This is a genomic window from Cytobacillus citreus (genome assembly GCF_018343665.1).
GTDB lineage: Bacteria > Bacillota > Bacilli > Bacillales > Cytobacillaceae > Cytobacillus > Cytobacillus citreus.
In genome coordinates, this window is sequence record NZ_JAGYPM010000003.1 from 738868 (window position 1) to 796538 (window position 57671).

At 36.7% G+C, this 57671-nt stretch carries 54 protein-coding genes and 2 other annotated features (1 of these 56 running past the window's edge); of the genes, 12 read left to right on the top strand and 42 right to left on the bottom strand.

Going from position 1 to position 57671, the window contains the following annotated elements; genetic code table 11:
- The 5 genes from KHA94_RS15225 to tatA form a co-directional block, all read left to right on the top strand.
- Window positions 1-163: the 3' portion of a molybdopterin-dependent oxidoreductase gene (locus KHA94_RS15225; RefSeq protein WP_213102969.1), read on the top strand. The gene continues 2420 nt to the left of window position 1, outside the view; 163 of the gene's 2583 nt are visible here — the last part of the coding sequence; its start codon lies beyond the left edge, outside the window; the stop codon is at window positions 161-163.
- A gap of 16 nt (window positions 164-179) precedes the next feature.
- The gene (locus tag KHA94_RS15230) at window positions 180-713 is read left to right on the top strand and encodes a DMSO/selenate family reductase complex B subunit (protein WP_213102970.1); all 534 of its coding nucleotides are present in this window, start codon (window positions 180-182) and stop codon (window positions 711-713) included.
- A 71-nt stretch (window positions 714-784) separates the two neighbouring features.
- Entirely contained in the window at window positions 785-1633 is an 849-nt protein-coding gene (locus tag KHA94_RS15235; RefSeq protein ID WP_213102971.1) for a dimethyl sulfoxide reductase anchor subunit family protein, read from the top strand.
- A gap of 41 nt (window positions 1634-1674) precedes the next feature.
- Window positions 1675-2586, top strand: a complete 912-nt coding sequence (locus tag KHA94_RS15240; RefSeq protein ID WP_213102972.1) for a 4Fe-4S binding protein — start codon at window positions 1675-1677, stop codon at window positions 2584-2586.
- A gap of 19 nt (window positions 2587-2605) precedes the next feature.
- Window positions 2606-2803, top strand: a complete 198-nt coding sequence (tatA, locus tag KHA94_RS15245; RefSeq protein ID WP_213102973.1) for a twin-arginine translocase TatA/TatE family subunit — start codon at window positions 2606-2608, stop codon at window positions 2801-2803.
- Between the two features lie 174 nt (window positions 2804-2977).
- On the opposite strand, the gene pheT is transcribed toward tatA, so the two are convergent.
- The 3 genes from pheT to KHA94_RS15260 all read right to left on the bottom strand — a co-directional run bounded on the left by pheT (window position 2978) and on the right by KHA94_RS15260 (window position 7747).
- Entirely contained in the window at window positions 2978-5392 is a 2415-nt protein-coding gene (pheT, locus tag KHA94_RS15250; protein WP_213102974.1) for a phenylalanine--tRNA ligase subunit beta, read from the bottom strand.
- A 152-nt stretch (window positions 5393-5544) separates the two neighbouring features.
- Window positions 5545-6582, bottom strand: coding sequence for a phenylalanine--tRNA ligase subunit alpha (gene pheS, locus KHA94_RS15255; protein ID WP_213102975.1), 1038 nt, complete (start codon window positions 6580-6582; stop codon window positions 5545-5547).
- Between the two features lie 55 nt (window positions 6583-6637).
- Window positions 6638-6918 (bottom strand) — a binding site (T-box leader).
- A gap of 76 nt (window positions 6919-6994) precedes the next feature.
- Window positions 6995-7747: a TrmH family RNA methyltransferase gene (locus tag KHA94_RS15260; protein ID WP_213102976.1), complete on the bottom strand. Its 753-nt coding sequence runs from the start codon at window positions 7745-7747 to the stop codon at window positions 6995-6997.
- Window positions 7748-7949: 202 nt separating this feature from the next.
- Between KHA94_RS15260 and sspI the strand changes: the two genes are divergently transcribed.
- Window positions 7950-8156, top strand: a complete 207-nt coding sequence (gene sspI, locus KHA94_RS15265) for a small acid-soluble spore protein SspI (protein ID WP_213102977.1) — start codon at window positions 7950-7952, stop codon at window positions 8154-8156.
- Window positions 8157-8358: 202 nt separating this feature from the next.
- Here sspI and KHA94_RS15270 read toward each other — a convergent pair whose 3' ends face one another.
- The gene (locus KHA94_RS15270) at window positions 8359-9444 is read right to left on the bottom strand and encodes a M42 family metallopeptidase (RefSeq protein ID WP_213102978.1); all 1086 of its coding nucleotides are present in this window, start codon (window positions 9442-9444) and stop codon (window positions 8359-8361) included.
- A 452-nt stretch (window positions 9445-9896) separates the two neighbouring features.
- A complete protein-coding gene (locus KHA94_RS15275; protein ID WP_213102979.1) occupies window positions 9897-10133 on the bottom strand; it encodes a type 2 periplasmic-binding domain-containing protein in 237 nt (78 codons plus the stop codon).
- A 76-nt stretch (window positions 10134-10209) separates the two neighbouring features.
- Between KHA94_RS15275 and KHA94_RS15280 the strand changes: the two genes are divergently transcribed.
- Window positions 10210-10428, top strand: coding sequence for a hypothetical protein (locus KHA94_RS15280; protein ID WP_213102980.1), 219 nt, complete (start codon window positions 10210-10212; stop codon window positions 10426-10428).
- A gap of 120 nt (window positions 10429-10548) precedes the next feature.
- Here the strand turns inward: KHA94_RS15280 and KHA94_RS15285 are convergent, their stop codons facing one another.
- Window positions 10549-11040 (bottom strand): dUTP diphosphatase, encoded by a 492-nt coding sequence (locus KHA94_RS15285; protein ID WP_213102981.1) that lies wholly within the window; start codon window positions 11038-11040, stop codon window positions 10549-10551.
- A 160-nt stretch (window positions 11041-11200) separates the two neighbouring features.
- Between KHA94_RS15285 and KHA94_RS15290 the strand changes: the two genes are divergently transcribed.
- Complete coding sequence (locus KHA94_RS15290) at window positions 11201-11617, top strand: sigma-w pathway protein ysdB (RefSeq protein ID WP_213102982.1); 417 nt, start codon at window positions 11201-11203, stop codon at window positions 11615-11617.
- 94 nt (window positions 11618-11711) lie between these two features.
- Here KHA94_RS15290 and KHA94_RS15295 read toward each other — a convergent pair whose 3' ends face one another.
- From KHA94_RS15295 to KHA94_RS15415, 25 genes are all read right to left on the bottom strand, one after another.
- Window positions 11712-12281 carry a TVP38/TMEM64 family protein gene (locus tag KHA94_RS15295; protein WP_213102983.1) on the bottom strand — a complete coding sequence of 190 codons (570 nt, stop codon included), beginning with the start codon at window positions 12279-12281 and terminating at the stop codon, window positions 11712-11714.
- A 64-nt stretch (window positions 12282-12345) separates the two neighbouring features.
- Window positions 12346-12618, bottom strand: coding sequence for a DUF1294 domain-containing protein (locus KHA94_RS15300; RefSeq protein WP_213102984.1), 273 nt, complete (start codon window positions 12616-12618; stop codon window positions 12346-12348).
- 472 nt (window positions 12619-13090) lie between these two features.
- A complete protein-coding gene (rplT, locus tag KHA94_RS15305) occupies window positions 13091-13450 on the bottom strand; it encodes a 50S ribosomal protein L20 (protein WP_213102985.1) in 360 nt (119 codons plus the stop codon).
- A gap of 25 nt (window positions 13451-13475) precedes the next feature.
- Complete coding sequence (rpmI, locus tag KHA94_RS15310; RefSeq protein WP_009333215.1) at window positions 13476-13676, bottom strand: 50S ribosomal protein L35; 201 nt, start codon at window positions 13674-13676, stop codon at window positions 13476-13478.
- A 15-nt stretch (window positions 13677-13691) separates the two neighbouring features.
- Window positions 13692-14195: a translation initiation factor IF-3 gene (gene infC / locus KHA94_RS15315; protein WP_213102986.1), complete on the bottom strand. Its 504-nt coding sequence runs from the start codon at window positions 14193-14195 to the stop codon at window positions 13692-13694.
- A 152-nt stretch (window positions 14196-14347) separates the two neighbouring features.
- Window positions 14348-14477: a sequence feature (ribosomal protein L20 leader region), on the bottom strand.
- Window positions 14478-14776: 299 nt separating this feature from the next.
- The gene (gene thrS / locus KHA94_RS15320; protein WP_213103267.1) at window positions 14777-16708 is read right to left on the bottom strand and encodes a threonine--tRNA ligase; all 1932 of its coding nucleotides are present in this window, start codon (window positions 16706-16708) and stop codon (window positions 14777-14779) included.
- A gap of 502 nt (window positions 16709-17210) precedes the next feature.
- Window positions 17211-18086: a sporulation protein YtxC gene (gene ytxC, locus KHA94_RS15325; protein ID WP_213102987.1), complete on the bottom strand. Its 876-nt coding sequence runs from the start codon at window positions 18084-18086 to the stop codon at window positions 17211-17213.
- Between the two features lie 649 nt (window positions 18087-18735).
- Window positions 18736-19665 carry a primosomal protein DnaI gene (gene dnaI, locus KHA94_RS15330; RefSeq protein ID WP_213102988.1) on the bottom strand — a complete coding sequence of 310 codons (930 nt, stop codon included), beginning with the start codon at window positions 19663-19665 and terminating at the stop codon, window positions 18736-18738.
- Window positions 19665-21083 (bottom strand): replication initiation and membrane attachment family protein, encoded by a 1419-nt coding sequence (locus tag KHA94_RS15335; protein ID WP_213102989.1) that lies wholly within the window; start codon window positions 21081-21083, stop codon window positions 19665-19667. Before KHA94_RS15335 ends, dnaI begins: the two co-directional genes overlap by 1 nt.
- Window positions 21084-21374: 291 nt before the next feature.
- Window positions 21375-21836, bottom strand: coding sequence for a transcriptional regulator NrdR (gene nrdR / locus KHA94_RS15340; RefSeq protein WP_213102990.1), 462 nt, complete (start codon window positions 21834-21836; stop codon window positions 21375-21377).
- Between the two features lie 434 nt (window positions 21837-22270).
- On the bottom strand, window positions 22271-22645 hold the full coding sequence (speD, locus tag KHA94_RS15345; protein WP_213102991.1) for an adenosylmethionine decarboxylase: 375 nt from the start codon (window positions 22643-22645) through the stop codon (window positions 22271-22273).
- A 479-nt stretch (window positions 22646-23124) separates the two neighbouring features.
- Window positions 23125-24156, bottom strand: coding sequence for a glyceraldehyde-3-phosphate dehydrogenase (locus KHA94_RS15350; RefSeq protein ID WP_213102992.1), 1032 nt, complete (start codon window positions 24154-24156; stop codon window positions 23125-23127).
- 188 nt (window positions 24157-24344) lie between these two features.
- The gene (gene coaE / locus KHA94_RS15355; protein ID WP_213102993.1) at window positions 24345-24944 is read right to left on the bottom strand and encodes a dephospho-CoA kinase; all 600 of its coding nucleotides are present in this window, start codon (window positions 24942-24944) and stop codon (window positions 24345-24347) included.
- A gap of 19 nt (window positions 24945-24963) precedes the next feature.
- Window positions 24964-25599: a sporulation membrane protein YtaF gene (ytaF, locus tag KHA94_RS15360; RefSeq protein WP_249365510.1), complete on the bottom strand. Its 636-nt coding sequence runs from the start codon at window positions 25597-25599 to the stop codon at window positions 24964-24966.
- A 361-nt stretch (window positions 25600-25960) separates the two neighbouring features.
- Window positions 25961-26788, bottom strand: a complete 828-nt coding sequence (gene mutM / locus KHA94_RS15365; protein WP_213102994.1) for a DNA-formamidopyrimidine glycosylase — start codon at window positions 26786-26788, stop codon at window positions 25961-25963.
- A 99-nt stretch (window positions 26789-26887) separates the two neighbouring features.
- Window positions 26888-29521, bottom strand: coding sequence for a DNA polymerase I (polA, locus tag KHA94_RS15370; protein WP_213102995.1), 2634 nt, complete (start codon window positions 29519-29521; stop codon window positions 26888-26890).
- A 219-nt stretch (window positions 29522-29740) separates the two neighbouring features.
- The gene (gene hflC, locus KHA94_RS15375; protein WP_213102996.1) at window positions 29741-30676 is read right to left on the bottom strand and encodes a protease modulator HflC; all 936 of its coding nucleotides are present in this window, start codon (window positions 30674-30676) and stop codon (window positions 29741-29743) included.
- Complete coding sequence (gene hflK / locus KHA94_RS15380) at window positions 30676-31656, bottom strand: FtsH protease activity modulator HflK (protein WP_213102997.1); 981 nt, start codon at window positions 31654-31656, stop codon at window positions 30676-30678. The genes hflC and hflK overlap by 1 nt, the downstream gene beginning before the upstream one ends.
- A gap of 226 nt (window positions 31657-31882) precedes the next feature.
- The gene (gene pnpS, locus KHA94_RS15385; RefSeq protein ID WP_213102998.1) at window positions 31883-33652 is read right to left on the bottom strand and encodes a two-component system histidine kinase PnpS; all 1770 of its coding nucleotides are present in this window, start codon (window positions 33650-33652) and stop codon (window positions 31883-31885) included.
- A 2-nt stretch (window positions 33653-33654) separates the two neighbouring features.
- A complete protein-coding gene (locus KHA94_RS15390; protein WP_213102999.1) occupies window positions 33655-34365 on the bottom strand; it encodes a response regulator transcription factor in 711 nt (236 codons plus the stop codon).
- A gap of 732 nt (window positions 34366-35097) precedes the next feature.
- On the bottom strand, window positions 35098-35574 hold the full coding sequence (locus tag KHA94_RS15395) for a MaoC/PaaZ C-terminal domain-containing protein (protein WP_213103000.1): 477 nt from the start codon (window positions 35572-35574) through the stop codon (window positions 35098-35100).
- Window positions 35575-35761: 187 nt separating this feature from the next.
- Window positions 35762-36700, bottom strand: coding sequence for a malate dehydrogenase (gene mdh / locus KHA94_RS15400; RefSeq protein ID WP_213103001.1), 939 nt, complete (start codon window positions 36698-36700; stop codon window positions 35762-35764).
- A 199-nt stretch (window positions 36701-36899) separates the two neighbouring features.
- A complete protein-coding gene (gene icd, locus KHA94_RS15405; protein ID WP_213103002.1) occupies window positions 36900-38168 on the bottom strand; it encodes an NADP-dependent isocitrate dehydrogenase in 1269 nt (422 codons plus the stop codon).
- Window positions 38169-38346: 178 nt separating this feature from the next.
- Window positions 38347-39465: a citrate synthase gene (gene citZ, locus KHA94_RS15410; RefSeq protein ID WP_213103003.1), complete on the bottom strand. Its 1119-nt coding sequence runs from the start codon at window positions 39463-39465 to the stop codon at window positions 38347-38349.
- A gap of 764 nt (window positions 39466-40229) precedes the next feature.
- On the bottom strand, window positions 40230-40691 hold the full coding sequence (locus KHA94_RS15415) for a DUF441 domain-containing protein (RefSeq protein ID WP_213103004.1): 462 nt from the start codon (window positions 40689-40691) through the stop codon (window positions 40230-40232).
- Between the two features lie 290 nt (window positions 40692-40981).
- Here KHA94_RS15415 and ytvI point away from each other — a divergent pair, with 290 nt between their 5' ends.
- On the top strand, window positions 40982-42097 hold the full coding sequence (gene ytvI / locus KHA94_RS15420; RefSeq protein ID WP_213103005.1) for a sporulation integral membrane protein YtvI: 1116 nt from the start codon (window positions 40982-40984) through the stop codon (window positions 42095-42097).
- A 115-nt stretch (window positions 42098-42212) separates the two neighbouring features.
- Here ytvI and KHA94_RS15425 read toward each other — a convergent pair whose 3' ends face one another.
- The 8 genes from KHA94_RS15425 to dnaE all read right to left on the bottom strand — a co-directional run bounded on the left by KHA94_RS15425 (window position 42213) and on the right by dnaE (window position 53424).
- Complete coding sequence (locus tag KHA94_RS15425) at window positions 42213-42599, bottom strand: FxsA family protein (RefSeq protein ID WP_213103006.1); 387 nt, start codon at window positions 42597-42599, stop codon at window positions 42213-42215.
- Between the two features lie 11 nt (window positions 42600-42610).
- The gene (gene pyk / locus KHA94_RS15430) at window positions 42611-44371 is read right to left on the bottom strand and encodes a pyruvate kinase (RefSeq protein ID WP_213103007.1); all 1761 of its coding nucleotides are present in this window, start codon (window positions 44369-44371) and stop codon (window positions 42611-42613) included.
- A gap of 90 nt (window positions 44372-44461) precedes the next feature.
- Window positions 44462-45421 carry a 6-phosphofructokinase gene (gene pfkA, locus KHA94_RS15435; RefSeq protein WP_213103008.1) on the bottom strand — a complete coding sequence of 320 codons (960 nt, stop codon included), beginning with the start codon at window positions 45419-45421 and terminating at the stop codon, window positions 44462-44464.
- A 529-nt stretch (window positions 45422-45950) separates the two neighbouring features.
- Window positions 45951-46928 carry an acetyl-CoA carboxylase carboxyl transferase subunit alpha gene (accA, locus tag KHA94_RS15440; RefSeq protein WP_213103009.1) on the bottom strand — a complete coding sequence of 326 codons (978 nt, stop codon included), beginning with the start codon at window positions 46926-46928 and terminating at the stop codon, window positions 45951-45953.
- Window positions 46922-47791 (bottom strand): acetyl-CoA carboxylase, carboxyltransferase subunit beta, encoded by an 870-nt coding sequence (gene accD / locus KHA94_RS15445; protein ID WP_213103010.1) that lies wholly within the window; start codon window positions 47789-47791, stop codon window positions 46922-46924. Before accD ends, accA begins: the two co-directional genes overlap by 7 nt.
- A gap of 201 nt (window positions 47792-47992) precedes the next feature.
- Window positions 47993-48556: a FadR/GntR family transcriptional regulator gene (locus KHA94_RS15450; protein WP_249365552.1), complete on the bottom strand. Its 564-nt coding sequence runs from the start codon at window positions 48554-48556 to the stop codon at window positions 47993-47995.
- 69 nt (window positions 48557-48625) lie between these two features.
- Window positions 48626-49864: an NADP-dependent malic enzyme gene (gene ystJ / locus KHA94_RS15455; protein ID WP_213103012.1), complete on the bottom strand. Its 1239-nt coding sequence runs from the start codon at window positions 49862-49864 to the stop codon at window positions 48626-48628.
- Window positions 49865-50061: 197 nt separating this feature from the next.
- Complete coding sequence (dnaE, locus tag KHA94_RS15460; protein ID WP_213103013.1) at window positions 50062-53424, bottom strand: DNA polymerase III subunit alpha; 3363 nt, start codon at window positions 53422-53424, stop codon at window positions 50062-50064.
- Between the two features lie 205 nt (window positions 53425-53629).
- Here dnaE and ytrH point away from each other — a divergent pair, with 205 nt between their 5' ends.
- Together ytrH and ytrI are read left to right on the top strand one after the other, a co-directional pair.
- Window positions 53630-53968: a sporulation membrane protein YtrH gene (gene ytrH / locus KHA94_RS15465; RefSeq protein WP_213103014.1), complete on the top strand. Its 339-nt coding sequence runs from the start codon at window positions 53630-53632 to the stop codon at window positions 53966-53968.
- The gene (gene ytrI, locus KHA94_RS15470) at window positions 53965-54465 is read left to right on the top strand and encodes a sporulation membrane protein YtrI (RefSeq protein WP_213103015.1); all 501 of its coding nucleotides are present in this window, start codon (window positions 53965-53967) and stop codon (window positions 54463-54465) included. The genes ytrH and ytrI overlap by 4 nt, the downstream gene beginning before the upstream one ends.
- Before the next feature lie 38 nt (window positions 54466-54503).
- Here the strand turns inward: ytrI and KHA94_RS15475 are convergent, their stop codons facing one another.
- Window positions 54504-55439: a DHH family phosphoesterase gene (locus KHA94_RS15475; protein WP_213103016.1), complete on the bottom strand. Its 936-nt coding sequence runs from the start codon at window positions 55437-55439 to the stop codon at window positions 54504-54506.
- A gap of 137 nt (window positions 55440-55576) precedes the next feature.
- On the opposite strand from KHA94_RS15475, the gene KHA94_RS15480 reads away from it, so the two are divergent.
- Window positions 55577-55873 carry a YtpI family protein gene (locus KHA94_RS15480; RefSeq protein ID WP_213103017.1) on the top strand — a complete coding sequence of 99 codons (297 nt, stop codon included), beginning with the start codon at window positions 55577-55579 and terminating at the stop codon, window positions 55871-55873.
- A 31-nt stretch (window positions 55874-55904) separates the two neighbouring features.
- On the opposite strand, the gene KHA94_RS15485 is transcribed toward KHA94_RS15480, so the two are convergent.
- Both KHA94_RS15485 and KHA94_RS15490 read right to left on the bottom strand, forming a co-directional pair.
- Window positions 55905-57221 (bottom strand): CBS domain-containing protein, encoded by a 1317-nt coding sequence (locus KHA94_RS15485; RefSeq protein ID WP_213103018.1) that lies wholly within the window; start codon window positions 57219-57221, stop codon window positions 55905-55907.
- A gap of 98 nt (window positions 57222-57319) precedes the next feature.
- Entirely contained in the window at window positions 57320-57565 is a 246-nt protein-coding gene (locus KHA94_RS15490; RefSeq protein ID WP_213103019.1) for a hypothetical protein, read from the bottom strand.
- Window positions 57566-57671 lie beyond the last annotated feature (106 nt).

The window sequence follows — 57671 nt, forward strand, 5'->3', positions numbered from 1 at the left end:
TGGAGTCGATAAAGCCGGTGCTGATAATATGCTTGTTGGTTATATCCCAACTGGTCTTGGCACTTCAGGCTACAATACTGCACGTTGTAATGTAGAAAAATGGAACGGTGAACCACTCGAAGAAGATGTGAATTGGGAACAACGCATTATTAAATTTAAATAAAAGGAGGGCGTAGATTATGGTTCAAATGGGGTTTTATATAGACGTTGCCAAATGTATTGGCTGTAAAACATGTACCATTGCTTGCAAAGATAAAAATGATTTAGAAGTAGGTAGAAATTTTCGTAGGGTCTATGATTTTGAAGAAGGAAGTTTTCCAAAACCATCTATTTATCATCTATCAATCTCTTGTAACCATTGTGAAGATCCTAAATGTGTAAAAAACTGTCCAACTACTGCCATTCATAAACGTGCAGAAGATGGTGTTGTTGTCATTGATCATGATAAATGTGTCGGTTGTAAATATTGTGAATGGAATTGCCCATATGGCGCACCACAGTTTTCTGAAGAACTTGGAAAAATGACAAAATGTGATACTTGTCTTGATTTACGTGAAAAAGGTGAGGATCCTGTTTGTGTAAGCTCTTGTATTATGAGAGCAATTGAATTTGGTCCAATTGACGAACTTCGAGCTAAATATGGAACGATTAACGAGGTTAAAGGAATGCCAAGTGCTTCCATAACACAGCCGAACATTGTCATTCATATGTAATCAATATTATGTGGGGAGACTCTTCCCCCACATGCAGAAAAATTAATCAATTTAATAAGGAGGGAAATCCCATGCATGAGTGGGCATTATTAATCTTTTCAATTTGTGTACAGACTGCAATTGGCGGAATGTTCATGCTATGGTTGTATCAGCGAAATATTAGCAAAAGTGGTGATGAGACTACATTTACGATTTTGAAAACTCCTCTCATCATTATTGCAGTCCTTTCATTAATTGGTCTAGGTGCTTCATTTGGACACCTTGGTGCACCAAGCAATGCATTCAACACAATTAGAAATATCGGCTCTTCATGGATGAGCCGTGAAATTGTTGTAACAGGTTTATTTATTGCAGCTGCTTGTATAACCGCTGGCTTGGCCATCCTACAAAAAAAAATAAACCCGATATTATTGATTGTAACGGCCATTATTGGATTTGTTGATATTTACTGCATGGCTTCAATTTATTCAAATTCTCTAATAAGTGGCTGGAACTCAATCAACACGTTCACTTCCTTTTATGGAACAGCCTTTGTTTTAGGAGCAGTACTTATTGCTAGCTTTACAATACCTGCTCTTCGGGCAAAAAATATGGATGACAATGCAAAGGCTCTTTTAAAACTATCTTTTTTTACTGCTTTATTTGGAATTGCCATCCAGCTTTTAGGTGTTGCATTATTCCCTGCTGCTATGACAGATGTAAATATAATGGCTGCTACAGCAGCTACATCTTCCCTTGAACCTTATCAAGGAACAATCGCAATCAGATGGGTGATTGAAGTCATTGGAATCGTTTTATTAGGTTATATGGCTCTATCACCAGTTAAGAAAACTACAATTACAGTTGCGTTTGTCGCATTAATCGTAATTGGATTCGCAGAAGGTTTAAGCAGATATGTATTTTATGTACTAGGTTCATAGAAAGAACTATAGACAAATATTTTAAAAAAGGAGTGGCTTTGATGGGATTATTAAACAAATGGATGGAAAGTCTAGATTATGAATTTAAAGTTTTACAATCATGTACACGCCATCAAAGTCCTTACTCCTCCTGTTCTAGATGTAAGGATGTCTGTTTCGATGAGGCAATTACTTTCATTGATGAAAAACCGTATATTGATAATGAAAAATGTACGGAATGTGGATATTGTATAGCCGAGTGCCCTGTTCAAGCAATTGAAGGATTTTTTCCAAAAAGAACGGTTGTTCAAGATCAATTAGTTGTGACAGACGAACATCCTCCTGCTTTAAGAGAACTGCTTGGATATAATAAAAAAGGCATTACAGCGATTATTAGTGAACAAGAGAAACTCAATGAAAATTGGCAATATACGATATCAAAAACAAATGAGATGCTAGAAAAGCTTAACGAAGCTCCCTTCTCTATTTACTTGAAAAAAATAGAACTAAAAGAAGAGTCCTTAACACGTAGAGAAATATTTTCATTTTGGAAAAATGAAGCTCAATCAACATTGAAGCAAATGACACCTGCTAAATGGCGTTTTAATCATGAAGAGCTAGATATAGCAAAATTATACCCAAAACATCAATTTAAAGAAGTGGCAGTAAATTTGAGTAAATGCACTCTTTGTAAAGCATGCCAAAAGCTCTGCAAAAAAAATTGTTTTCAAATAAACGATACTAGTTTTACAATTTCAGCTCAAAAGTGTTCAGGCTGTATGCTTTGCCAAGATATATGTCCTGAAAAAGCTATAACGATTCAAGAAAGAATTATGTCTGCAACAGAAGTGGATCATTCTCTTCTTATAAAAACATGCAAGATATGTAATAATAATTATCAATCACTAGTAGATCAAAGTGAAAAATGTGTTAAGTGTAAAAAGCAGGAAGAATTCACTGCAATTTTATCTTAAGAAATAGGATGTGATATTCATGTTTTCAAACATTGGAATACCAGGTTTAATCATCATACTCGTTCTTGCGCTTATTATTTTTGGTCCGAAAAAGCTTCCTGAAATTGGGCGTGCAATGGGGCAATCATTGAAAGAGTTCAAAAACTCTACTAAGGGCATGATGGATGACATTGACGATTCTGAAGGAAAAAAGGAGCTTGAAGAGAAAAAGATTTAATATATACAGCATTAAATGATACTTTTTTTTACAAGTGGAAACCTCAGATATAGTAAATGATTCCTGTTTACCGCTAAAACAGGATGGTACTCGAGTCATTCGAGTTGAGGTATTTGAGGTATATAAAAAATAAACTGTCTCTCAGTCAAAGATTAACTGAGAGACAGTTTATTTTTATCCTCTTAATACCGCTCCTGCTTTTTCCTTTACTGCATGTAAAACTTTATCATGAGCTTTCACAACTTCTTCATCCGTTAAAGTTCGTTCTGGATCGAAATATTTAAGAGAGAAGGCGATTGACTTCTTGCCAGCTTCCATACGTTCACCTTCGTAGAGATCAAATACATGAACTTCTTTTAACAAAGCTCCACCTGCATCAATAATGATGCTTTCTAACTCCCCTGCTGCTTTATCCTTATCAATAACAAGTGCAATGTCACGAGTAATTGAAGGGTAGCGTGGTATAGATTGATAATGAAGTGGTTCAACTTCAGCTTCTAAAATAGCTTTCAATGAAAGTTCAAACACATATGTTTCTTTTAAATCATATTCCTTTTCAACTGTTGGATGTGTTTGACCAACAAAACCTATAGATGAACCTGATAAATAAATTTCAGCTGTTCTTCCAGGATGCATGCCCTCTTTTCCGGTTTGACGGAATTCAATTGCTTTTTCTAGACCTAACTTAGCAAATAAACCTTCAAGAATTCCTTTAACCACAAAGAAATCAACAATTTTCTTCTCCCCTTGCCAAGGTTGGCTTTGCCATAAGCCTGTTAGAGCTCCAGCAAGATGCTCTCGTTCTTCAGGCAAGTTATCTGATCCTTGTGAAAAGAATACATCCCCAATCTCATAAACAGCGAGACTGTCATTTTGGCGTGCAGCATTGTATTTCAATACATTTAATAGCTGGGGAACAATACTTAACCTAAGTGTGCTATGGTCCTCACTCATTGGCATAGCTAAGCGAATTGGTTCACGATTTTCTAATGCAAATTGAGTTGCTTTTAATCCGCTTGTAAGGGAATAAGTAATCGCTTGATTTAATCCTGCTCCTTCAAGGAATCTGCGGACAATGCGGCGCTTATTTTGATAAGCAGTCAGATGTCCTGGAGTTGCTGAACCAATTGGCAGAGTTGATTTTAAATTATCATAGCCAAAGAGCCTTGCTACTTCTTCTATTAAATCCTCTTCAATTGTAATATCACCACGGCGGGTAGGCACAGTAACAATAATTGTATTGTTATCAATATTTGTTTCAAATTGAAGGCGTGCAAAAATGTCTTCAACTTCCTTCATTTCTAATTCTAATCCGAGCACACGGTTAATTTTCTCTAATGTTACAGAGACAACAGCAGGTTCTACTTTAAGCGTATTTGCTTCAACAGAGCCTGCTAATACTTCTCCCTCAGCATATTTTGCTAAAAGATGTGCAGCCCTTTCAGCCGCTGCTCTTACTCTATTTGGATCTACTCCTTTTTCAAAACGTGCACTTGCTTCGCTGCGAAGATTATGATCTTTAGACGCTTTTCTAACTGTTGCACCTTTAAAATAAGCTGATTCCAGAAGAACTGTTTTGGTATCAGATTGTACCTCAGAATCCAAACCTCCCATAACACCTGCAAGTGCAACTGGTTCTTGGCCATTTGTTATGAGAAGATGCTCTGAAGTTAATTCCCTTTTCGCTTCATCTAATGTTTGGATGATTTCTCCATCTTTTGCACGGCGAACAAGAATTTGCTTTGAACCTAGACGGCCATAGTCAAATGCATGAAGCGGCTGACCGTATTCAAGCAAAATATAGTTCGTAATATCAACCACATTATTATGCGGACGGATACCCGATGCCATCAAACGGCCTTGCATCCATAATGGTGATGGCTTAATTTTTACATTTTTAATTATTTTTGCAATGTACAAAGGGCTATCTTCTGTTGCTTCTACATCAACACGAATGTAATCAGAAGCGTTTTCATTCGACTTAGCATAATCTGTCTCTGGCAGCTTCACCTCTCTGCCTAAAATCGCTGCCACTTCATAGGCAACTCCAAGCAGGCTTAAGCAATCAGATCGATTGGGTGTTAAGCCTAGCTCAAGTACTTGGTCATCGCGATGTAAGAGCTCGATCGCATCTGTTCCAACTTCAGCATCTTGATGAAAAACATAAATTCCTTCAGAAAATTCCTTTGCAACGAGCTTGCTTTCTATGCCAAGCTCTTGAAGAGAACAAATCATTCCATTCGACTCTTCTCCTCGTAGCTTTGCTTTTTTAATTTTGAAATTGCCTGGAAGAACGGCACCTACAGTCGCAACTGCAACCTTTTGATCTTTATCGACATTTGAAGCACCGCAAATGATTTGTACCGGTTCTCCTTCACCGATATCTACTAAACATTTATTTAATTTATCTGCATTCGGGTGCTGCTCTCTTTCCAGAACATGACCGACAACTACACCGCGAATTCCTTCATTCAGCACTTCTACGCCTTCAACTTCAATCCCGCTCTTCGTAATTTTTTCTGCAAGCTCAGCAGGGGTAATGCCTGATAAATCTACATAATCCTGCAGCCATTTATATGATACAAACATGTAAAGTCCTCCTTATTGTCTAGCTTCGGCTCCTAACACCTCGAGGTCATAAGTCATTCTGCCAGGAAGGTTAAAGTGCAACCTTCCCGGCAGCTTGCCTTATGCTTGTCGGGGTTGGACAGTCGCCTCCGCTTTTCTTTTTGTCTAGCTTCTTATTCTTGAATGGAAAATTGTTTTAAGAAACGCATATCATTTGTATAGAAATGACGGATATCATCAATGCCATATTTCAGCATCGCAATCCGTTCAACTCCCATTCCGAAAGCGAAGCCTGTATATTTCTTAGAGTCAAAGCCTGACATCTCTAATACATTAGGATGAACCATTCCTGCTCCTAGAATCTCGATCCAGCCTGTTTTTTTACAAATATTGCAGCCTTTGCCGCTACATTTAAAGCAGGAAACATCAACCTCTACAGAAGGCTCCGTAAAGGGGAAAAAGCTTGGGCGCAAACGGATTTCACGATCTTCGCCAAATAATTTCTTTGCAAACACTTCTAATGTCCCTTTAAGATCACTCATACGAATGTTTTCATCTACTACAAGTCCTTCAATTTGCATAAACTGATGGGAATGGGTTGCATCATCATTATCACGACGGAATACTTTTCCTGGACAAATAATTTTTACTGGTCCTTTTCCTTTATGCTTTTCCATAGTTCTCGCTTGTACAGGAGAAGTTTGGGTACGAAGAAGAATTTCGTCAGTAATATAGAATGAATCCTGCATATCACGAGCAGGGTGATCCTTCGGTAAATTTAATGCTTCAAAGTTGTAATAGTCCTTTTCTACTTCCGGACCTTCAGCAACTGTATAGCCCATACCAATGAATAGATCTTCAATTTCCTCGACGATACGTGTTAGCGGGTGAAGATTTCCTGTTTTGACTGGACGCCCTGGTAATGTAATATCGATTTTCTCAAGCGCGAGTTTTTCTTGAACAGCGGCTTCTTCTAAGTGTTTTTGTTTCTCTTCAATTCCTGCCGCAATTGCATCCCTTACTTCATTCGCAAGTGCTCCCATTTTCGGGCGATCTTCAGCCGATAATTTTCCCATCCCTTTTAAAACTTCTGTAATCGGGCCTTTTTTCCCTAAGTACGATACACGGATGTCGTTCAATTCTTTTAAATCAGATGCTTGGCTGATTTTTTCCAACGCTTCAGTTTGCAATTCTTTTAAACGCTCTTGCATCTTAAAATCCTCCTTTAATTCCTGTTTTTTTGCAAAATAAAAAACCTAATCCCTATAAAGGGACGAGGTTTTGGATTCGCGGTACCACCCTTTTTAACACAAAAAGCATATATAGGCAGCTTTATGTATTCGCTTCATTAAGATAACGGCTTAATCCGGTACATCTTTACATTGATAAGCCTAGATAATATCTAACTAAAATAAGCAAATCAATGGTCCCGACGTCAACTCTGGAGGTGAATGTTCATTTGCAATCACTTGACAATGCTCTCAGTCTAAGGCATTCTCTCCCTGAAAAGTTCCATGCAAGCTACTTTTCTCCGTCATTGTTTTATAACATATAATTTTGCTGTTTATTATAGTATATTCTGCACATTGTTTCAAACGGTTTTACAAAAATTATCGCCCAATTTTACTTTCTTAAGAAATAAAGTAAAATTCCAGTCGCAATCGCGACATTCAATGATTCGCTTTTCCCGTAAATGGGAATGTACAGATTTTCTGTTGTTTCCGCTAATACAGACTTCCTTACACCGCTACCTTCATTGCCAACAATTAAAGCAAATTTTTCTGAACTTTGTATCTCCGTATATACTTTTGCATTTTCTAAAGCTGTGCCATACACAGGGATATTCATTTCTTTAAACCTTTGAATCCATTCTGCCAATTCCCCTCTAATAATTGGAAGGTGAAAATGACTGCCTTGAGCAGAACGGAGCACCTTTGGATTGAAAATATCAACGCTTCCTTCCCCGACTATGACTGCATCAACTCCAGCAGCCTCAGCAGTTCGAATCATTGTACCTAAGTTGCCAGGGTCCTGAACTGCATCAATCAGCAAGAAACGATGTCCTTCTACATTAGCAGCATCAAATGTCTGCTGGCGGCATACACCAATAACCCCTTGTGGCGCTTCTGTATCCGATAAGCTTTGAATAATTTCGTTCGTTACCATTGTAACAGGTATATCCCCATAATCCCAAGAAGGGGGAAGGCCAGTATTTTCTCCAACAATGATTTCTTTCATTTGCTCACTTGATAATGCTTCTTCGACAAGATGAAAGCCTTCAACTAAATATGTACCTGTTTTGTCACGTTCCTTTTTTGTTACAAGTTTCCTCCATTGCTTCACTTGTGGGTTACTTGCAGAGTGAATATATCTCACACTCTCACTCCTTCTATTTTTAATAAAATGTAAATGCAAATTTTATGGTAGAGAATTGTCTGCACGCTGGACCCTGCCCCACGACTGACAAAGCCCTTCAGCTTTTATATCAATTTTCTTATTATAGCCCATTTCAAATACATAATAAATCCAAAAATAGAAATCATAATAACGAATTGAAACATTTTAAGGAGGGCAAGAAATGAACTTAAACTTACGAAATGCAATTATACACAATGTTTCCGGCAATTCAATGGATGAACTGAAGGATACAATTGTTGATGCTATTCAAAACGGGGAAGAAAAAATGCTGCCTGGTTTAGGGGTACTGTTTGAAGTAATCTGGAAAAACTCCTCTGAACAGGATCAGCAGGAAATGCTGCAAACGTTGGAGAGCGGATTGAAATAGTGAACGGCTTCTAAACACTTTTTTAGAAAAGGCACATCGAAACTTCACAGCTATTTAATTCGTTAATAAACTTAAACATACTCATTAAAGAAAAAATACCGCTTGTTATTCATAAACAAGCGGTATTTTTAATTTAGTTTTCACATTTACAGGGGCATAATTTATATTAAAATTCAAAAATGATCTTTCTTAAATAATATGATCAATGAAACGTAAGCTTATCAACTGTTTCTCTATCCAATCGCTTGATAACTTCCGCAATAAGCTTTACTGCATTCTCATAGTCATCTCGATGAAGCATTGCAGCATGAGAATGAATATAACGAGTTGCGATTGTAATAGAAAGCGCAGGTACACCGTTATGTGTTATATGAATCGCACCTGAATCTGTACCTCCGCCAGGAACTGCATCAAATTGATATGGAATATTTAATTCATCTGCTGTATCTGTTACAAAGTCACGCAACCCTTTATGAGAAACCATTGATGCATCATAGAGAATAATTTGTGGACCTTTTCCCATTTTACTTAGTGCTTCTTTTTCCGTAACTCCTGGTGTATCTCCAGCAATTCCTACATCAACACCAAAAGCAATATCTGGCTCTATTTTTTGAGCAGATGTACGAGCACCACGCAGTCCGACTTCCTCTTGCACTGTTCCAACTCCATAAACAACATTCGGATGGTCAGTGTCTTTTAAAGTCTTTAATACATCAATTGCGATTGCACAGCCTATACGGTTATCCCATGCTTTCGCAAGCAGCATCTTTTCATTATTCATCACTGTAAATTCGAAGTATGGAACAACCATATCACCAGGTTTTACTCCCCAGCCCTGTGCTTCTTCACGGCTAGAAGCACCGATATCAATGAACATTTCCTTAATTTCAACAGGCTTTTTACGCGCTTCTGGTGAAAGAATATGAGGAGGCTTTGATCCAATAACTCCTGTGACATCCCCTTTACTTGTCACAATCGTTACACGTTGGGCAAGCATTACTTGAGACCACCAGCCACCAACCGTTTGAAAACGAAGAAAACCTTTTTCATCAATATTTGTAACCATGAAGCCAACTTCGTCTAAGTGACCAGCAACCATAATTTTCGGGCCGCCTTCTTTCCCAACCTTTTTCGCAATTAAACTGCCAAGACCATCTGTTGTCACTTCATCAGCATATTCACTTATGTATTTTTTCATCACTTCACGCGGTTCACGCTCATTGCCAGGAATCCCTTTTGCATCTGTTAATTCCTTAAGCATTGTTAATGTTGCATCTAGTTTTGTCATTATTTCGACTCCCTTAATATATATTCAAATTTATTATACAAAAGACAATCATGAATATAAAGAATTATTAGAAAAACTTAACTTTTCATATGTTTATACATAAGTAATAAACTTAAAATTTCCTATTAATTCAAAGGCAATGTTAAACTTCTCTGTTGATTTCCGCTGCAGGCACTAAAGCGTAGCGGGCGGTCCGGAAGCCTTCTCGTCGCTATCGCTCCTGTGGGGTCTCCCTTTGACTCGCTTCTCCCGCAGGACGTTGAATAATCCTCCCCGAATAAACATCGCACGAAGGAAATGCGAATGCATTTTCGAGGATCTCGCGCCTGCAGTGTGAATCAACAACAAAATAGTATTATCAACACTGAGCTTTAACACAGCCAATCAAAAAGAATTTCAAGTTGAAAAGTGCTTTTTTATTTTGTACTTATTAAAGTGTATTTATTAGCTAATTAAAACCGACTTCCTTCTAAAAGATAAATACTTTTCACAAACTCAGTAAATTTCTTAACATTATTTGAAATACTATCATCACTTTTTCTGCTGCAAAGAAATACAGGCCGGCTTATTTCAACTCCTTTTACCTTAACTCTGCCCACTTCCCTACGTTTTACATATTCTTCAACCCCTAATGAAGGAGCAAGCATTGCTCCATATCCAGCCATAACGGAACGCAGCGATTCATTCAAACCATGAAATTGTAATCCGATATTTGGAATACTTTATTATATAAAAAACCACCACACTTATATAAAAGCTGTTCAATTGACAAGAGTTTTAATTTTTGGAAGTTGTACTGGAGGTTTTATCGTCTATTACCAAACAGGCTTTATACAATGGCCTTATTCCATGGCTTTCGGCTCTATTATTGGTTCTCAAATTGGTCTATTTATTTTGCCAAAAGTTTCTATGAAAATAGCAAAAACCTTATTAATTACAATTCTTTGTTTATTAATGGGGCAGATGATTCTAAAAATAATTTAATGGCCAATACAAACTACCACAGCAAAAAAACTGTGGTAGAGAATAATTTTATAGAGAAGCGATTATACTTCTTTTTCAATAAAAGCCTGAAGGAAGTTCAATCTATCTTAAAGTACAGCTTCAATATCCTTGCTTCTGCCTCTCATAATTAACCTCATTTTTATCAATATATGCCTTTTCCATTGCTTCTGCATTAATTCCTAGCAGCTCACCCAAATGAATATATGCCTGAAAAAGTTTTTTATAATCTTCCAATGATTTGCTATGTTTGAATTTACTAATAAGATCATATACAAATAAAAACTGATCATTTAAGCTACTTTTTCCTGCTACTTCACCTTTAAAATCATCCTCTTGGTCAAAGCCGCACTCTAGCCCAAGGGAAAGAATAAAATGAATACCATCAACAAATTCTTCTAATATTATTTCCTGTGGAGATGAAGACTTTAAGCTCCAAAATTTAAAACACCTTGTTTCATTCGCCAATTCCCCTAATTCTACTAATAAAGCAAGCACTTTTCGTTCAAATAGATCTTCATTATGTAATTGATGCTTCGTTTCTATATGCTCGTCTAAGCCTTTTTGCATAGCCAATAATTTTTGATAATTCATAAGAACACCATCCTAATTGTTATTAACTTTACACCACTTTAGTCCAGTAATTAACTTAAACTTTTCTACTAGCCACAAAAATTATATCAAAAAGAAAAAAAGTTGAAACTTTTTGTTGAGTTATTCGTAATGAATAGAAAATACTTTGGAGGGTCTTGTTATGATGTGGCTGATACGTCTCCTGCTATTTGCACTCATTATTTTTCTCATATACAGCATCATTAAATACCTTTTGAACCCGAAACGCAAGCTAGAACTTGCACATGAGCAAAAACGGTACTTTTTTTTAGATGATCAAGACAATGTACGTAAAAATTTTCTAATTACCTATAAAGGCGTCCTATTTGAAGGGGAAAAATATTTAGGAACAACCGAAAACGCTTTCGAAGTGATTTCTATATTTATTTGGCCTCATAGTGTTGCTGCTTTAAAAGGGATGGTGCGTGAAGATTTACAATTTATTGAAAGAAAAATAGTTGAAAATTACCCAAATGCTAAAATTGACTGGAAAAGCCCGATTAAAGAGTTCATGGAAAAGAGCAAAAAGCCTGAAACACCTTTTAGTGAACATAACTGAGATTCATTAATCTAAAAGGATAAACTGATAAAACGAAAGAAGGGGTGTCTCAAAGCCGAAAAGTCGACTTAAGAGATGCCCCTTTACTTTTAACTTATGCTGTTTTAAAAAATTCTTTCCACTTTATGATGGTGACTTTTTCTCTTAATATAAATACAAGAATTCCTAAAGAAAATAAAATAAGGAGAATCATAGATGGAGTAAAGCGACTAATAAATTCACCAAACACTGTATAGAAAATGGCTAATGGAAAATTTGTTATCCATGAGTTTTTCAGATAAACATGGAAGCTTCTATTTCGCTCAATTAAACAGAAGTTTAATAAGTGGTAATGAATAAATGGAATAAGCCTTAAGACCACAACCTGGCCTACGCTCAAATTACGATACTCACCGAACCACCGTTTTTTCAATTTCGATAGTTTCGAATGAGTTTTTGGCATACGGCTAATGAGAAAATAAAAGAGGATGCTGCTCATCATTAAACCAATAATGGAAAATATACTTCCAAAAATGCTCCCAAACAATATTCCCCCAGTAATACAAACAAGTGGCACTGGAATAAATAAAAACTGTCTAAGGACATGAAATAATATAAAGGCAATCGGAGCTAATATGCCAGCTGTTTCAACCATCACAAACAATAATGATAACTGATCATTCATTTTCTCACCCTCTTTTTGCTGATTTCCATGTTGTCTCTTACAGCTTATTGAAGGGACGAGATCGTTATGACAAAAGATTAATGAGATATAGGAAGAGGCCTATTTCTACAATTGATAAGAATGGAAGTCCATATTTAAACTGGAAATGCTTTGTTTTATGCCTAAATAATTTCATTCCCAGCGTCATTCCGACCGCTCCAAATAAGAAAGCAACAAGCCACAGAGTCCCTTCACTTATACGATATTGTTTCAATTTAGCCTTCTTCTTATCTACTTTCATTATATAAATTCCAACGAGATTCATTATGATAAAACTGGAAATAATTAATTTAAGCATCGTATCACCTCTGTGAAAATATTCTATCACTCTATAAAATTCTACTATTAAAATGGTTATTATAGCCTTCTTTTTAACTTACAAAATAACGCACTATTTTATTCTAATATGTAGGACACAAATCTCGTAGTAATGGACCGTTTTTCTTCGGAATTGTGCCATCTGTGGTCCATTTGGAACTTTATTGGACCACTTTTCTTCGGAATTTCAACTTATGTGGTCCATTTAGAACTTTAATAGACCACTTCTCTTCGAAATTCTACCTTAAGTGGTCCATTAGGGGCTTCTGCTCTTTTCATATCCGCTTTAGGCCGTTATTAGGACATTTACTATTAAATTGTTCCTAAATGAAAAGCCATCCTCAAAACTTTTGAGAATGGCTTTTCATTTATATTTAGCTCCAGGTACCAGCGACTTGTGACAGCATTTTTATCTGCCTTCCTCATTAGCTAAGCACCTTCTGCTTTTCTTATTACTTGCTTAAGTTTTGTTTTGCAACAGATGCTAATTCAGCAAATGCCTTTTCGTCAGCGATTGCTAATTCAGCAAGCATTTTGCGGTTTACTTCGATGCCAGCAAGCTTTAAACCATGCATTAAACGGCTGTAAGAAAGACCATTCATGCGTGCTGCTGCATTAATACGAGTAACCCAAAGTTTGCGGAAGTCGCGCTTTTTCTGACGACGATCGCGGTAAGCATACATTAATGATTTCATTACTTGTTGGTTAGCAACTTTGTATAATGTATGTTTTGAACCGAAATAACCTTTAGCTAATTTAAGAACTTTTTTACGACGTTTGCGAGTAACTGTACCGCCTTTTACACGTGGCATATGATTTCCCTCCTAATTTCGGATATTACTTAAGATTTACTAGTAAGTTACGGATGCGTTTGTAATCGCCTGAAGAAACAAGAGTTCCTTTGCGAAGTTTACGCTTTTGTTTTTGAGATTTATTAGCGAACATATGGCTTCTGTATGCATGTGAACGTTTAAGTTTTCCAGAACCTGTTCTTTTAAAACGCTTAGCAGCGCCGCGGTGAGTTTTCATTTTTGGCATTAGGGATTCCTCCTCTTACTTTTCAATTTTAGGTGCTAAGACCATGAACATGCTTCGACCATCCATTTTTGGATGTGATTCAACTGTAGCCACTTCATTACATGCTTGGGCAAATTTAATTAAAACGCGCTGGCCAATTTCCTTATGAGTAATGGCACGTCCTTTGAAACGAATAGACGCTTTTACCTTATCACCCTTTTCAAGGAATTTAACAGCGTTTCGAAGTTTTGTATTAAAATCATGTTCCTCAATTGTCGGACTTAGACGAACCTCTTTAACACTGATAATTTTTTGATTTTTTCGAGCTTCCTTCTCTTTCTTCTGCTGCTCGAATTTGAACTTACCATAGTCCATGATACGGGCTACAGGAGGCTTCGCATTCGGTGCAACAAGAACTAGATCAAGATTTACTCGTGAAGCAATTTCAAGTGCTTCGATTTTTGATTTAATGCCTAATTGCTCGCCGTTTTGGTCAATGAGACGAACTTCACGGGCGCGAATGCCCTCGTTTAACAACATATCTTTGCTAATAGTTAGACACCTCCAAGGATTAATGCGAACACAATGTTTGGGTCAAGAATGACTTTTCAAAGGAAGTCAACTGCACCAGACAAAAGCTAAATCGCAAGTATACATAACATTTCTGCTAATAAAAGCAGATTTGTTTTAAACCAATAAAAAAAGTGCGGATGCTAACACCCACACTTTACGGACAAAAATTAAACAGACAATGTTCACGTAAAACCTGCCAACTGCTCTTTGCGTCAATCAGGTGAGAAGCGGGTGCTTCTTCTTTTCCTCAAACTGTATTCAATTACCTTAGCTACTATATCACAAAGGATGATATCATGTCAAACGATCATTTTTATTACAACGAAGAAAATTGTAACAAAAGATTAGAAATCATGCAATACATTTTTGAGATTTAAATATATCACTTAATAAATTTACTATTAAAGTGAAAATCTCAATATTATAGAGAAATACCTTGTTTCATTTTAGTGAAGTTCCAACTTATTGTCCAATTTTTGATTTACTTGTCCGAGGCCGTAATTTTCCACTCTATATAGAAATAGAGAGGCAAAAGCCTCTCCAATTCATTAATTCTTTACTTCTTCTTTCAATGCTGCAATAAAGTCCGCAAAGGAAATCGTTTCGGATTTTTGCTCTCCATATTTACGGACATTGACAGCTTTTTCAGCCACTTCATTATCACCAACTACGAGCATATATGGTATTTTTTGCATTTGAGCTTCACGGATTTTATAGCCGATTTTTTCGTTACGATCATCTAGTTCAACACGGAAACCCTCCGCTTGTAGCTGCTCCTGAACTTGCTTCGCATAGTCATAGTGTACATCTGGTGAAACAGGAATCACTTGAACTTGAACCGGAGCAAGCCAAGTTGGGAACGCCCCCTTATACTCTTCAATTAAGAAGGCTACAAAGCGTTCCATTGTTGAAACAACACCACGGTGGATAACAACTGGTCGATGCGGCTTTCCATCTTCTCCAACATACGATAAATCAAAGCGTTCAGGGAGAAGGAAGTCTAATTGAACGGTTGAAAGTGTCTCTTCTTTACCTAAAGCCGTTTTTACTTGGACATCTAATTTCGGACCATAGAAGGCAGCTTCTCCTTCAGCCTCAAAATAGTCTAGTCCAATCTCATCCATCGCTTCTTTTAACATTGCTTGTGCTTTTTCCCACATTTCATCATCGTTGAAATATTTCTCTGTATCCTGTGGATCACGATAAGACAGACGGAAAGAATAGTCATTAATATTAAAGTCCTTATAAACCTCAAGAACTAATTGAACAACACGTTTAAATTCTTCTTTGATTTGATCTGGGCGAACGAAAATATGTGCATCGTTCAAAGTCATTCCACGTACACGCTGAAGACCGGATAAGGCACCTGACATTTCGTAGCGATGCATTGTTCCTAATTCTGCAATTCGAATTGGAAGTTCACGGTAGCTATGAATGCCATGCTTGTAAATCATCATGTGGTGAGGACAGTTCATTGGACGAAGAACAAGCTGCTCATTATCCATGTCCATGACAGGGAACATATCATCCTGGTAGTGATCCCAGTGGCCAGAAGTTTTATAAAGCTCAACACTTCCCATCACTGGTGTGTATACATGGTTATAGCCTAACCGTTCTTCTTTATCAACAATATAGCGCTCAACAATGCGGCGAATCGTTGCTCCTTTTGGAAGCCACATTGGCAAGCCTTGACCTACCTTTTGAGAGTTCATGAACAAGTTTAATTCTTTCCCAATCTTTCGATGGTCACGCTCTTTTGCTTCCTCAAGCAAGCGTAAATGCTCGGCCAAATCTTCTTTTTTGAAGAAGGCAGTTCCATAAATGCGTTGAAGCATTTTATTATCACTGTTTCCGCGCCAGTATGCACCCGCAATGCTTAATAATTTAAATTCTTTCAGTTTGCCTGTTGATGGGACGTGAACACCACGGCAAAGGTCAAAAAATTCCCCTTGCTCATAAATTGTTACTGTTTCATCAGCAGGAATGGCTTCGATGAGCTCAAGTTTGTACTCATCGCCAATTTCCTTGTAAAGTTGAATCGCCTCATCACGGCTAACTTCTTTACGAACAATATCAATATTCTCGTTAATGATTTTCTTCATTTCCTTTTCAATGACCGAAAGATCTTCAGGTGTTAAAGATTCCTCAAGATCAATATCATAATAAAATCCGCCTTCAATAACAGGACCGACACCAAGCTTAACATTATTATATAGACGTTTAATTGCTTGGGCCATTAAGTGAGCAGAGCTATGACGCAGAACCTCTATAGCTTCTGCACTATCCTGTGTAATAATTTCGACCGCTCCATCTTCTTCAATTGGACGACGAAGATCATACATTTGACCGCTTACTTTTCCTGCAATTGCCTTCTTCTTTAATCCAGGGCTAATTGAAGCGGCAATATCTTCTGTTGTCGTTCCTTTAGGAAACTCCTTTACGGCACCATCTGGAAACGACACTTTAATAACTTCTGACATCATTTTTTCCTCCTCTAAAAAAATAAAAAACCCGCCCCTAAAAAGGGACGAGTTGTTATTAACACGTGGTTCCACCCTACTTCACATTTTCCAATAAGAAAAATGACTTGTAGTTCAATAACGGCTTATTGAGCCGCCAGCCCATACTACTTGACGAATGATAAGCGGCGAATCTCTTCGTCAGCTGCACTCGGTCGGATCCTCACGTATTCGATACGCTCCGGTCCTCTCTCCCTTGCTTCCTTGACCTTCTTGCTTCTCTTTCGTCAAGAGGAAGGTTTTACTGAGAAGGATACAGTTATCTTCAATCAAGATTCAAAACTGGAGTTCAAAGGTGGTAAGCATTCTAATCGTGTTAGGAAGTTTTCAGCCGAGCCTTCCCTCTCTATAAACCGTAAAAAGAATACCCTTGTCCTCATCATAACTTATGAATATTACGAAAAACTGCTTTTCCTATTATGTACGTATTATAGATTGTTATTTCAGGAAAATCAAGGGGACTTTATATTTTTTCATCAGCAATAAATGAAAGCTCTCTTTTATTTTTATAAAATTCATCTATTGATCCAAGAATCAGTCTTTCTTCGAAAATATTATGGATTGTTCTAATTAGCGGTTGTTCAATATCCTCTGAATATAAATAAATAACCGCTGGGGCAATCGAAAGCAACGGGGCAATCGTAACAGAATCAACGTATACTGGATGATTAAACAGAAGTTTTCGATCGATCATTCGTTTGAGATCTGCGCGTTTAATCTCAAAAAAATTCTCATCAAAAAATTGTATTCCATCATCAATTAGTAAATGAATCGACCAGATCTTCTCCTTTCGTCCCGCTAAAAAATCTCTTAACGTTTGAATAAATATTTGGTATTCCTGTTCCATCTTATATTCATCAATCGATATTTCTACATATTTAGCCATCTGGATCATTAATGGGCGCATTCTGAATTTCACAAAGGAATCAAAAGAAAAAGAAATATTTTCATCAAAAAGATCGTTTATCGCTGTTTTTAAATCTCCTTCCATATCAATATCATTTAAAAATGCCGTTAACTCTTCCCTGTTTCCTTCTAACAAAGAGTGAATAATTTCAAGTATTTGCTGCTGTTCTTCTTCATCTTTATAATAATAATGCTCTGACAGAATTCTGCGAAACCAAACATCTTGTTTGCTTTTTTTTATAAACTTATAAAAAACATCTTTTATTATGTTCAAATGATTTTTCATTTTCGGATTAATATTTATTCGTACTATATGTTGATCTTCAATTTGAAGAATATCTTTATTAGCTAGTGTAGAAGATGCAAGATAAAACTGTAAATATCCAAACATATTCATAGCATCTTCTTTCTTCTGGAAAGTGATTTCGATCAACCAAATCCCCCCTGTTAAAAAGTTTCCTGTTATAAATGTATATGGGGAAGTTGGACAAAATAGACTTAGGCTTCTGAAAGTCCTTGTCACGTTTTGCAGGATAATCAGAACAAATGCGCAAGCGCCTTCGGAACAATTAAAGGACAAATTGTTCCTGCGATGAATATTCAAAGAAACTTTCCTTAGTGCTCACCTCCGACAAGCACAAGACGAGCCTCACGGAAAGGTGTTCTTTACCTTTCTGGGAGGATTGATCGAAATGTGAAGGCGACTGTTTAGGGACGACTGCATAAGACGAGCCCTGTAAGAAGACGTTCTTTGTCTTCTGGAAGGGATCGGCTTATGACGCGAGTCCCTAGGAGCCGTAACTAGACAAGCTTGTGACCTCGAGGTCGACAAAAACGCGACGTCCTCCCAAAAGCTTCTCTTTTGGTCGTGCGATGTGGCGCTGACGTAGCTTTCCTTGTCCTGTCGCATTGTCGACACTAGTACGTCCTGTACGTCGGAGGTAGGCGCTGGAGCTGAACGTAGATAAACTATATCTCAAGTTATCAACAGATAGCGAAAATTTAATTTCCTATACAATAAAAAAATAAAGCAAAGGTTCAACTAAGACCTTTGCTTTACTTCATGTTTGTATTAACTATTTTTATACCCTTCTATTTTGACCTTCAACTAAAACGGGTTCAGCTAAATACTTAATTCTTTCCATTACCCGTTTCGCCTTCATTTTTTCTTCCTCGCCGCGCTGGCTATATGTTAAATGATGCTCAAGCTCCTGAAAATCAAAATTAGACGTAAAGAATGTAGGGAGACTTTCTTGCATACGGAATTGAAGAATAGGACCTAGCACCTCATCCCTTGTCCAGCTTGACATGGTCTCGGCACCGATATCATCAAACATTAAGACTGGAGCTTTTTTGATTCTTTCAATCTTTTCATTCAGTGTAGAATCTGCTATCGAGTTTTTCAGTTCTCTAAATAATTCAGGAACATAAACGATCATTGAAGATATTTTCTTTTTTGCGAGTTCATTAGCGATTGCTCCTAATAAATACGACTTGCCTACTCCAAATTTCCCGTGAAAAAACAACCCCTTTTGCCTAGAACCTGGTGTATAGTTCATACTAAACGATGCTGCTTTTTTAACTGCATCAATTCGTTCGGCATCCTTGTAAATTGAAGCAAAAGAAGCCTCAATAATATCTTTAGGAACATACAAGCTTTGAATTAGTTTTTCATTTTTACGTTTTTCATCTTCTACGATCTTCCGAGGGCATGTATCATAATGAATATCAATACTTCCTCTTTGAATGACAAGTTTAGGATGATATCCCTTCATAAAATTCACACAGCCGTCGAGACTAGGACATTTATTACACTCTTTGCTCAGATTGCAATACTCATACAGTTTGACCAAACTTCTCTCAATCATGCTGTCTGTTAATTGGTCCTCATGGCTCTTTAAGAAGGCCTTTACATCTGGATGGTTTAATGTTTGTCTTCGCTGCAGTTCATACCTCTTCTGGAAGTCCTCGTTGCCAGCCAATCTTTTTAATGTATCATTAATTCTTTCCATTACTTACCCTCCTTTCCCGTTTGTAATCTTTTTAATATTTCATTTAATTCTTTCTCTTTCAATTCAAGTTCTTCTTCATTATATTTATTTTTACGTTCTGGGGCAGGATTATCGATTTCTTCAAACCAATCAGGAAGCATTTCTGTTCGGATCACCTTCTTGTTTCCTGCCGATTTCGTTCTTTTCTTCTTCCCTTCAGCCCATTCCATGTATTGTTTATGCTCATTTTTTGCTAAATCGATTGCCTCTTTCGCTGTTTTAATTTTCTTCCTTGCCCAATGGCTAGCGATTTTTTCAACATATCCCTTTGTTAATTTCATATCTGATTTAAGCATAACATACTGAATAAGAACATTAACGACTCCTGGTAAAAGCTTTTGGTGAAACATAACATCTTCAATAATTTGAAGATCTGCTTTAGATGGCTCTGCCCCTCCTGAAATATCCTTAAGAACCTGTCTAGGGGAAGTAATCTCTAGAGCATTCAATAATTCTTCCTCTCTCGATAACGCCTCCTTCTTTTGGATTCTATGTGCAACTGGCTGTATGCGGTCAACAAGAGATGGGAGCTGGTCATTATGTTGAAATTGATACCAATCACGAGCTGATTTTCTCAATTCTTCAATATTAATTTCGTCATCCTCCGTAATGGCACTAATGACGATATTTTTCATTTGAATAGCATCTAATCCATATAAAAATGCAAGATTGCTAATTGCATTCCTCACTTTATTCGTCAGAGCCTTCTTCGGAATGAGAGATTCATTCAATCCTGCTTCAAGAAGTTCAAAATTAAATATGTCATGACTTATTTGAATGGGATCGTTTTCCTCCCTGCCAATAAAACTGTTTCCGTTTGCAGCCTTCATCGCTTGTTCTGTTTCTACATCATAAGAAATTGAATCTATATAAGTGGTCATATATACATCTTGGAATGATTTAGTCACCTCAGAATAATCGTCTTTAGATTGCAAACTATCTTCAGAAAAAAAGCGTTTCAGCCTCGCATACTGATTTTTGCCTATTTTTCTATACAAATATATATTTAACATGCCATCTAAAAAAAATTGCTCCGGTGTTAATGGAGGAATAAGTTCATAAATAAATGACCTTGAACTATTATCCTTTTTTTCATAAACCTTAAGTAGGCCGATCCCCTCAAGCTTTATGCGCGCTTTGTAAATTTCACTTAAGCCTAAGTCCATAAAGTTCATTAGGCTATGATGGGTGTTGGAATTAGACCATAATCTATTTTCTTCCAGCTCAGACCATAGTGTCATATACAAGCTAAAGCAAGTAGAACCGATTAAAGGCTGGTACAAAAAGGTCAGCACTTTCCGGTCATATTCATGCAGAAGTCCTCTAGCGGAAACTGCATATCTGTCAATCGGAAGCATTTCCTGCCAATGCTGGGCCATTGTCATCAACCTTTCATGTGAAAAATACTTAAGCCACCAAAAAAGAGCTAAAGAAATTCTTCAGCTCATAAGAAAAGCGTAAGCGCCTTGCTCACCCCCGACAAGAATAAGACTGGTCGACAGGAAGGTTGCTCTTTAACCTTCTTGGCGGACTGGCTTATGACCTCGAGGTCGACAAAAACGCGACGTCCTGTCGCATTGTCGACACTCGTACGTCCTATACGTCGGGGGTAGGCGCTGGAGCTAGACAGTTCTCTAACTTCAAACATTTACATTTTGAATTAATCAGGATTATTCCTTTTCTTTCTTCATTAATTCCTTTAATTCTTCAATAAAAACATTTATATCTTTAAACTGTCTATATACAGATGCAAATCGAACATAGGCAACATCGTCGATTTTCGCAAGTCTATCCATAACCATTTCACCAACAGATTCACTTTGAATTTCAGAAACACCATTGCTGCGCAGTTCTTTCTCGACACTAAAAGTAATTTCTTCTAGCTCTTTTAGCGCAACAGGACGTTTTTCACATGCTTTAATTAGACCGCGCAAAATCTTTTCACGGCTGAATTCCTCTCTTGTTCCCTCTTTCTTTACAACAATAAGTGGAATCTCCTCGACTTTTTCAAAAGTTGTGAAACGATATCCACACGCCTCACATTCCCTTCTTCGACGAATAGACCTATAATCATCAACCGGGCGGGAATCTAGAACACGTGTATTATTATTTTGACATGAAGGACATTTCATTCAATCAGCTCCGGATTCTATTCGATTTAGAAAAACTTGGCGTTCGCCAAGTCCTTTCGGCGAATGCCTTAGTTTTACTTATGCGATCTTTTTAGCAGAAACCTTATCGAAAATTCATACCCACTTCAGTATCCAAAAAATTAAGTCATTCATATTAGCCAAGAATTGAGATACCTTTATTGTACTATTTTATTGAAAAAAGCCCAATACTTAAAGGGAAAACAATTCACAGCTTTTTTGAAGAATTGACTATGAAGAATTGACTAGTGGTCTTAAATTAAAGGATAAAGTCAGACAATTTATTTATTTATTTAAGATTAAGTATAATTTTTCTCGCGTTTGAGAATATGTCTAACACCTTGTGCTATTTTTAATTGATAACAAAATAAAAAGAGGTGTATCAATACACCTCTGAATTTTTACTCTTTGTCAAATTATAGAGCATTTACTTGTTTAACTTGAACTGGACCCATACCTCGTGGAATTTCAATATTCTCACACGTTTCTGCACCTAACGCTTCTGCAATAAAATTCGCAGCAATGCTAGGGTCAAGATCACCACACGTATATACATCAATGCTGGCATAACCATGTTCAGGAAAGCTGTGAATAGTTAAATGGGACTCAGAGATAATGACAACTCCACTTACACCTTGAGGTGCAAATTTATGGAAAGCAACCTCTCGAACCTCAGCTCCAGACTTTAAAGCTGCATCCACAAAAGTACGCTCAATAAAATCCATATCATTTAACTTTTCAAAATCGCATCCCCATAGTTCTGAGATTACGTGACGACCCATCGTTTCCATATTCAAATTTCCCCCTTTAACAATAATAATGAAATTCTTAATTTCCAGATAACTACCACGGGGGAAAGTTAGTCCAAAGAGGTCCTAACCCTTTAAGTAGCTACTATAAACAAAATAAAGAAGTTCACGAGGACTAGTATACTTTGTTTAATTTCTTTTTGCAATATGATTTCTGAAAAATTGTGAAAGGACTAAAGTGAGTCCCTTTGTATAAGGCTAAAATTAAATTCAAAACGATATGGAAATGTAGAACAACACAAATGAGGCCTGCCATTTGTTGACTGGCAGGCCATCATAAGCTTGTCTAGTTTCGGCTCCTAGGGACTCGTGCCAAAACCAATATCTTCTACAAGACAAATAATGTCTTCTTCAGACAAGTCTTGTGATTGTCAGGTTAGCACCAAGGAAAACTACTTTGAATAACCTTCACAAGAATAATCTGAACTTTGATTGTTCCGAAGGTGGTAACGCATTTCTAATTAACCTACATTTACAGCAGTAGATTTATGAAGCTCTTGTGCTACATATTTCGTAAGGTCAACAACACGGCAAGAATAGCCCCACTCATTATCATACCAAGCTAAAACCTTTACTTTATTTGATCCTATTACCATTGTTGATAATCCATCGATAATAGCTGAATGCTCATTTGTATTGAAGTCAATTGAAACTAAAGGCTCATCAGTAATATCTAATATGCCATGTAATGCACCTTTAGAGGCTTGTTCAAATGCCTCGTTAATTTGTTCAATCGTTACATCAGATTTTAGATCCACAACTAAATCAACAAGAGACACATTCGGCGTAGGTACACGTAAAGCCATCCCATGTAACTTTCCTTTTAAATGAGGAAGTACTAATGATAATGCTTTAGCTGCTCCTGTTGAAGTTGGAATAATGGATTGAGCACATGCACGAGCACGACGCAAGTCCTTATGAGGGTTATCAATATTTTTCTGATCATTTGTATATGCATGAACTGTCGTCATTAATCCATTCTCAATCCCGAACTGCTCATCTAGAACTTTAGCTACAGGCGCTAAGCAGTTAGTCGTACAAGATGCATTTGAAATGATATCATGTTCCTGGATATTTAATGCGTTTTCATTCACTCCCATAACAATCGTTACATCTTCATTCTTTCCAGGTGCAGTTAGGATAACCTTTTTCGCACCAGCTTCTAAATGAAGAGCTGCTTTATCACGAGAGTTAAATTTACCTGTTGCTTCTATCACAATATCAATATTTAATTCTTTCCAAGGAAGCTCCTGAGGATTACGGTTGCTCAATAATTGAACACGCTTTCCATTCACAATAAGCGCTCCATCTTCGGGAATAACCTCTGCTTCAAATCGTCCATGATTTGTATCATATTTTATTAAGTGTGCCAAAGTTTCAGCAGGGTAGCTTGCATTAATGGCAACCACATCAAGTTTATCATCAAGAATGGCCTTTCTAAATACCATTCGTCCAATTCTTCCAAAACCGTTAATTGCAATTTTCGCCTTCATTTTACGGCTCCTTCCGCATAAGTGTTATACTTTTTATTGTTATCTGATGCAATTAGTATAACATATTAATGGACATTTGTAATGATTAAAATATGGATTTTTAATGTTTTATAATTCAGACATATTAATAAACTTATTAATGTACATAATTTAAAATCACATAAAAAAAGAGCCCTTTTTAGGCTCTTTTACAATGCATTCCATTTATTTAATATCTCAATTAATTGCTGTTCGGTTTCTTTAATTGTTCCGCTATTATCAATAACTGCATCTGCTAGCTGGATTTTATCCTTTAACGGCATTTGCGAGTTAATTCTCGCGAGCGCTTCCTCTTTCGAAAGCTGATTACGCTTCATTAAACGCTCCAATTGATTGTATTCGTCAACAAAAACTAATATCGTTTTATCCACCATGTAGGTTAGCTTACTTTCAAACAAGAGCGGAATATCTAATATGACCAATTTTTCACCATTAGCAATAGCCTGATCTTTCTTGGCTAACATTCTTTTTCTCACTGCTGGATGAACAATATTATTTAGCCTTAAACGCTGACTTTCATTATGGAAAATAATCGAGCCTAGTTTACCTCGATCAATAGATCCGTCTTCAAGCAAAATATGATTGCCAAAGTGTGCAATGATTTCATCATATGCTTCTTCACCTTTTTCAACAGCTAAACGAGCCTCTAAATCTGCATCAATAACAGTAATACCTTTATCAATTAGTAAGGAAGAAACGGTACTTTTCCCGCTTGCAATTCCACCTGTTAAGCCAATAATAATGGACATAGACAAGACCTTCCTATAGTTAAATTTTCCAAATCCCAATTACTATTAATAGAAGTCCAGGAACAAACGAGAACCTTTGAATCCAACCGCTATTAGAGAAAACTGATCCCACTTTTAAGCCAAAGTAAACAAACATTGAACTCATAATCGCAACAGATAGTGCTAATAAATACGGAGAATAGCCAAGCAGAGCCGCTCCAATTCCAGCACCGAATGCATCAATCGAAAGTGCAAGCCCAAGCATTAAAGCTTCAATTCCTGTTATCGTTCCCGATTTATCAAAATCTGCCGACATTGGTTTTTTTAAGATATTAATGACTAATCCTAATGATTTTATTTCAAAATTAACGATCGTTTTTTCATGCGGAAGAATATCCCTTGTTTTTTCAGGACGAAAAAATTGAAAAAGTACCCAGGCACCAAGACATATAAGAATAATTCCCCCTATACTTTCTTCAAATGCAGGCGATAAAAATTGAATGGTAATATGGCCGATCGTCATTGCAATCATTAATGCAATTGCTGAGCAACACGCGATTATTCCAATTGATTTAAATGGGATACGCATTTTTCTTAAGCCATAAGTTAATCCAACACTAAAGCTGTCAATACTGACAGCAAACGCTAGTATTAGAAGTGAAATTGTATGCATCATTTGGATAGAACTCCTCCCTGTCAATCGCTAAGATAGTATATGGGTGAAGCCTATCCAATGTTATACGAAATGCTGAGGTACCTTGAAGAGGAAGGTCAACTAAAAACTGCCACGTCCTGTGGCAAACGTCGACGTCGGCACATCCTGTGCAAGTCCGGCAAGCATAAGAAAAGCCGGCATAAAGGTTGTTCTTTAACCTTTGTAACGAATTGGCTTATGACCTCGAGGTCGACAAAAATGCGACGTCCTCCCAAAAGCTGTCTTTTGGTCGTGCGATGTGTATGCTTTCGAAGCTTTCCTTGTGAAGCTAGACAACGAAATGCGGAACCTCCTCAATCAGTGTCTAAACTTTAGAAAAAATTCACTTTTTTTGGCATGTAGGACAGAATACTGTGCCACGGCCACCAACAATAATTCTTTCAAGCTCACTGTCGCATACTTTACAGTTTTCACCTTTTCTTCCATAGACTAAATGCTCTAGTTGGAACATCCCGATTTGACCTTGAGTGTTAACATACGACCGAACCGTACTCCCCCCTTTTTGAACAGCCTCTGCTAATGTTGAAATAATTTCCTTATGCAAGCTTGTCAATTCAGATTTAGTCAAGCTATCTGCCTGTCTTTCAGGATGAATTCGTGCTCGAAAAAGTGCCTCATCAACATAAATATTTCCTAAACCAACAACGACCTTTTGATCAAGGAGAGCAGTTTTTAAATGTCTTTTCGACTTCGCAAGCTTTGCAGCTAAAACCTCTTCCGTAAATGCTTCGGAAAGAGGCTCCGGGCCTAATTGAGATAATGGCAGGAAGTCAAATTCCTGTCCTTTTAAAAAGAGATGCATTGTCCCAAATTTCCTAACATCTTTATAGCGAAGTTCTGTGTCATCCATAAAGTGAAAAATAACATGGTTATGCTTATTAGGCTCATCTATTTTCTTAAAAAGTCCGTAATTCCCCTCCATTCTTAGATGGGAAACAAGGGCAAAATCATCTGTATAAAGAATAAGATATTTACCTCTACGCCCTGTATTGATAAAGTTTTGTCCAACTAAGGCATCTTTAAATTGACCAACCTCTGCAGGATGCTTTACAATTTTGGGCCAAAAAACTGAAACACTCTCAATTTTTTTATTGAGGATTAATTCATGTAATGTTCGGCGGATCGTTTCCACCTCTGGCATCTCTGGCATCGAATCCTCTCCGTTCTTTTAGTAATGTTTAATAAATTTACCTTATTTCAGTAAGAGAATTATTCGAACTTCGATTGTACCTAAGGCGTTTCTCATTTTCTATTTTGCATCGAACCACGTTGGTCCGTATGAAAAATCAACTTTTAGCGGGACTTTTAATTCAACCGCATTTTCCATTACCTCGGGTACTATTTTCTTCAATACTTCAATTTCTTCTTTTGGTGCTTCAAATATTAATTCATCGTGAACTTGAAGCAATAGCTTTGTTTTCAAGTTTTCATTTTTTAGGCGAGCAGCCATATCAATCATTGCTTTTTTAATAATATCTGCCGCACTACCTTGTATAGGTGTATTCATTGCAGTACGTTCTGCAAAACTGCGAAGGTTGAAATTTCTGCTAGTTATCTCTGGGAGATACCTTCTACGGTGAAGCAAAGTCGATACAAATCCTTTTTGTTTCGCATCTCTTACGATCTCTTCCATATATTGTTTTACGCCTGGATAACTTTCTAAATAACGGTCAATAAATTTGCCTGCTTCTTTGCGCGTAATCCCCAGGCTTTGAGACAGACCGTAATCACTAATTCCATACACAATTCCAAAATTTACAGCCTTGGCATGGCGACGCATATTAGAAGTGACTTCCTCTTCACTAACATGGAAAACTTCCATAGCTGTTTTTGTATGAATATCCATATCCTTTTTAAATGCATCAGTTAACTTTTCATCATCGGCAATGTGGGCTAGCACCCTTAACTCAATCTGAGAATAATCCGCAGCTAAGATAACCCAATCCTTTTTAGATGGAATAAAGGCTTGTCTAATTTTTCTTCCTTCCTCAAGCCTTATTGGGATGTTTTGAAGGTTCGGATCCGTCGAGCTTAGTCTTCCTGTTTGGGTCAAAGTCTGGTTAAACCTCGTATGAACTTTCTCATTTTCTTTATTCACGATTTTAAGTAAGCCTTCTATATAGGTAGATTGAAGCTTTCCTAATTGTCTGTAATGAAGAATTTCCTTGATAATTTCATGATCCTGTTCAAGCCTTTCAAGAACATCGGCTGACGTAGAATAACCAGTTTTTGTCTTTTTAAACACAGTGAGTCCTAACTTTTCAAATAAAATAACACCTAATTGTTTTGGTGAATTGATATTAAATTTTTCCCCTGCTAATTCATGAATCCTTGCTTCAATTTCTACAAGCATTACTTGAATTTCCTCTCCCATTTTCCTTAAACGGTCGAGATCCATCTTAATCCCTGTAGATTCCATGTCAGCCAAAATTAGTGATAGAGGCAATTCCAAATCATAGAATAACTCTGCCTGCTGATTTTCCTGAAGTTCATTGTCCAACTTATCCTTTAAAGACATAAGGGCATCAGCATTTCTTGAAAGATGCTCTGCAAGTAAGTCTTCTGCTGGCACCTTTCTTTTTGCTCCTTTTCCATAAAAAGCTTCATTTGATTGAACTGAAGTATAGCCATGGCTTTTTACAACAGATGCGACATCTTCAATCGTTTCGGATGGATTGATCAAGTAGGAAGCAATAAGCAGATCGAAGCTTATTCCAGCTAAATGAATTCCATGATGTCGCAGCGAGACCTCTGATCTCTTCGCGTCATAAACAATTTTCTCCTTGTTTTCATCCTCTGCCCATTGTTTAAAAATTGGCGAAGCAAGTGCTGTCTCTGTTGAAACATAGAAGTTGCCTTTATCATTCGCTATGGCAAAACCAATAATATCTGCATAGTGGTAATTATCTTCCAAAATTTCTACATAAAAAGCATTTTGATCAGAAAAGATTTCCTCTGTTATTTCTTTTACTATGGTAAAATCAATTTCTTCTAGATTTAATTCATCATTACCGACTGTTTCGTCACCAAGCTTGTCTAATAATGAATTAAATCCAAGCTCTTTATAAATGCTAACGACCTTGTCTTTGTCGAATTCTTCATATTCTATCTCGCTAATTTGTATTTCCACTGGAGCTTCTCTCGTAATTGTTGCAAGTTCTTTACTCATTAAAGCCTGGTCCTTAAATTCTTCTAACTTTTCCTTCAGCTTTTTCCCGCTAACAAGATCGACAGAATTAAGAAGAGACTCAAGAGTCCCAAATTCCTTGAGTAATTTTAAAGCTGTCTTTTCACCTACACCCGGAACACCAGGTATATTATCAGAGCTATCCCCCATTAGTCCCTTCATATCAATAATTCGGTCTGGCGTAATTCCATATTTTTCTTCAATATAGGAAGGTGTATATTCTTCAATATCCGTGATCCCTTTTCGGGTAATAGCAACCGTTGTCAAACTTGAGCTTAATTGAGTTAAGTCCTTGTCTCCAGAAATAATCTTCACTTCATAACCGTCTTTTTCAGCTTGAAGTGACAGAGTTCCTATAATATCATCTGCTTCATAATTCTCAAGTTCATACCGTGAAATCCTATAAGCGTCCAAAAGTTCTCGAATAAACGGAAATTGTTCGGATAATTCAGGAGGTGTTTTTTGTCTTCCACCCTTATATTCACTAAACGTCTTATGGCGGAATGTAGTTTTTCCTGCATCAAACGCCACAAGGATATGAGTAGGTTTTTCATCCTCAAGAATTCTTGATAGCATCATTGTAAATCCATAGACAGCGTTTGTATGTATTCCTTTATCATTATTCAGCAATGGCAAAGCAAAAAATGCACGATAAGCAATGCTGTTTCCATCAATTAAAACTAGTTTTTTATTCAAATGAAACCCTCCTATTCGAAAAACTCGGCTTTTGCCATGTTCTTTTAGACGAATGCCTTAATTTTCTTATACGATCTCCTTAGCAGATACAATATCGAAACCTTTACTTCCACTATCAAATGAAAATAAACATAGAATTTACGATTAGCTCAAAAAACCGTTATTTTCTTTCTTTATTTTACCATGAGCAAACAAAGAAAGAAAAATAACGGTTTCGAATTAATTAATATTTCCCATTAGTAAGCGGGCATACGGTGAATCAGACGGCAGTACGATGACCGTTTCGCCGTTAATTGTCTTTTTATACGATTCAAGAGTTCTGTATAAAGAATAGAAGCTTGGATCCTTTGAAAAAGCTTCATTATAAATCTTCGCAGCTCCTGCCTCGCCTTCTGCACGAATCGTTTCTGCATCAGCTTGAGCTTTTGCTAATATTTCTCTAACCTGCTTATCCGTGTTAGCGATTATTTTATTTTTCTCTGCATCCCCTTTTGATAAATATTCTTGAGCTGTTGATTGGCGCTCAGAAATCATTCTAGTGTACACAGATTGCTCATTCTCAGATGGCAAATCTGTTCGTTTAATCCGAACATCGGTCACGACTATTCCATAATTATCTTTTTCTAATAAATCATTTACCTTTTCAGTAATTTGGTCATTTAATGAACCGCGAGATGATTTCTCATCATTAATAATTTCATCATAATTTAAACGACCAAGCTCTGCACGAGTGACAGAATAGATGAATTCTTCCATTCTTGATTCCGCACCTTCTAACGTCCTAGCGTTTGCAATCATTTTCTTTGGGTCTTCAATTCGCCAGACAGCGTAATTATCAATAATCATCCGCTTTTTATCTTTTGTATTAATCTCTGCTTCTGATACATCATATGTTAATTGATGTTTTGGAAGTGTTGTTACACTTTGCACAAACGGAATTTTATAATTAAGACCTGGTTCATCTATAATTCTAACAACTTCACCAAACTGGCGAACTACTTTAAATTCTCCCTCTTTAACAATAAATAGGTTACTTAATATCAACCCAAGCACTATGAGAAGGATAACTAGAAATATCCCGCCTTTAATATATTTTCTCCATTCAAAATTATTTCGGCCATGTTCATTTATATTCACTACATTTTGATCAGACATTATTTCTTTTCACTTCCTTCCTTTTTTTCTTCTGGAAGTTCATTTTCTTTTGGAAGTTCTTTTTCAAGTGGCTGAATTGGGAAGTACTTCATGGTGTTCCCATCATCATTCATGATATATATTTGTGCACTAGGCAGAACTTGCTCAAGTGTTTCTAGAACAAGGCGCTCTTTTGTAATATCTGGATTTTTGCGATATTCTTCATACAACTTATTAAAAACCGCAACATCACCACGTGCTTTTTCCAAGCGTGCTGCTTTCTCTCCTTCTGCCTTTAATTTAATGGCAGCCTCTTCTCCCTTCACTTCATTCATACGTTGATTGACGTATTTATTTGCTTCATTCTTTTTCGTATCCGCTGTTTCACGTGCATCAGTTACATCTGTAAAGGCTTTACGGACTTCTTCATTCGGAAGTTCAACATCTTGAAGCTTTACTGCTAGGATAGAAATTCCAATATCATATTTCTCAATCAGAGATGATAATAAATCTCTAACATCTGCTTCAATATCTGCTTTTCCAGATGTTAAGGCGTTATCAATTGATGAGTTGCCAATAATGCTTCTTAATGAAGCAGATGTTGCATCATAAAGAATTTCTTTTGGATTTTGCGCATTATATAAATATTTTTCAGGATCTGTGATTTTCCATTGCACAACTAGATCTGCTAGAACTATGTATTCATCGCCTGTAATCATTTTTGTTTCTTCAGGAAAGTCTTTCGATTTTCCTTCTTTACCTCCATTACCAAATTGGAGGCTGAAGGTTTCTTTAGAAACCTTTTCAACACTTTGTATCGGCCATGGTAATTTAAAGTGAAGACCAGGCTCCGTTATTCCTTCCTCAACCTTTCCAAAAGTTAAAATTACGGCTTGGTCAGATTCATCAACTGTATACCATGTAGTAAATGCTGTTATACCTAAAATAATAATTAATAGTACAAGTCCAGTTATTGTATAAATTTTCTTTAAGCTGACCATTTTCTCTCCCCTTCCTTTTACTTTTTATAACATTTAATACGATTTATTCTAAAAAAGGTTTCATTTATATAACGAAAAAAGACGAAAGCGGGGTATGCTTTCGTCTTTTTTCATTTTTAGGATGAAAGGGTATTTCACTTATAATTGTAGCAACCATATATTAAGAAGAAGTTTACAATTTGTTAAGATCATGTAAAAAGCACCCTTTTTCCACTTCATCCATTCATTAGCTAATCGGAAATTTTTTATTCAATTCTATTAAAAATCTCGTCCCTTTACCAACTTCACTTACAACATGAATTTTTCCTTTATGCGCTTCTACTAAATGTTTTACTATAGCAAGCCCTAGCCCTGTTCCTCCAGAATTACGGCTCCTAGCTTTATCCACTCTATAGAATCGCTCAAATATTCTATTGATTTCTTCTTTTTCTATTCCGATCCCAGTGTCTTTTACTTCTACAAATATATTTTTTTCTGTTTCCGATATTGAAAGTGAGACATTTCCTCCATTTGGAGTATAAGAAATAGCATTCGAAACTAAATTTATAAAAATCTGTTTCAGCCGATCTGCATCTCCCTCAATGAGCATTGGTTTATGCCCTTTATCAAATGTAATCTGTATTTCCTTTTCTATTGCTTTTTGATTTACAATGGCAATCACTTCATGAAGTGTGTCTGTAATATTAAATGTCTGAATAGTGAGACTGAAACTTTGTTGTTCGATTTTCGATAAATCCAGCAAATCATGAACGAGCGACTGCAATCTGTCACTCTCTTGCAGAATGATTTTTACAAAAGCTTCTAATGCTTGTTTGTCCTCCATGGCACCATCTAAAAGCGTTTCTGAAAAGCCTTTAATTGAAGTAATCGGAGTTTTTAATTCATGAGAAACATTCGCGACAAAATCCTTCCTCATTTGTTCAAGCTTCTTCAAATCCGAGATATCATGGAAGACTAGAAGGACACCCTTCCATACATCATTCGTTCCTATAATCGGCGCACCATATACCTCAAAATAGCGTTTCCTACTTCTTAAAGGAATGATCATTTGCTTTTTTATTTTTTCCTCTGTCATAAAAATCTCTTCTATTAATGAGCTGATTTCTCGATGTTGAATCACTTCATAATAGAGCTTATTTATGAATTCATCAGAATTTGAAACAAAAATTTCTTTATAAGTACGGTTCACTATGTTGATGTAACCTTTGCTATCAATTAATATCAATCCACTGCCCATGTTTTCGATAAGGGCTGCCAGCCGGTCTTGGTGCATTTCCTGGGATTTTCTCATATCCTGCAGGTTCCTTGCTAAGACATTAATTGAAGCACTTAGCATTCCAGTCTCATCAATATGATCCTCATATGTTCGGGCTCGATAATTTCCCTTTGCAAGTTCAATTGCAGCATTTGTTGCTGATTCAATCGGCTTAGTGTAACGTGCTGTAATCCTTGAACCTAATAAAAGGATGACAACAAATGAAAAACCTAGGCTAATCGTTAGCAACCACCATATTTGTTTATAAGCATTATTAATTTCAGTCATTTTTGAACTAAGAAAAATGTAGCCCTCGATTTTACCAGCTTGATACACTGGCTTCCAATAATACTGCAAATCATCGCCGGTAATATCTCCAATTAAATAATGATTTTTACCTTTTTTCATGATCATATCATTAATATTGTTTTGGTGTTCCTCATAGCTAGGTTCTTTTAACTTTCCACTATCATAAATAATGGCTCCTGAAATATCTACAACTGTTACACGAGCATCAAGCATCCCACTAAAATTATCTATCGTTTCATTTTTAAAAGATCGTATACCGCCCTCTTCTTCAACAAAACTTGATACGATTTCGATTTCTTTATTTAATCGCTGATCAAAGGCATTTATATAATAACTTTTGAAAAGTTGCCCTAATAGTAGACCTAATCCGATTAAGACTGCAGATATTAGTGTGATTAGTGCAAAAAGGAGCCGTGAACGAAATTTCGTCATACTTATTTAGGCTCCTCTAGCTTATAACCTAATCCACGAATAGTCTTAATATATATTGGCTTTTTAGTATCTTGCTCAATTTTTTCTCTTAGATGGCTAATATGCACATCGACAATTCTTGTATCACCAGCAAAGTCATAGTTCCATACCGCACTTAATAATTGATCTCTCGTCAGTACACGACCCTTATTTTTTGCTAAATAAAGCAGAAGTTCAAACTCCTTTGGTGTTAATTCAATTAATTTCTCTTCAAAATATGCCTCATATTGATCAGGGAAAATTTTAAGACCTGAAATTTGAATATAATCTAATTCCTCTTCGATTTTCTCCATCGTCTCAGTTAGTGCTTGGGTTCTTCTCAAAATCGCTTTAACCCTTGCTATCACTTCTCTTGGACTAAATGGCTTCGTCATATAATCATCTGCACCTAGTTCTAAACCAAGCACTTTATCAAATTCATCATCTTTTGCAGTTAACATTAGTATTGGGGTCATTACCCTATTTTGGCGGAGTTCTTTACAAACCTCAATTCCATCCATCCTTGGCAGCATAAGATCAAGCACAATTAACTCAGGATTTTCTTGGATAGCAAGGTTCTTTCCTTCTTCCCCGTCCATAGCAGTTATCACTTCATAACCAGCCTGCTTTAGATTGTACTCCAATAATGTTAAAATTGATTGTTCATCATCTACAACTAGAATTTTCTTCCCCATTTTTGCCTCCGTTTTTCGGTATTACCCCTAAATTAGCCCAAACCATATTAACTAACCTTAGTTCTATAATTCTGAGCTAACCAAACCCCTTTTATACCATCCTAATAATAATATATACTGGCAACCTAATTGTAACAAGAGCAACATTAGAAGAAGTGCCTTTAGAACTGCCTATTCGCCGCAGCTTTCCTTATCTTGTTGCATTGTTGACACTAGACGTCCTGTACGTCAGGGGGAATGCTTGCTCTAGACAGTAATCTAACTTCAAAGAAGTTATTCTAATAAAACAAATAAAGAGATATGCAATTTTGCATATCTCTTAGTAAGATAATAAGAAAAGCGCAAGCGCCTTGCTCACCCCCGACAAGCATAAGACAGGCCGACGGGAAAGTTGTTCTTTAACTTTCTTGGCGGACTGACTTATGACCTCGAGGGGGTAGGCGCTGGAGCTAGACAATTCTCAAACTCTAGAATAGTTATACTTTCTTAGTTTTTTGTATGCGATCTTAATAGCAGATATTTAATTGAAAACACTCTTTACTTTAATACGTTTATAAAGTGAAACTTCAATCAGTGGGGGTTTTCCTTCATCCCCCACTGATTGTTAGTTGAACCAATCGGGCTTTTACGGGCTGTTGATCCCCCACTTAGAAATTTATTCTTAACTCAACTTCTTGAAGTGGGGGTCTTACAGCCCGTTAATCTGCGATAAACTTAAACTTTCAGATTAGCTTAAAAATTTTCAAGGGCTTCGCCATCCATACCTTGAATGCGATGTGGGGGACATACTAGTAATGATCCACGTATAACCGTTTCTTCTTCTTCATTTGTACCTTGTACTTTAATTTGAACGGTATGACTACTATTGCTAACCTCTGTAACCTCAAACAAAAACTGAACAGTTCCATAATGATATACCGGCTTTAGATATTCGATATCCTGCTTTAGGATATGGCTTCCTGGACCTGGTAAATATTTAGAAACGGCAGAGTTTATTATACCATTTAGCATAATACTAGGAACAATTGGCTTTTTATAAGGAGTTTGTGATGCATAATCATGCTGGATATAAAGTGGGCTCGCATCATTTGTAAGTCCAAGATACAATAATAAATCTTTATCCTCTATTTTCTCAGTTAATGTAAGTTTTTCCCCAACAGAAATTTCTTCGATTCCTCTTCCTAACTTCCTCTTTTTTCCAAGTAACATTTTTGCTGCACCTCCAAAGTTATGTAAACGGTTCCAATGATACTTTTAAAAAATAAACTAAATAAAATCTATTAGAATTATTCAGTTTATTTCATTTATTATATCATTTATATAGTATCCAAAAAAGATAAATAATAAAAAAATTCGGGAGTGCTCATTCCCGAATTTTTTTATTTTGGTATAAATATTACGCTAATACAGCCATAACACTGCGTACAGCTTCAGCAGACTTATCAAGAGCTGCTTTTTCATCTGCAGTAAGTTCAAGTTCGATCACTTTTTCAATACCGTTAGCACCTAGGATGGTTGGTACACCTAAGTAAATTCCTTCGTAACCATACTCGCCTTCTAGATAAGCAATGGAAGGAAGGACACGGCGCTGGTCTTTAAGAATTGCTTCACACATTTCTACTAGAGAAGCTGCTGGTGCATAGTATGCACTACCATTTCCTAGCAGGTTCACAATTTCTCCGCCGCCTTTACGAGTACGTTCAACGATTGCATCAAGACGATCTTTCGGAATTAAAGTTTCAAGCGGAATACCGCCAGCATAAGAATAACGTACTAAAGGAACCATATCATCCCCATGACCACCAAGAACAAATCCAGTAATATCTTTTACTGAAAGATTTAATTCTTGAGCAACAAATGTACGGAAGCGAGCAGTATCAAGAACTCCAGATTGTCCAATTACACGGTTTTTAGGAAAACCAGACTCTTTAAAAATAGTGTAAGTCATTGCATCCACAGGATTTGTTAATACAACAATAAAGCAATTAGGGGAGTGTTTTGCAATCTCTTGTGAAACACTTTTCATGATTTTTTGGTTTGTTTGAACTAAATCATCACGACTCATACCCGGCTTACGTGCAATACCTGCTGTTACAACAACGATATCAGAGTCAGCCGTATCTTCATAACTTGAAGTTCCTGTAATATTTGCATCAAAGCCTTGAACAGGACTTGCTTCAAGCATATCTAAAGCCTTACCTTTTGTAGGATTTTCCATTTGTGGAATATCAACGAGTACGACATCACCAAGCTCTTTTTGTGCTAGTAGGAAAGCAGTTGTTGCTCCTGTAAAACCGCTGCCAATAACAGAAATCTTTTTACGCTTTAATGACATTTCGAGTTCCCCCTTAGAAATATCGTGTAAGGTAAAGATGTAAGGAGAGCTGTGGCGCACAGGATGTGCCAGTGCAGATGTTGCCACATGACATAGAAAGCTCAGTCCGCAATATATCGCACGACCAAAAGCAGAGCTTTTGTGAGGACGCGGCGATCTTAAGCCTGCGCAGCTTTAAGAACAGTCTCCATTAAATATATTACTCCATATTCTTAATTAATTCATCACCAAATTCAGAGCATTTCACTTCAGTTGCACCTTCCAATAAGCGGGCAAAGTCATAAGTAACAACTTTAGAAGCAATCGATTTTTCCATTGATTTCACAATCATGTTAGCAGCTTCGTTCCATCCTAGATGTTCGAGCATTAACACACCTGATAAAATTACAGATGAAGGATTCACTTTATCTAAGCCAGCGTATTTTGGAGCAGTTCCGTGTGTTGCTTCAAAGATTGCATGTCCAGTAACATAGTTGATGTTTGCTCCAGGAGCAATACCAATTCCTCCAACTTGTGCAGCAAGTGCGTCAGAAATATAGTCGCCATTTAGGTTCATTGTTGCTACAACATCGAACTCATTTGGACGAGTAAGAATTTGTTGTAAGAAGATATCAGCGATCGCATCTTTTACGATAATCTTACCAGCAGCTTCTGCATCAGCTTGTGCTTTATTCGCTGCTTCAACGCCTTGCTCATCTTTAATACGGTCATATTGTGCCCAAGTGAATACTTTATCCCCATATTCTCTTTCAGCTAACTCATAACCCCAGTTTTTAAATGCGCCTTCAGTAAATTTCATAATATTGCCCTTGTGTACAAGCGTAAGTGATTTGCGTCCTTCTTTAATAGCATACTCAATTGCTGCACGAACTAAACGGCTTGTACCTTCTTCTGATACAGGCTTAATGCCGATTCCAGAAGTTTCAGGGAAACGAATTTTATTAACACCAAATTCATTTTGAAGGAAAGAGATTAATTTCTTCACTTCATCAGTGCCTTTTGCGTATTCAATTCCTGCATAGATATCTTCAGTGTTTTCACGGAAAATAACCATATCTGTATCTTGTGGACGCTTTACAGGTGATGGTACTCCTTCAAACCAGCGTACTGGACGCAGACACACAAATAGATCTAATTCTTGGCGAAGTGCAACATTCAATGAACGAATACCACCTCCGATTGGAGTTGTTAGTGGACCTTTAATGGCGATTAAATAGTCATTAATTACTTCTAATGTTTCAGAAGGAAGCCATTCACCTGTTTGATTGAACGCCTTTTCTCCGGCTAATACTTCCTTCCAGACAATTTTACGTTCGCCATTATATGCCTTTTCTACAGCAGCATCCAATACTCTAGAAGCAGAAGCCCAAATGTCTGGACCAGTTCCGTCTCCTTCAATAAATGGGACAATTGGATTATTTGGAACGTTTAATTTACCATTACTAACCGTGATTTTTTCACCTTGCATTGTTTTTTCCCTCCATTTTTTAACAGCATGACTTATCCCCTGGAAAAGACCTATTTAGGGGTATCGAAGCTATTTATCAGAATCAAAGGTTAGATGGCGATTGCCCCTAACCTTTATCTGCTCTCTTTATATTACAGCAATTTTTTCAAATAGCGTAAATTACTCTTTTTTTAGATATTTATCCTCTTTGCTCAATCGGTATATACTTTTGCATACCAGGTCCTGTATATTCTGCACGCGGACGGATTAAACGGTTGTTCTCATATTGCTCTAGAATATGAGCAAGCCATCCAGATACACGGCTTACAGCAAAGATTGGCGTGAATAAATCATGATCAATTCCTAAGCTATGATAAACAGATGCAGAATAGAAATCAACATTTGGCGGCAGATTCTTCTCACCAGTTACGATGCTTTCAATTTGTGTACACATTTCAAACCAATGTGGTTCACCAGTCAGCTCTGTTAATTTTTGAGACATTGCTCTTAAATGTTTAGCTCTTGGGTCACCTTTGCGATAAACTCGATGACCAAAGCCCATAATTTTTTCTTTCTTTTCTAGCTTTTCACGAATATAAGTATCTACGTTTTCAAGTGTACCAATTTCAGAAAGCATGTTCATAACTGCTTCATTGGCACCACCGTGTAATGGTCCTTTCAAAGCACCAATTGCAGATGTAACCCCTGAATATACATCTGATAAAGTAGCTACACAAACACGAGCCGTAAATGTTGACGCATTTAATTCATGATCAGCATGTAGAACTAATGCTTTATCCAAAGCTTCAACTGCAATTGCTTCAGGTTCTTTTCCTGATAGCATGTATAAGAAGTTCGCGGCAAAGCACAGGTCCTTTCTTGGAGCAATTGGTTCTAGACCTTTTCTTATCCGTGCGAATGCAGTAACAATTGCTGGCATTTTCGCTTGCAGACGAATTGCTTTTTTATAGTTTGATTCTTTATCCATTAAATCTACTTCTTCATCATATAAGCCTAAAAGAGACACAGCCGTACGAAGTGCAGCCATCGGGTGTACTTTGTTGATAGGATACATCTTAAAATGTTCCAAAACTTCTTTTGGTAATTCAGCATTTTCAGCTAATTGATTTTTTAGTTCCTCTAGTTGAACTTTATTCGGAAGCTGTCTGTGCCAAAGCAAATAAATTACTTCTTCAAAACTTGCATTTTCAGCTAAATCATCAATATCATATCCGACATATGTTAATGTATCATCAATGATTGAGCTGATAGATGATGTTGTAGCCACTACCCCTTCAAGACCGCGTGTTACTGTCATACTGAATCTCTCCTTTACATAATAAAGTGAAACTTTAATCAGTGGGGGTTTTCTTCATCCCCCACTGATTATTAGTTGAACCAATCGGGCTTTTACGGGCAGTTTATCTCCCACCTAACTTCTATGCTTTCGCTGAATTTTGAGGTGGGAGTATTACTGCCCGTTAATGCGGGATAAATATTCCCCATACCCATTTTGTCTGTAAATCATGTTCTTAATCTCATGACTCTATTAGTAAAAAACAATCTGAGATTTATAGGCTAATAATCGCCATAAAAGCCGACTAAAAAGTCCGAACCACAGACCAAATTAATAAAATTAAAAGGCAACCATTTGAAACTCTCCTAATTATAATAAATCAACATTTAGGAGTTGTAAAAAATCGAGCGACTGCTCGGTAACATGACAGAAAGAAAATGCTTACAATTTTCAATATATATAATAGAACTAATTTAGTAAAACTAGCTTTCATTTAGCTCTATGAGAAAGGTTGCACTTTCAAGTCCTATTATAAACAATTATCAGACTTTTGTGAATGGAAAGCGACGAAAAATAAGAATTAATTAATATTTTTTTAAAAATACATAAGTTTATCTTATGGAGAATTATTAATATTTCTTATATACTAGAAAAACTTACCATGCGGCAAGCTCTTTTTTTGCAAATTCTTCGATTTTCTTATGCGTTTTTCAAAGCTGTAATTTAATCAGAACTCAAATTTATCTTTCTACTTTAATAATATCATTCCTATTAGCCAAGAATATTCACTTAAAGAATTCAAATATTTTCATCGCCATGTAAGCAATACCTGCACCAATTAATGGTCCAACCGCAACTCCTTTAAATAATGAAACTGCTAAAATCGTTCCTAATGCCAGAGCAGTTGTAATTTCAGGATCTTTACTTAACAGCGTAACTCCACCTTTGGCTAGTAATGCAACAGCTACTCCAGATATTAACGCAATCCACGCATAGGGGGATTTAAATGAAGCTATTAACTCCTTGAACCCGATATCTCCGCTTGCAATCGGCGCAAGAACTGCAATAGTAATGATCGTTACTCCCCAATTTATTCCTTTAGACTGTAAGAATGAAAAGCCTTTCGAATCAAATCCGATAAGCTTTAGAATCATGAGTACAATAACAGCAATTAATATGGATTGATTTTTAGCAATGGCTCCAATAACTAATAAAAGCAACAAAAAAATGAATGATTGGGAAATCAAATAATTACCATCCTTCCGATATTATCCTAACATAGCATTAGAATTATTAAAAATGTAAAAATTTTTATTCATCGATTAACCCAAAATAATTATAATAAATTTTTTACTAATCTAGAATCTTAATTGAATCCTTTTAGATCTTGATACGTATCTATTAGATGAATATGCTGCATGAAAATGGTAAAATATTTTTCAAAGAACATTCCATTTGAATTGATAGATCTTCTCATTTATAAGCGAAAAGACCAGCAGAAGATTATTTATTTAAGCTACATAAGGGAGGAACCTAATTGAACCCTATATACATTAATCGAACGATACGTTTTTTAATTGTTATTGGTTGCATTGTTTTATTTTTCATGAGCTTTTTCTATTTATCAAAGTTAACCTATCCTTTTATAATAGCATTTGCTATTGCATTTCTAATAAATCCTCTCGTTAATTTCCTACAACATAAGTGTAGGATACCGCGAGGACTTTCAGTAGTAATAAGCCTAGTTTTATTAATTTCTATTTTTGCTGGTCTGATTACTCTCTTAATAGTAGAAATTGTTTCAGGGACAGAATATTTAGCGAAAGTTGTTCCTGATCATCTTGATACATTAATTGATTACACTGAGCAATTCTTTGCTGCACAAATTATTCCATTATATAATAAGATAACAAGCATATTTGTTAATCTAGGTACTGGACAGCAGGATACAATCTTAGCGAATATAGAAAGTGTCGGTAAAGAGATCGGTTCTACTGTTGGAGCATTTATCCAAGACTTTTTTGGGAAAATCCCCAAAATTATTTCTTGGTTTCCAAATGCAGGGAGCGTTCTGATTTTCTCTTTATTAGGGACATTTTTTATTAGTAAGGATTGGTATAGACTATCCACCTTGGGAAGCAAGCTTATTCCTAACCGAGCTAAAAAAAGCGGTATCACTGTGTTTTTAGATTTGAAAAAAGCTCTATTTGGATTTATTAAAGCTCAAGCTACACTCATTTCCCTTACCACAGTCATTATCTTAATAGGTTTGTTAATATTACGCATTGATTATGCCATTACAATCGCATTAATAACGGGAATTATCGATGTTATACCATATTTAGGAACTGGGTTAGTCTTTGTTCCATGGATTATTTATGAAGCAATTACTGGAGATATTGGAATGGCTATTGGATTAGGGGTATTATATACAATCGTTCTTGTTCAGCGTCAGATAATGGAACCAAAAATACTTTCATCCAGTATTGGACTTGATCCGCTTGCAACATTAATTGCCTTATTTATTGGATTTAAGCTAATAGGATTTTTAGGTTTAATTGTCGGACCAGTGACTCTTGTGATTATTACGACTCTTCATAAAGCGAACGTATTCCGAGATATATGGGCATTTATTAAAGGTAGCGAAGCATAAGATTATTTTATGAGGATTTTCATGAATAATAAAAGCCAAGGATTTTAAAGACATATTTTAAACAAATATTACAAGGCCACTCTTTTAGAGCAAAAGAGTGGCCATTTTATTACAATCACCTAATGATTGTAAAGGTATTTTTTTCTATCCATTTTCGAAACTCCTTTAAAATTAGTTTTTTGAAAAAGAGCTTCGTTGGTGGGGCAAGCATAAGCAGTCCGGTAATATCCGTTAAAAATCCAGGTGTGAGCAGCAATATGCCACCGACAAGAATACAAATTCCATCCAAAATAGCATCACCTGGCATATGGCCGTGCTGAAGTTGCTCATTTACTCTTCTTATCGTCTCAAGCCCCTGCTTTTTAGCTAAGTAGGCACCTAATATTCCAGTAAATAGAATTAAAGCTATTGTCGGCCAAACTCCAATAATTTTACCTGATAAGAGTAATACTGCAATCTCGGCAGCAGGAACAGCAATCATGATTATGACAATATAACGCATGCTATCACCTATTAAAGTACACTAGCGTGTCCGTTATATATAACACCACGATTGGAATCTACTGTAATTTCTTGACCATCTTTAAATAATCTTGTTGCATTTTCAACCCCAACTATAACCGGAATGCCAATATTTAATCCCACTACTGCTGCATGGCTAGTCAGCCCACCCTCCTCAGTAATGAGGGCACTGCATTTCTCTATAGCTGGTACCATTTCTCGATCAGATCCAATTGTAACTAATATCGAGCCTTCTGTAACTTTTGAGATTGCTTCTTCTGCATTTCGTGCAATAACAACCTTTCCAAATGCAGATTTACGTCCAATTCCTTGAGCTTTTGCAACGATATCCCCTATTACATGAATTTTCATCAAGTTCGTTGTTCCAGTCTCACCTACGGGGACTCCAGCTGTAATCACAACTAAATCACCAGAGGATACGATTCCACTGTTTAAACTTTCTTCAACAGCTGTGTCTAGCATATCGTCTGTAGTTGTCGCTTTTTTTCCAATACAAGAATAAACTCCCCACACTAATGCAAGGCGTCGTGATACATAATCATTTGATGTAACAGCAACGATTGGAGCCTTTGGACGGTATTTTGAAATCATCCTCGCTGTATGGCCGCTTTCAGTCGGAGTGATAATCGCATCTACACCTAAATTAAGAGCAGTATGTGCAACAGATTGACCAATAGCATCCGTGATATTATGTTCATTATCTTTACTGCGAGAAGATAGAATTTCTTTATGTGCTAACGCCGACTCAGCTCGAGAAGCAATATTATGCATCGTTTGTACAGCTTCAACAGGATAGGATCCCGCAGCGGTTTCACCTGATAACATGATTGCATCTGTACCATCAAAAATAGCATTCGCTACATCACTTGCTTCCGCACGAGTCGGACGAGGATTACGCTGCATGGAATCCAGCATCTGTGTTGCTGTAATAACCGGTTTTCCTTGTGCATTACACTTTTTTATTAATTGCTTTTGTACCAAAGGAACCTCTTCAGCTGGGATTTCTACACCGAGATCTCCTCTTGCTACCATTAAGCCATCTGAAACTTCAAGAATTTCATCGATCTTATCGACCCCTTCCTGATTTTCAATTTTAGGAATAATATGTATATGCGAGGCATTATTCTCTTCTAATAGCTGTCTAATTTCCAGAACATCTGAAGCTCTGCGAACAAAAGATGCAGCAATGAAATCAATTCCTTGTTCAATTCCGAACAGAATATCCTGTGCATCCTTTTCTGTAATACCCGGTAAATTAACAGAGACTCCAGGAACATTTACACCCTTTTTATTTTTTAATGTCCCACCGTTTAAAATTTTGGTAGAAATCTCCTTTGATGCATGATTAATATTGATGACTTCTAGTGCAATCAAGCCGTCATCAAGTAATATTTTTGAACCTATTTCGATATCATCAATTAATTCTGCATATGTAACAGAAAACTTGTCTGCAGTTCCCTCTACTTCTTTCATCGATACGATAATTTCGTTTCCAGCCATTAATTCAATTGCGCCATCTTTCATATTATGTGTACGAATTTCTGGACCTTTCGTATCTAATAGAATCGCTATTGTTTTCCCTGTTTGTTTTGCTGCCTCCCGAATATTATTAATACGTTGCCCGTGTTCTTCAAAATTTCCGTGAGAAAAATTTAATCGTGCAACATTCATTCCAGCTTTAATTAACTGAATTAATTTCTCCACACTTTCACTTGCTGGCCCTATTGTACAAACGATCTTTGTTTTACGCATAATGATTCCTCCTCAATGTGATAGCTGCGGCTCCCAAATTATTGAGATCGGATTGTGCCGTTGCCTCACTTTTCTTAAATAAAGAACAATTTAAATCGAAAGCTCTTTTGATAAATTATAAAGAGTAAGATCGATTGAATGCTTCGTTCCTAGGATTTCACTTAAATAATGGTCAACGACTTGATTATTTTCGATCCCAACAGCGCGTCCTCCTTTACCTTCAAGAAGAAGCTCTACCGCTCTTGCACTAAGTCTGCTTGCTAGAACACGATCGAATGCCGTTGGTGACCCACCTCGCTGCATATGTCCTAAGACGGACACTCTCGTATCAAAGTTTGTCGCCTCTTCAACTTGCTTCGCAAATTCCATCCCTGTCGCTACACCTTCTGCCACAATAATGATACTGTGTCTTTTCCCACGTTCATGCCCCTTTACTAATCTTTGTGCTATTTCATTCATATTATAATTCTCTTCAGGGATTAGAATCGTTTCTGCTCCCCCTGCAAGCCCTGCCCAAAGAGCAATATCTCCAGCATTCCTTCCCATCACCTCAATAATAAATGTTCTTTCATGTGAAGTCGCCGTATCTCGAATTTTATCAATAGCGTCAATTACTGTATTAATTGCTGTATCAAAACCGATTGTATACTGTGTCCCTGCAATATCATTATCAATTGTTCCTGGGACACCTATACAAGGGAATCCAAGCTCAGTTAGTGCTTTAGCTCCTTGATAAGATCCATCTCCCCCAATAACAACTAATCCATCAATTCCATTCTTCTTTAATTGTTCAATCCCTTTTTGTTGGCCATCTTTTGTTTTGAATTCCTCACATCTCGCAGAGAAAAGCACTGTTCCGCCGCGATGAATAATATCTCCAACAGATCCAAGCTCAAGTTTTTTTATATTTCCGCTTATTAAACCTGAATATCCCCCATATATACCATAAACTTCGATATTGTGAAAAATCGCCTTCCTAACAACTGCACGAATAGCGGCGTTCATTCCCGGAGAATCTCCACCACTCGTAAGCACACCAATTCGTTTCATATCTCCCACCTCTTAATTTATATTTTCGAAAGAAGACATCAACCATGCTTTTTCTTCGGATCTTGTCCTTATTGAGCTCATATGTAAATTGTGTGAAGTACTATGTTTAATAAAGTGAAACTTTAATCAGTGGGGGTTTTCTTCATCCCCCACTGATTATTAGTTGAACCAATCACGCTCAAAACGCCACGTCCTGTGGCTTTCGCCTGACTAGGACATCCTGTCCGTCGTCGGGCTTTTACGGGCAGTTTATCTCCCACCTAACTTCTTTGATTTCGCTGAATTTTGAGGTGGGAGTATTACTGCCCGTTAATGCGGGATAAAAATCACAATGAGTACTATGCTGGTATTAATAAAATACATAGTATAAATCTACCAATTATACAGAAATTCTTTCATTATGTTGGTTTATCTCTAAAATACCATGAAGATACAACTATCACAACTTAATCCGTTTGAGCGTGTAATTAATGTGTATAGTAGCGTATCTGGAAGTAAAAAAATAAAAACGTGCTTTAATAGCACGTTCTTATTTTACCCCAATAAATTCCTTTAAAAAAGAATATTCTCCAATTGCTTTGTACTTATCATATCGATGAGCGACTAATTGGCCCTCAGATAATCGTCTAAGCTCTTTTAGAGATGATAGTAGTATATTTTCAATATTTTTTGACTGCTCATCTACATTTTTATGTGCTCCACCCTTAACTTCAGGGATGATTTCATCTACAACACCTAATTCCTTTAGATCAGGAGCCGTAATTCTCATACTTTCCGCAGCCCTTTTAGCTTGAGAGGCATCCTTCCATAGAATGGCCGCAGCACCTTCTGGTGATATTACCGAGTAGGTTGAATTTTCAAGCATATGAATATGATTTCCAACTCCAAGTCCCAGCGCACCACCACTTCCACCTTCTCCAATTACGATGCATATAACAGGTACTTTTAAACCAGCCATTTCAAATAAATTCCTAGCAATCGCTTCACTTTGCCCGCGTTCTTCCGCTGCTTTTCCAGGGTATGCCCCTTTTGTGTCGATAAAGCAGATGATTGGACGTCTAAATTTTTCAGCCTGTTTCATTAATCTTAATGCTTTACGATATCCTTCAGGATGAGGCATTCCAAAATTTCTACGAATATTTTCTTTTGTGTCTTTCCCACGCTGATGGCCTATTACCGTTACAGGAAGCCCTTTAAATTTAGCAATCCCACCAACAATTGCCTCATCATCAGCATAAGTTCGATCTCCATGACATTCAAAGAAATCAGTGAAGAGGAGTGAAATATAATCCAAAGTTGTTGGGCGCCTAGGATGGCGGGCAATTTGTACTCGATCCCACGGTTTCATATTTTCATAAATATCTTTTTCTAATTTTTCTAATCGAGCTTCCAATTTCTCTATTTCAGCTGATAAATCAACATCAGCATTTTTTGTAAATTCTTTTAGCTCTGCTATTTTTTTTCTTAGTTCTGTAACTGGACGTTCAAATTCTAGTTCTCCTACCATTCGAGGTCACCCCCTTGTTGATGTATAGATAAAATCATTGCAATCTTTTCTTTCAATTCAAGTCTAGAGATTACAGCGTCTAATTGTCCATGCTTTAATAGGAATTCAGCAGTCTGAAAATCTTCTGGCAATTCTTCACGAATCGTTTGCTCAATGATTCTTCTTCCAGCAAAGCCAATTAATGCGCCAGGCTCCGCAAAGTTATAATCACCTAAAGATGCGAAGCTTGCTGATACACCACCTGTTGTTGGATGTGTCATGATCGATATAATCAATCCGCCATTGTCACTAAATCTTTTCAAAGCAACACTCGTTTTAGCCATCTGCATGAGACTGAGTACACCCTCCTGCATCCGAGCTCCACCCGATGCTGTAAAAATGATAAACGGAACGGATAACTCATCTGCCTTTTCAATAGCAAGGGTTATTTTCTCACCTACTACGGATCCCATGCTCCCCATTCGAAAGGTAGAATCCATAACGGCCACGACCACTTTTCGCCCTTCTACCGCACCAATTCCAGTCACAACCGCTTCATTTATCCCACTTTTTTTACGGTCTTTTTCAATCTTCTCAATATAATCCGGAAAATTCAGCGGATTTTCCGATATCATACCAGCATTCAATTCTTCAAAACTTTGTTCATCTAGGAAGCTTCCCAGCCTTTCTTTTGAGTTCATTGAATGATGGTATTGGCAGTGAAAACAAACCTTTAAATTTTTGATCAATTCCTTTGTATACATAATCTTTTTGCAGTTCGGACACTTCGTCATAATTCCTTCTGGTACATCCTGCTTGGCTGTTTCCGAAGGGATTGTTGCATATTTCTTCTTTTTTGGTTTTGAAAAAATCTCTTTAAGCAAGGTTATACCTCCCAGTTCTATCTATAACTGTGCATGACTTTAAACAATAAATAAAGAAAAATAGCTAATAATAAGTTACAAAAGAGAAAATACGTGATAGTGGTCAGACCACTATTTAAAAATAAAAGTCATACAGTCAAAGGCTTGTCTATCCTATTTAATATAAAATAAAAAAGCTACAAAATCTGCAAAAAACTGTCGTTAAACATTCGACATTTTTCTTAAGCTTCTATAGGCTTCCCTAAGTTCTACTCTTTGTCTGGATAACAATTTATTTATTACATTCATATACTCAAGCTTTGTCGTTTCTACCTTGTCCATTTTTAATGAATTATAATAGTCTTTTAATATTGTCCAAATTCTAAGAAAAAGATGATTGTCTGCTAGCAAAGCAACCTTCAGGAAAAACTCGTCATCTGTAAAGACTGCAGTATCTGCCCAGCTTTTGAAGCTCAACAATTGATCGTCATTTGATTTATTTTGAGCTAACAGCAAGCAGTCCATTTCAATTAAATTTTTTGTTTCTACTATATCCTTTTTCGCCTTTTCATCTTGCAATATAAAGGTACTTAACAATTGTACAAGCTGGTTTCCTTGAAAATCACGAATAAAGGTTCCTTCTCCCCTTCTCGTTTCAATTAAACCTAGGAGTTCAAGAGCCCTCAATGCTTCACGAACGGAAGAGCGCCCTACAATCAGGCGCTCCGATAGCTCACGTTCAGAAGGCAATTTATCACCAGGCTTCAATCCATCTCTATCAATCATCGTTCTTAATTCTTTTACAATTTCAACATAAATCTTTGAATCTTTTTGATGTTGACTCACGATTAAGGATCACTCACTTTTCCCAATAACTGCGAGTTTTCGTGTTTTTTCTTTAATTTCTTCTGGATCTACTTTGATTCGCGCTACACCTGTTTCCATAGCTGATTTAGCCACTGCTGCGGCAACCTCAGGAGCCACCCTTGGGTCAAAAGGACCTGGAATGACATAATCTGCATTCAGTTCGCTTTCTTTTACAAGACCAGCAATCGCTTCTACAGCTGCAATCTTCATTCTTTCATTAATATGAGTCGCACGAACATCTAATGCACCACGGAAAATCCCAGGGAATGCAAGGACATTGTTTACTTGGTTTGGGAAATCTGATCTTCCTGTTCCAATTACAACTGCTCCAGCAGCCTTTGCTTCCTCGGGCATAATTTCTGGTGTTGGATTTGCCATTGCAAATATAATTGGGTCTTGATTCATCGAACTAACCATTTCTGATGTCAATGCACCTGCTGCAGACACACCAATAAATACATCTGCACCTTTAATCACATCAGCTAAACTTCCTTGCAATCTATCACGATTCGTAAATTTCGCAACATTATTCTTTACTTCATTCATTCCTTGTGGACGACCTTCGAAGATTGCACCCTTTGTGTCACACATAATAATATCCCGAACACCATAAGTATAGAGAAGTTTAATAATGGCAATACCAGCAGCACCAGCACCACTGGCAACTACACGAATTTCATTCATTTTTTTTCCTGTTATTTTTAGTGCATTAACGAGTCCTGCAACCGTTACAATAGCAGTTCCATGCTGATCATCATGGAAGACAGGAATATTTGCTTCTTTCTTTAATCTTTCTTCAATAGCAAAGCAATTTGGAGCAGCAATATCCTCCAGATTAATTCCACCAAATGTCGGTTCTAGTAACTTAACTGTTTCAACTATTTTATCAATATCTGTAGTATTTAAACAAATTGGAAAGGCATCTACCCCTGCAAAGCTTTTAAAAAGAACAGCTTTTCCTTCCATAACAGGTAGAGCAGCTTCTGGTCCAATATTGCCAAGACCAAGTACAGCTGTTCCATCTGAAACCACTGCAACCATATTGCCTTTCATCGTATATTCATATACTGTTTCAGGCTTATCATAAATTTCCTTACAAGGCTCAGCAACACCAGGTGAGTAGGCGAGACTCAAGTCCCTAGCATCCCTCACAGGTACTTTGGACTTTGATTCCAGTTTTCCTTTGTTCACTCTATGCATGTGAAGAGCTTCTTCACGTAAAGTCATCTAGTTTCTCTCCTTTGGATTACTATTATTCGTGAATAATCCCTTAGTTGCTATTTTTAAATAATGGTAACCGGTTAATATGTAAACCTCATAACAATCATCTCCACTACTTATTATAGTGGTCAGACCAGTTCTCTTTTTACAAATATATCATATTTGATCATGTTGTAAAGTATAATCATGAGTAGAAAAATGTCCTATTTCTTTAGAATTACATTATTTTCGCCCAGGGATGCTTTAATTTTTTGGATAAAGTTTTCACTAGGATTTACCATATCCTCTTCACCTAAACGAATGCTCTTTTTTGTGCTTTCATAATATAACACAACTTGAATGTTTCCTTCATTTTCACCAAATAATTTTTTTAAGAAATGAAGAACTTCTGTATTTTCATTTTCTTTTGTAATTTTTAAATACAATACAGGGTCTTTATTTTCTTCCTCTTCTATAGCCGCTTTCACATCTTCACACTTATCAATAATAAATTGACGTTTCCCATCCTTTTCTTCGATCTTACCCTCAATAACAAGAATATTTCCTTGTTTTAAAAGAAATGAAAACTTGCTGAATGTAGTAGGAAACACAACTGCTTCTATTTCCTCTGTTTGGTCACTGACAGATAAAAAGGCCATAGGTATATTTTTTTTCGTTCGGATTTTTTTGATATTTGTCAAATATACAACAGCTTTCGCTTTTTTCGTGTTCGACTGCAAATGATAAAGCGGCTTTGCACCTAATAGAGATAAATACTGTTCATATATGGAAACAGGGTGATCTGAAAGATACAGTCCTAGCACTTCTTTCTCAAACGAAAGCTTATCCTCTGAGCGAATTGGGTCTACTTCTGTATACTTCGGCTTTGGAAAAAAATCACCATCTGCAAAGAAATCAATTTGTTCGTCATCAGACTTCAATAAATTGGCATGATCTATTGCTGCATCAAGGCTTGCAAGAAGTATCGCCCGGTCTTGTCCAAACTCATCAAAGCTTCCTGAATGTATGAATGCCTCCATCACTTTACGATTAATCGCTTTAGAAGATACTCTAATACAAAAATCAAATAAATCGTCGAATTTTTTATTTTTCCTCGAACTAAATATTTCCTTTAACGTAGACACACCAAGACCTTTTATGGCTGATAAACTGTATCTTATCGCATCTTTTTCTACTAAAAATGTATAGCCGCTATTGTTGATAGAGGGAGGATGTATTTTAATATTCATTTGTTTAAGTTCTCGAATATATTGTGAAACCTTGTCCTCATTTCCTATAGCTGAACTTAGAAGGGCAGCCATAAAATGTAATGGATAATGACTCTTTAAATACGCTAACTGATAAGAAATGAAGCTATAGGCGACAGCATGGCTTCGGTTAAAGCCATAGTTTGCAAAGCGAACGATTAAATCATAAATTTCATTCGCTGTTTTTTCGTTATACCCATTGTTCAATGCCCCGTTTACAAAATGACTGCGCTCCTTGTTAAGTACCTCTTTTTGCTTCTTGCTGACTGCTCTCCTTAGTAAATCTGCTTCTCCTAATGTGAATCCTGCCATTTTTGCCGCTATTTGCATGATCTGTTCCTGATAAACAATGACACCGTACGTATTCTCTAGGATTGGAATTAAATCAGGATGTGGATATGTAACCTTTTGCTTCCCATGCTTTCTTTCAATGAATAATGGAATATTATCCATAGGGCCCGGACGATTTAAAGCGTTAACAGCCACTATATCATCAAAGCAGGTAGGTCTAAGTCTCGTTAAAACTCTTTTGACTGCTTGGGCTTCAAGCTGAAAAATACCAGTCGTTTCTCCTCTGCTTAATAACGCAAAGGTTGCTTCATCATCTAGTGGAATCTCTTTAATCTTGATTTCTTTTCCTGTTTTTCTTTTGATCGAAGTTAAAATATTCTCTATCAAGGATAAATTTCTTAATCCAAGGAAGTCCATTTTTAATAAACCGACATCTTCTAAATGCTCCATCGAATACTGAGTTAGATAAACATCGTCGTGGCCATTCTGGATTGGGATGACATTTACTAATGGCTTCTCACTAATTACAACACCTGCAGCATGTGTGGAAGTATGTCTTGGCAAGCCTTCAAGTTTAAGTGCTGTTTCAAATAGCTTACGATTAAAATCTGACTCCTTTACAAACATTCTTAACGCTTCAGATTCCTTATAAGCATCTTTAAGCGTCATACCTAATTTAGATGGAATTCTCCTCGAAAGATTATCCAATTCCTTAGGATTTAACCCGAAAGCTCGTCCTACATCACGTACTGCAGCCTTAGCCGCAAGTGTTCCAAATGTGATGATTTGTGCAACATGTATATCTCCATATTTGTTGGAAACATATTTGATTACTTCATCTCTTCGATGATCCGGAAAGTCGATATCAATATCCGGCATTGAAATACGCTCTGGATTGAGGAAGCGCTCGAATAACAGCTTGTGCTCAATAGGATCGACATCCGTAATATACAAAACATACGCTACCATCGATCCAGCTGCCGATCCCCGACCTGGCCCTGTTAAAATCCCATTCTCTCTTGAAAACCTCATAAAATCCCAAACAATTAAGAAATAAGCACTAAACTTCATTTTTTTAATAATTTGAAGTTCATATGATAATCTTTTTTGATGCTCATCACGAATAGTTGAATATCTTTCTTTAAAGCCCTGCCAACAAATCTCCTCTAACAGCTCGTCAGCAGTTGTACCCTTATCAACTGGGTACTTAGGCAAGTGTTGCTGATTAAGTTCAAGACTAACATTACATTTGTCAGCAATTTTCAATGTGTTTTCCAGAGCCGTTGGATATTCCAAAAACAAATCTACCATTTCAGTTGAAGTCTTTAAGTGGTATTCATCACTATTTAGATGTTCTCTAGCATCATCCTGTATTTTCTCACCATTTTTTATTGCTAGCAGGCAACCTTGCGCAAATGCATCCTCTTTTGATAAATAATAGACTTGATTCGTTACCGCTATTTCTATGTCTGATTCACCTGAAATACGAACTAAATTAGGAAGTATTTTTACTTCTTGATCAATACGATGATTCTGCAGGGAGAGATAAAAATGTTTTTTTTCAAACAATCCTTTATATAATTCCGCCACTTCTTTTGCTTTATCATAATCATCATGTCTCAAATACTGCTCGATTTCCCCTTCCATTCCAGGGCTGATGGCAATTAGACCATTTGAATACGCTTTAAGCCATTTCATCGGAATTCCCTCATGAGATTTCGTCTGAACAACACTTGAAATCTTTATAAGATTTTGAAATCCTATTTTGTTTTTGGCAAGAAGGACGAGCGGATAGGCATTAGAAGGAGTTATTTCACTAAGTACATCAACTGTTAAGCCCATGATCGGCTTGATTGATTGCCTTAAGCATTCCTTATAAAAAGCAATCGCACCGTACATGACATTACGATCGGTTAATGCTAGTGAGGAAAAACCTTTTTGCTTTGCGTCTGCAACCAATTGCTCAATAGGTGCAGTACTAGTTAACAAGGAATACGCACTATATACATGAAGGTGAATAAATGACAATTCGTTCACACCCTTAATTCTTCTACTATTGAATATATTATAGGACGATTATAGAAAAAAGGAAAATATGTTCTATTTTGTGAATGAAAAATGCTTTTCGTAAATGATCATATTTTAAAAGGTTTGTCCATATGATGTAGTAACAGTGTATCTTTTTCAGGGGAGAATTAAAGGGAACATATTTCTGCAGTAAGGATGATAGAAGATGAATGACCAACCATTTTTCGTATCATTAATAGAAAGCTATTTCATTGCATTGGGTGTTGTTATTGGTGGATCCATCATTGGGGCGCTCGCTGCCTTTCTAACAGGAAAGCCTCCTTTAACTGAAGTAATAAGGATATCTAATTTGATTCGGATTTGGGCCATCATTGCTGCAATCGGAGGGACATTTGATACTGTTTACAGCTTCGAGAAGGGATTCTTAGATGGGCAAACTAAGGATTTATTTAAGCAATTTTTACTAATCCTCTCTGCTCTTGGAGGTGCGCAAACTGCCGCTATGCTCATAAATTGGCTCGCTCAGGAGCAGATTTCACCATGAGGATTCCTCCATATTACCGTCGGCCTTCCTGGCAGCGATTTTTAGCTGGAGCAGCAATCGGAGGTATTATAAGCTGGACTGTTTTTTTGTTTATTTTCGGTGAATGGCAGGAGAAATATAGTCACCTGATTAAAATGCAAGCTGAAGAAATATATGATCTTAAAGAAGATAAAAAAATTTGGCAGGAAGAATTTAAAGAGCTTAATAAAAAGAATCGTGAGAAGTTAACCGTTCAAGATATAAAAATAAAGATTAAAAACAGTGAAAAATATAAATTGGACTCCTACAGCGTTTTTGAAATTGAACATCAAATTCAAGAAGACATCAACATGATGAGGGCTAAAGATATTGAAACTGTTGATAAAAGCAGTGATTTAATAGAAAAGATAATCGAGAATAAGGTCTTTAAGGTAAATGATAAACGTTACAGTCTTGAGGTAAAAAAAATGGTCATTTATACAACTTTATCGATTCAATTGGAAATTAAACTAGAATAAAAATAGAAACTATGCCCGGCGTTGCTGCCGGGCAATTTTTATTTTTTACAAGCTTCTTCTAAATCCTTTATGACTAATCCCATATCATCCCAAGAATAGATGGAAGCTCCTGCAGCGAGCGGATGACCGCCGCCTCGATATTTTCTAGCAATTTCATTGATAATTGGGCCTTTAGAACGGAGCCGAACCCTTATCTGATCTTCTTCCTCAATAAAGAAAACCCAAGCTTTAATCCCTTTAATATTTCCTAATGTTCCGACAAGAAGGGATGCTTCAGATGCACTAACTTGAAATTCCTCCAATAATTCCTTCCTTAAAACCATCGCGACGGCACCGTTTTCTTTCGTTTCAAAGTTTTGGAGTACATAGCCATTTAATTTAATAACATTCGGTGATAGCTCATACATTTTGTCAAATAACTCTGGGCGAGAAAAATCATAATGAATAAGCTCTCCTGCATAAGCAAATGTTTTATCTGACGTGCTTGGAAAAAGGAATCTGCCTGTATCCCCAACAATTCCTGCAAATAATAGTCTGGCTGCTTCATTTGACATTTTTAAACCTCTATCTTTTCCAGCTAGATAAAATTCATATATCATTTCGCTGACAGAGCTGGCATCCGTATCAACCCACATTATGTCCCCATAAGGGTCTACATTTGGATGATGGTCAATTTTTATTAACTTATCACCTAGATGATAACGATCATCACAGATCCTTTCAGCATTTGCGGTATCACAAACAATGACCAAAGCCCCTTTATAAGTCTCATTGGGAATTTGGTCAAGTCTTCGAAGATAATGTAATGTTTCTTCCTCCTTCCCAACCGTGTATATATTTTTTTCCGGAAATGATGCTTTAAGGATTTCGGCTAGCCCTCCTTGAGAGCCATAAGCATCTGGATCTGGCCGCACATGTCTATGAATAATGATTGTTTCATATTCTTTTATCACTTCTAAAATATGTTCTTTCATTGTTTGCTCCTTTATCATCGAGAATTTTTTTATTACATAATACATGAATAAAAAAAGTAAATGAACAAGTAATGGCATTTTCTCGAATTAACCGTTAAAATAAAATCAAAGTGCCGAATCATGGAGGTTATTCTATTATGCCAGTGTTAGTTATTTTAATCACGATTTCATTTTCATTTTATCTATACTACAAAGTAAAATATGTACGCTGTAAACGACGTCCTGCAGAAAGAAAATGGATTTCTTCTAAATCCAGCATTGCTCTAGGAGTTTTTGTAGCCCTTTTTGGAATTAATCAGCTATTTTTAAATGGTGACACTATTACTTATATAGTAGCTGGGATTTTCATCCTTTTAGGAAGCTTTTCAATATATGGAGGCATTAAAAGCTATAAATTTTATTTACCGCTTGCAGCTCAAGAAGCTAGAGAATAATATGTTTTAAAGCCGTTCCTAAGGGAACGGCTTATCTTTCAATCAATTGACACATCATCATAGCCTTACCTACTAGGATACCTTCGTTATATACTTCTACATCCACTTTTCCGAATTTTCGGCCAACTTCTAGCACTCGCGGATATATTTCAAGCATGCTTTCAATTTGTACTGGTTTTAGGAAATAGATTGTCATGTTCTCTACTACAAGATCTCCCTTTTTATAATTTCTTAATACTCTATTGGCTGCTTCAGATACGATCGTTGTAAAAACGCCATACGAGATTGTACCAAGATGATTTGTCATTTGTGGTGTCACTTCACAACGATACACATCATCACCTTTTGTTTTCCCTCTAGTTAATACAAGCTGATTTGTCACAATGTCATCAATGGTTTCACCTACTTGAGGCTGCCGTTGAATCATTTGCAATGCTTTTAACACATCTTGTCTACTGATAATCCCTTCTAGTCTATTAGAATCATCAACTACAGGCAGTACTTCAATCCCTTCCCATACCATCATATGGGAGGACGATGCCACACTTGTCTTTTTTCCTACTGTCATTGGATTTTTTGTCATGAGCTTATCAATTGGGGTTTCGTGATCATGACCCATAATATCTTTAGATGTTATCATGCCGCATACCTTTAAATTTTTATCAACAACAGGAAAGCGGCTATGTTTTGTTTCACTATTATATTGAAGCCAATCTGAAACCTTTTCAGTTGTTTTGACATACACCGTATTTTCAAGAGGGGTTAAAATATCCTCAACAAGAATGATTTCCTTTTTGATAAGCTGGTCATAAATCGCACGGTTAATCATCGTAGCTACTGTAAACGTATCATAGCTGCTAGAAATGATAGGCAGCTGCAGTTGATCCGCTAGTTTTTTTACATGATCATCCGTATCAAATCCACCCGTAATAAGAACTGCTGCCCCCGCTTTAAGAGCAAGTTCGTGTGCACGAGTTCGGTTCCCGACTATGAGAAGACTTCCAGCATCTGTATACCGCATCATGGCTTCAAGCTTCATGGCACCGATTACAAATTTATTCAGTGTTTTATGCAAGCCATCTCTCCCACCCAGCACTTGCCCATCGACAATATTTACCACTTCAGCAAAAGTAAGCTTTTCAATATTTTCTTTCTTTTTACGTTCAATTCTAATCGTACCTACTCGTTCAATCGTACTGACGTATCCCTTATTTTCTGCATCCTTAATAGCTCTATAGGCAGTACCTTCGCTTACAGTCATTGCCTTGGCGATTTGTCTTACTGAAATTTTTTCTCCTACAGGCAGTTCATCGATATATTGCAATATTTGTTCATGCTTAGTAGCCAAGACGTTCACCCTTTTTCTATAATTCCTTTATCTTCATTATAAGGTTATAAACGCCTTAATATCAATTCGGTGCATGAATCGTCTTAAATATTCTACATTTACCGATAGAAGGATCTTGCTCTTTTTCTCTCATTAATCGCTTGCGACCTTGTACTTGTCATGGTTTTCTTTGGAGAATAAAGCAGTGCGGTTAAATTCCCAGCTATCACAATAAGTGCAAATACAAGCCAAGATATCGCAAATATCCCTTCCAATCCTTCACTAAATACATCGAGCCTTGGCATTGCAAAATAAAGCAGTGCACCACAGACGAGTAAACATAGTAAATATCTATTTTTTTTCACCAAGATCCCTCCCGCGTTTCTCTTATTTCATTTATATGTATGCGGACAGACAATAGAAAATGATTTCTACCCAATGAATATGAATAAAAGCGCAGCCACTGTGGGA

Coding starts and splice junctions, on each gene's coding strand:
- KHA94_RS15290 (WP_213102982.1), top strand. CDS start 11,201: ATGATGTGGCTGATACGTCTCCTGCTATTTGCACTCATTATTTTTCTC.
- KHA94_RS15230 (WP_213102970.1), top strand. CDS start 180: ATGGTTCAAATGGGGTTTTATATAGACGTTGCCAAATGTATTGGCTGT.
- KHA94_RS15475 (WP_213103016.1), bottom strand. CDS start 55,439: ATGAAAGAACATATTTTAGAAGTGATAAAAGAATATGAAACAATCATT.
- pyk (WP_213103007.1), bottom strand. CDS start 44,371: ATGCGTAAAACAAAGATCGTTTGTACAATAGGGCCAGCAAGTGAAAGT.
- sspI (WP_213102977.1), top strand. CDS start 7,950: ATGAACTTAAACTTACGAAATGCAATTATACACAATGTTTCCGGCAAT.
- pheS (WP_213102975.1), bottom strand. CDS start 6,582: ATGCAAGAGCGTTTAAAAGAATTGCAAACTGAAGCGTTGGAAAAAATC.
- rpmI (WP_009333215.1), bottom strand. CDS start 13,676: ATGCCAAAAATGAAAACTCACCGCGGCGCTGCTAAGCGTTTTAAAAGA.
- KHA94_RS15295 (WP_213102983.1), bottom strand. CDS start 12,281: ATGAATGATCAGTTATCATTATTGTTTGTGATGGTTGAAACAGCTGGC.
- hflC (WP_213102996.1), bottom strand. CDS start 30,676: ATGTCTGATCAAAATGTAGTGAATATAAATGAACATGGCCGAAATAAT.
- KHA94_RS15450 (WP_249365552.1), bottom strand. CDS start 48,556: ATGATTGATAGAGATGGATTGAAGCCTGGTGATAAATTGCCTTCTGAA.
- citZ (WP_213103003.1), bottom strand. CDS start 39,465: ATGACAGTAACACGCGGTCTTGAAGGGGTAGTGGCTACAACATCATCT.
- hflK (WP_213102997.1), bottom strand. CDS start 31,656: ATGGTCAGCTTAAAGAAAATTTATACAATAACTGGACTTGTACTATTA.
- rplT (WP_213102985.1), bottom strand. CDS start 13,450: ATGCCACGTGTAAAAGGCGGTACAGTTACTCGCAAACGTCGTAAAAAA.
- accA (WP_213103009.1), bottom strand. CDS start 46,928: ATGGTAGGAGAACTAGAATTTGAACGTCCAGTTACAGAACTAAGAAAA.
- icd (WP_213103002.1), bottom strand. CDS start 38,168: ATGCAAGGTGAAAAAATCACGGTTAGTAATGGTAAATTAAACGTTCCA.
- mdh (WP_213103001.1), bottom strand. CDS start 36,700: ATGTCATTAAAGCGTAAAAAGATTTCTGTTATTGGCAGCGGTTTTACA.
- ystJ (WP_213103012.1), bottom strand. CDS start 49,864: ATGACTTTACGTGAAGAAGCTCTTCACATGCATAGAGTGAACAAAGGA.
- ytrH (WP_213103014.1), top strand. CDS start 53,630: ATGAATGACCAACCATTTTTCGTATCATTAATAGAAAGCTATTTCATT.
- thrS (WP_213103267.1), bottom strand. CDS start 16,708: ATGTCAGAAGTTATTAAAGTGTCGTTTCCAGATGGTGCCGTAAAGGAG.
- KHA94_RS15335 (WP_213102989.1), bottom strand. CDS start 21,083: ATGGCCCAGCATTGGCAGGAAATGCTTCCGATTGACAGATATGCAGTT.
- KHA94_RS15285 (WP_213102981.1), bottom strand. CDS start 11,040: ATGAATTATCAAAAATTATTGGCTATGCAAAAAGGCTTAGACGAGCAT.
- KHA94_RS15235 (WP_213102971.1), top strand. CDS start 785: ATGCATGAGTGGGCATTATTAATCTTTTCAATTTGTGTACAGACTGCA.
- KHA94_RS15350 (WP_213102992.1), bottom strand. CDS start 24,156: ATGAAGGCGAAAATTGCAATTAACGGTTTTGGAAGAATTGGACGAATG.
- KHA94_RS15390 (WP_213102999.1), bottom strand. CDS start 34,365: ATGGGGAAGAAAATTCTAGTTGTAGATGATGAACAATCAATTTTAACA.
- speD (WP_213102991.1), bottom strand. CDS start 22,645: ATGGAAACGATGGGTCGTCACGTAATCTCAGAACTATGGGGATGCGAT.
- KHA94_RS15300 (WP_213102984.1), bottom strand. CDS start 12,618: ATGCTTAAATTAATTATTTCCAGTTTTATCATAATGAATCTCGTTGGA.
- dnaI (WP_213102988.1), bottom strand. CDS start 19,665: ATGGAAAGAATTAATGATACATTAAAAAGATTGGCTGGCAACGAGGAC.
- ytrI (WP_213103015.1), top strand. CDS start 53,965: ATGAGGATTCCTCCATATTACCGTCGGCCTTCCTGGCAGCGATTTTTA.
- pheT (WP_213102974.1), bottom strand. CDS start 5,392: ATGTTTGTATCATATAAATGGCTGCAGGATTATGTAGATTTATCAGGC.
- pfkA (WP_213103008.1), bottom strand. CDS start 45,421: ATGAAACGAATTGGTGTGCTTACGAGTGGTGGAGATTCTCCGGGAATG.
- infC (WP_213102986.1), bottom strand. CDS start 14,195: ATGTTGTTAAACGAGGGCATTCGCGCCCGTGAAGTTCGTCTCATTGAC.
- KHA94_RS15425 (WP_213103006.1), bottom strand. CDS start 42,599: ATGCGTTATATTGTCATAATCATGATTGCTGTTCCTGCTGCCGAGATT.
- coaE (WP_213102993.1), bottom strand. CDS start 24,944: ATGTCCATTATTATTGGCTTAACAGGTGGAATTGCAAGCGGGAAAAGT.
- mutM (WP_213102994.1), bottom strand. CDS start 26,788: ATGCCAGAGATGCCAGAGGTGGAAACGATCCGCCGAACATTACATGAA.
- nrdR (WP_213102990.1), bottom strand. CDS start 21,836: ATGAAATGTCCTTCATGTCAAAATAATAATACACGTGTTCTAGATTCC.
- KHA94_RS15270 (WP_213102978.1), bottom strand. CDS start 9,444: ATGACAAAACTAGATGCAACATTAACAATGCTTAAGGAATTAACAGAT.
- pnpS (WP_213102998.1), bottom strand. CDS start 33,652: ATGACGAAATTTCGTTCACGGCTCCTTTTTGCACTAATCACACTAATA.
- KHA94_RS15480 (WP_213103017.1), top strand. CDS start 55,577: ATGCCAGTGTTAGTTATTTTAATCACGATTTCATTTTCATTTTATCTA.
- KHA94_RS15240 (WP_213102972.1), top strand. CDS start 1,675: ATGGGATTATTAAACAAATGGATGGAAAGTCTAGATTATGAATTTAAA.
- ytaF (WP_249365510.1), bottom strand. CDS start 25,599: ATGATGCATACAATTTCACTTCTAATACTAGCGTTTGCTGTCAGTATT.
- tatA (WP_213102973.1), top strand. CDS start 2,606: ATGTTTTCAAACATTGGAATACCAGGTTTAATCATCATACTCGTTCTT.
- KHA94_RS15395 (WP_213103000.1), bottom strand. CDS start 35,574: ATGTTACTTGGAAAAAAGAGGAAGTTAGGAAGAGGAATCGAAGAAATT.